Annotated in this window: 43 protein-coding genes, 3 tRNA genes and 1 pseudogene (1 of these 47 running past the window's edge); 19 read left to right on the plus strand and 28 right to left on the minus strand. The window is 44.3% G+C overall.

From position 1 onward, the window contains the following. Window positions 1-624 precede the first annotated feature (624 nt). The 13 genes from H5073_RS09265 to prmB form a co-directional block, all read right to left on the minus strand. Window positions 625-710, minus strand: a tRNA-Leu gene (locus tag H5073_RS09265). 47 nt (window positions 711-757) lie between these two features. After that, window positions 758-831: transfer RNA gene (locus H5073_RS09270), tRNA-Cys, on the minus strand. An 18-nt stretch (window positions 832-849) separates the two neighbouring features. Beyond that, window positions 850-925: transfer RNA gene (locus tag H5073_RS09275), tRNA-Gly, on the minus strand. A 343-nt stretch (window positions 926-1,268) separates the two neighbouring features. Next, entirely contained in the window at window positions 1,269-1,817 is a 549-nt protein-coding gene (gene pgsA / locus H5073_RS09280; protein WP_182679157.1) for a CDP-diacylglycerol--glycerol-3-phosphate 3-phosphatidyltransferase, read from the minus strand. Between the two features lie 45 nt (window positions 1,818-1,862). Further along, on the minus strand, window positions 1,863-3,692 hold the full coding sequence (gene uvrC, locus H5073_RS09285) for an excinuclease ABC subunit UvrC (protein WP_182679159.1): 1,830 nt from the start codon (window positions 3,690-3,692) through the stop codon (window positions 1,863-1,865). A 39-nt stretch (window positions 3,693-3,731) separates the two neighbouring features. After that, a complete protein-coding gene (gene uvrY, locus H5073_RS09290) occupies window positions 3,732-4,376 on the minus strand; it encodes a UvrY/SirA/GacA family response regulator transcription factor (protein WP_182679161.1) in 645 nt (214 codons plus the stop codon). A 620-nt stretch (window positions 4,377-4,996) separates the two neighbouring features. Continuing rightward, on the minus strand, window positions 4,997-5,461 hold the full coding sequence (locus H5073_RS09295; RefSeq protein ID WP_182679163.1) for a hypothetical protein: 465 nt from the start codon (window positions 5,459-5,461) through the stop codon (window positions 4,997-4,999). Window positions 5,462-5,527: 66 nt separating this feature from the next. Further along, entirely contained in the window at window positions 5,528-6,082 is a 555-nt protein-coding gene (locus H5073_RS09300; protein ID WP_404948387.1) for an RNA methyltransferase, read from the minus strand. Beyond that, window positions 6,082-6,360, minus strand: coding sequence for a YfcL family protein (locus tag H5073_RS09305; RefSeq protein WP_182679167.1), 279 nt, complete (start codon window positions 6,358-6,360; stop codon window positions 6,082-6,084). Before H5073_RS09305 ends, H5073_RS09300 begins: the two co-directional genes overlap by 1 nt. Before the next feature lie 3 nt (window positions 6,361-6,363). Beyond that, window positions 6,364-7,542 (minus strand): ATP-NAD kinase family protein, encoded by a 1,179-nt coding sequence (locus H5073_RS09310; protein ID WP_182679169.1) that lies wholly within the window; start codon window positions 7,540-7,542, stop codon window positions 6,364-6,366. Window positions 7,543-7,605: 63 nt separating this feature from the next. After that, entirely contained in the window at window positions 7,606-8,769 is a 1,164-nt protein-coding gene (locus H5073_RS09315) for an MFS transporter (protein ID WP_182679268.1), read from the minus strand. 167 nt (window positions 8,770-8,936) lie between these two features. Then, window positions 8,937-10,031 carry a chorismate synthase gene (gene aroC / locus H5073_RS09320; protein WP_182679171.1) on the minus strand — a complete coding sequence of 365 codons (1,095 nt, stop codon included), beginning with the start codon at window positions 10,029-10,031 and terminating at the stop codon, window positions 8,937-8,939. 128 nt (window positions 10,032-10,159) lie between these two features. Next, a complete protein-coding gene (prmB, locus tag H5073_RS09325) occupies window positions 10,160-11,104 on the minus strand; it encodes a 50S ribosomal protein L3 N(5)-glutamine methyltransferase (RefSeq protein ID WP_182679173.1) in 945 nt (314 codons plus the stop codon). A 79-nt stretch (window positions 11,105-11,183) separates the two neighbouring features. Here prmB and smrB point away from each other — a divergent pair, with 79 nt between their 5' ends. After that, on the plus strand, window positions 11,184-11,711 hold the full coding sequence (gene smrB / locus H5073_RS09330; RefSeq protein ID WP_182679270.1) for an endonuclease SmrB: 528 nt from the start codon (window positions 11,184-11,186) through the stop codon (window positions 11,709-11,711). Between the two features lie 32 nt (window positions 11,712-11,743). Here the strand turns inward: smrB and sixA are convergent, their stop codons facing one another. After that, entirely contained in the window at window positions 11,744-12,214 is a 471-nt protein-coding gene (gene sixA / locus H5073_RS09335) for a phosphohistidine phosphatase SixA (protein ID WP_182679175.1), read from the minus strand. A 301-nt stretch (window positions 12,215-12,515) separates the two neighbouring features. Here sixA and H5073_RS09340 point away from each other — a divergent pair, with 301 nt between their 5' ends. After that, window positions 12,516-15,305: an insulinase family protein gene (locus tag H5073_RS09340; RefSeq protein WP_182679177.1), complete on the plus strand. Its 2,790-nt coding sequence runs from the start codon at window positions 12,516-12,518 to the stop codon at window positions 15,303-15,305. A 170-nt stretch (window positions 15,306-15,475) separates the two neighbouring features. Next, window positions 15,476-19,831: an EAL domain-containing protein gene (locus H5073_RS09345; RefSeq protein ID WP_182679179.1), complete on the plus strand. Its 4,356-nt coding sequence runs from the start codon at window positions 15,476-15,478 to the stop codon at window positions 19,829-19,831. 1,172 nt (window positions 19,832-21,003) lie between these two features. Here H5073_RS09345 and fadJ read toward each other — a convergent pair. Both fadJ and fadI read right to left on the minus strand, forming a co-directional pair. Continuing rightward, window positions 21,004-23,130: a fatty acid oxidation complex subunit alpha FadJ gene (gene fadJ, locus H5073_RS09350; protein ID WP_182679181.1), complete on the minus strand. Its 2,127-nt coding sequence runs from the start codon at window positions 23,128-23,130 to the stop codon at window positions 21,004-21,006. Between the two features lie 5 nt (window positions 23,131-23,135). Further along, the gene (gene fadI, locus H5073_RS09355) at window positions 23,136-24,446 is read right to left on the minus strand and encodes an acetyl-CoA C-acyltransferase FadI (protein WP_182679183.1); all 1,311 of its coding nucleotides are present in this window, start codon (window positions 24,444-24,446) and stop codon (window positions 23,136-23,138) included. Between the two features lie 245 nt (window positions 24,447-24,691). Between fadI and H5073_RS09360 the strand changes: the two genes are divergently transcribed. The 10 genes from H5073_RS09360 to nhaA all read left to right on the plus strand — a co-directional run bounded on the left by H5073_RS09360 (window position 24,692) and on the right by nhaA (window position 36,674). After that, on the plus strand, window positions 24,692-25,648 hold the full coding sequence (locus tag H5073_RS09360; RefSeq protein WP_182679185.1) for a MoxR family ATPase: 957 nt from the start codon (window positions 24,692-24,694) through the stop codon (window positions 25,646-25,648). 22 nt (window positions 25,649-25,670) lie between these two features. After that, window positions 25,671-26,606 (plus strand): DUF58 domain-containing protein, encoded by a 936-nt coding sequence (locus tag H5073_RS09365; protein WP_182679187.1) that lies wholly within the window; start codon window positions 25,671-25,673, stop codon window positions 26,604-26,606. Further along, the gene (locus H5073_RS09370; RefSeq protein ID WP_182679189.1) at window positions 26,607-27,134 is read left to right on the plus strand and encodes a DUF4381 domain-containing protein; all 528 of its coding nucleotides are present in this window, start codon (window positions 26,607-26,609) and stop codon (window positions 27,132-27,134) included. It abuts the gene before it with no gap. A gap of 3 nt (window positions 27,135-27,137) precedes the next feature. Then, window positions 27,138-28,130, plus strand: coding sequence for a VWA domain-containing protein (locus tag H5073_RS09375; protein WP_182679191.1), 993 nt, complete (start codon window positions 27,138-27,140; stop codon window positions 28,128-28,130). After that, complete coding sequence (locus tag H5073_RS09380; RefSeq protein WP_182679193.1) at window positions 28,130-30,193, plus strand: VWA domain-containing protein; 2,064 nt, start codon at window positions 28,130-28,132, stop codon at window positions 30,191-30,193. The genes H5073_RS09375 and H5073_RS09380 overlap by 1 nt, the downstream gene beginning before the upstream one ends. Before the next feature lie 5 nt (window positions 30,194-30,198). Continuing rightward, on the plus strand, window positions 30,199-31,938 hold the full coding sequence (locus tag H5073_RS09385; RefSeq protein WP_220488024.1) for a BatD family protein: 1,740 nt from the start codon (window positions 30,199-30,201) through the stop codon (window positions 31,936-31,938). Between the two features lie 97 nt (window positions 31,939-32,035). Beyond that, window positions 32,036-32,599 carry a sigma-70 family RNA polymerase sigma factor gene (locus H5073_RS09390; RefSeq protein ID WP_182679197.1) on the plus strand — a complete coding sequence of 188 codons (564 nt, stop codon included), beginning with the start codon at window positions 32,036-32,038 and terminating at the stop codon, window positions 32,597-32,599. Further along, complete coding sequence (locus H5073_RS09395; RefSeq protein WP_182679199.1) at window positions 32,592-33,296, plus strand: DUF3379 domain-containing protein; 705 nt, start codon at window positions 32,592-32,594, stop codon at window positions 33,294-33,296. Before H5073_RS09390 ends, H5073_RS09395 begins: the two co-directional genes overlap by 8 nt. Window positions 33,297-33,559: 263 nt before the next feature. Continuing rightward, on the plus strand, window positions 33,560-35,011 hold the full coding sequence (gene putP / locus H5073_RS09400) for a sodium/proline symporter PutP (RefSeq protein ID WP_182679201.1): 1,452 nt from the start codon (window positions 33,560-33,562) through the stop codon (window positions 35,009-35,011). 313 nt (window positions 35,012-35,324) lie between these two features. After that, entirely contained in the window at window positions 35,325-36,674 is a 1,350-nt protein-coding gene (gene nhaA / locus H5073_RS09405; RefSeq protein WP_182679203.1) for a Na+/H+ antiporter NhaA, read from the plus strand. 247 nt (window positions 36,675-36,921) lie between these two features. On the opposite strand, the pseudogene H5073_RS09410 reads toward nhaA, so the two are convergent. Both H5073_RS09410 and H5073_RS09415 read right to left on the minus strand, forming a co-directional pair. Beyond that, window positions 36,922-37,278 (minus strand): annotated as a pseudogene (locus H5073_RS09410) (flavodoxin family protein); the annotation flags it as partial. Window positions 37,279-37,533: 255 nt separating this feature from the next. Then, a complete protein-coding gene (locus H5073_RS09415; RefSeq protein WP_182679205.1) occupies window positions 37,534-38,325 on the minus strand; it encodes an ABC transporter substrate-binding protein in 792 nt (263 codons plus the stop codon). A gap of 601 nt (window positions 38,326-38,926) precedes the next feature. Between H5073_RS09415 and H5073_RS09420 the strand changes: the two genes are divergently transcribed. The 6 genes from H5073_RS09420 (at window position 38,927) to H5073_RS09445 (ending at window position 49,116) form a co-directional block, all read left to right on the plus strand. After that, on the plus strand, window positions 38,927-40,195 hold the full coding sequence (locus tag H5073_RS09420) for an OmpP1/FadL family transporter (RefSeq protein ID WP_182679207.1): 1,269 nt from the start codon (window positions 38,927-38,929) through the stop codon (window positions 40,193-40,195). Between the two features lie 322 nt (window positions 40,196-40,517). Beyond that, entirely contained in the window at window positions 40,518-41,660 is a 1,143-nt protein-coding gene (locus H5073_RS09425) for an efflux RND transporter periplasmic adaptor subunit (protein ID WP_182679209.1), read from the plus strand. Further along, on the plus strand, window positions 41,660-44,959 hold the full coding sequence (locus H5073_RS09430; RefSeq protein ID WP_182679211.1) for an efflux RND transporter permease subunit: 3,300 nt from the start codon (window positions 41,660-41,662) through the stop codon (window positions 44,957-44,959). The genes H5073_RS09425 and H5073_RS09430 overlap by 1 nt, the downstream gene beginning before the upstream one ends. Before the next feature lie 75 nt (window positions 44,960-45,034). Then, entirely contained in the window at window positions 45,035-45,271 is a 237-nt protein-coding gene (locus H5073_RS09435; protein WP_182679272.1) for a DUF2892 domain-containing protein, read from the plus strand. Window positions 45,272-45,337: 66 nt separating this feature from the next. Continuing rightward, window positions 45,338-45,748, plus strand: coding sequence for a rhodanese-like domain-containing protein (locus tag H5073_RS09440; protein WP_310734240.1), 411 nt, complete (start codon window positions 45,338-45,340; stop codon window positions 45,746-45,748). Window positions 45,749-46,689: 941 nt separating this feature from the next. Continuing rightward, a complete protein-coding gene (locus tag H5073_RS09445; protein ID WP_182679213.1) occupies window positions 46,690-49,116 on the plus strand; it encodes a S8 family serine peptidase in 2,427 nt (808 codons plus the stop codon). 70 nt (window positions 49,117-49,186) lie between these two features. On the opposite strand, the gene H5073_RS09450 is transcribed toward H5073_RS09445, so the two are convergent. From H5073_RS09450 to queA, 10 genes are all read right to left on the minus strand, one after another. Beyond that, window positions 49,187-49,777, minus strand: a complete 591-nt coding sequence (locus tag H5073_RS09450; RefSeq protein ID WP_182679215.1) for a CBS domain-containing protein — start codon at window positions 49,775-49,777, stop codon at window positions 49,187-49,189. Window positions 49,778-49,978: 201 nt separating this feature from the next. Beyond that, on the minus strand, window positions 49,979-50,518 hold the full coding sequence (locus H5073_RS09455; RefSeq protein ID WP_182679217.1) for a YaeQ family protein: 540 nt from the start codon (window positions 50,516-50,518) through the stop codon (window positions 49,979-49,981). 337 nt (window positions 50,519-50,855) lie between these two features. Next, complete coding sequence (locus tag H5073_RS09460) at window positions 50,856-51,779, minus strand: bifunctional precorrin-2 dehydrogenase/sirohydrochlorin ferrochelatase (protein WP_182679219.1); 924 nt, start codon at window positions 51,777-51,779, stop codon at window positions 50,856-50,858. A 96-nt stretch (window positions 51,780-51,875) separates the two neighbouring features. Continuing rightward, window positions 51,876-52,235: a rhodanese-like domain-containing protein gene (locus H5073_RS09465; protein WP_182679221.1), complete on the minus strand. Its 360-nt coding sequence runs from the start codon at window positions 52,233-52,235 to the stop codon at window positions 51,876-51,878. A 36-nt stretch (window positions 52,236-52,271) separates the two neighbouring features. Beyond that, entirely contained in the window at window positions 52,272-52,589 is a 318-nt protein-coding gene (locus H5073_RS09470) for a DUF2007 domain-containing protein (protein WP_182679223.1), read from the minus strand. 176 nt (window positions 52,590-52,765) lie between these two features. Continuing rightward, complete coding sequence (gene secF, locus H5073_RS09475; protein WP_182679225.1) at window positions 52,766-53,713, minus strand: protein translocase subunit SecF; 948 nt, start codon at window positions 53,711-53,713, stop codon at window positions 52,766-52,768. A 12-nt stretch (window positions 53,714-53,725) separates the two neighbouring features. Then, on the minus strand, window positions 53,726-55,576 hold the full coding sequence (secD, locus tag H5073_RS09480; RefSeq protein WP_182679227.1) for a protein translocase subunit SecD: 1,851 nt from the start codon (window positions 55,574-55,576) through the stop codon (window positions 53,726-53,728). A gap of 17 nt (window positions 55,577-55,593) precedes the next feature. Further along, window positions 55,594-55,926, minus strand: coding sequence for a preprotein translocase subunit YajC (gene yajC, locus H5073_RS09485; protein WP_182679229.1), 333 nt, complete (start codon window positions 55,924-55,926; stop codon window positions 55,594-55,596). A gap of 19 nt (window positions 55,927-55,945) precedes the next feature. After that, window positions 55,946-57,079, minus strand: coding sequence for a tRNA guanosine(34) transglycosylase Tgt (gene tgt / locus H5073_RS09490; RefSeq protein WP_182679231.1), 1,134 nt, complete (start codon window positions 57,077-57,079; stop codon window positions 55,946-55,948). Window positions 57,080-57,231: 152 nt separating this feature from the next. Next, window positions 57,232-57,671: the 3' end of a tRNA preQ1(34) S-adenosylmethionine ribosyltransferase-isomerase QueA gene (gene queA / locus H5073_RS09495; RefSeq protein WP_182679233.1), read on the minus strand. The gene runs 601 nt beyond the window's last position; the window shows 440 of its 1,041 coding nt (coding positions 602-1,041); the start codon falls outside the window, past its right edge; the stop codon is at window positions 57,232-57,234.

The following is a 57,671-nucleotide window of genomic DNA, read 5'->3' on the forward strand; positions in this document are numbered from 1 at the left end:
AACAGATACACAACTGCTTAAAAGGTGAACCATGAGTGTTTGCGAGACGACCGTCCATCCCATGGACGGGATGTTCGAGCATCCAAGGATGGACTTGCTGCGTGTCGTAGCGCGAATGCCATGGCGAGCCTGTATGCAGGAATATCAACGACTGGGCTTTTGAGGCACTTTCAGTGTGAGTTTTTTAGCTCATTTTTATCCAATAACGAATTTGAGCTGATTATTGAAGATATGGTCTGGTTGCAAAGATAGCTTTGTAATCTTTTAAAGGCTTATAGATACAAAAAAGCCCTAACTTTCGTTGAGGCTTAAATATACCAACATCATACTAGATGAATGATGGTACCCGAGGCCAGACTTGCACTTGTGCGCCTTACTTTCAACAAAGAGCGCGAGGGATTTTTGCTTTTCCGCTGAGTTTAGATACAAAAAAGCCCCGATATAATCGAGGCTTTTTTGTCCATCACTCCGAAGAGCTTAATAATGGTACCCGAGGCCAGACTTGCACTAGCACGCCTTACTTTCAACAAAGAGCGCGAGGGATTTTTGCTTTTATCGTACAGATACAAAAAAGCCCCAACTTTCGTTGAGGCTTAAATGCACCATACTTACGTATGTAAATGATGGTACCCGAGGCCAGACTTGAACTGGCACGCTTATTCAGCGAGGGATTTTAAATCCCTTGTGTCTACCGATTCCACCACTCGGGCATAAGTGTCGTTAATTAGTTAATACATCTAACAAATCAACAAATTTGTGGAGGCGCGACCCGGAGTCGAACCGAGATCGACGGATTTGCAATCCGCAGCATAGCCATTCTGCCATCGCGCCATTGTGTAAACGGCGATTTGGAGCGACATATCGGGTTCGAACCGATGACCTATACCTTGGCAAGGTATCGCTCTACCAACTGAGCTAATGTCGCACATATCTTATTTCATTAAGCCAATTACAAGGTATCAACTTTCGACCTATAACAACTGAGCTAATGTCGCCTATCTTTTGCTTCATTTAATCAATTGCAAGATATCGTTTTTCAACCTATTGCAACTGAACTAATGCAGCTAAATCATTCGATGTTTTGCTAACTAATTAATGTTTACATTAAACATGCTAACCAAGTTATTGTGCGCTGCATCTCGTGTCTACGGGGGTGCATTCTACCGATTTACGCCTTAGTGTCAATTACTGTTTTCAGTAAATATGACTGTTTGGACACTAAATAAACTTATTGCGCTTTTCTTGGGCGCCAGTGTGCAAGTATTGGCCTATTCTGCGACCAAATCTTTCCAAGCTGCTGATATGTAACTTATCATCGACCAGAACGTCAGTATAGCGGCAACGTAAAAACACACATAGGCTAAGTCTGTCAGCATGGGGGTGGGTTTCCAAATTAGGCCTACGATTGCCACCATTTGAGCTGCAGTCTTGTATTTACCTATCCAAGATACGGCTACCACGCCACGCTTGCCAATTTCTGCCATCCACTCTCTAAGGGCTGAAATCACAATTTCACGGCCAATCATAAATAAGGCGGCTAAGGTGAGGTAAACGTTATCGTTTTGCTGTACCAGAAGCACTAAAGCTGTGGTTACCATCACTTTGTCGGCAACCGGATCTAAAAATGCGCCAAAGCGAGTCGACTGTTTTAATTTACGGGCCGCGTAACCATCCAGTGCGTCAGTAACGGCGGCGAGCCAAAATACAAATGCTGAGGCAAAAGGTGCCCAAGAATACGGTAGGTAAAACAAGAAAATGAACACTGGCAGTAAGGCGATACGAAATAATGTCAGTGCTATGGGTATATTAAACGGCATGAATGAAACCAAATAGTCAGAAGCAGCGCCAATCTTGCCTTAAATTTATCCGCCTCGCAATGCGTCATGTATTGTTTGTGCCATTTCTAGGCTAATTCCCGGTACTTTTGTTAATTCGGCGACGCTGGCGCCTTTAACTTCCTGTATACCGCCTAAATGCTGCAATAAGGCTTTACGTCTTTTGGGGCCAACGCCGGCAATTGATTCAAGGCTTGATGTGTTACGGGTCTTTTGCCTTTTATTGCGGTGACCTGTAATGGCAAAACGATGTGACTCATCACGAATGTGCAAAATAAGGTGGAATGCCCCGCTGTCACTTGGCAAATTAAACTGCTGCTCAGAGCCGCCAAAAACAAAGGTCTCTAAGCCGGCTTTTCGGCCCTCCCCTTTGGTCACCCCAATAAGCAGCGGCGGCCTGTCTAAGTGGGCGCATTTTTCATCCACTATGCCTTGGGCGATGCGCAGTTGACCTAGGCCACCATCAATAAACACTATGTCCGGCACCTTACCGTTATTATCTATTTTATCGAAACGGCGACTTATTGCCTGTTCCATGGCGGCATAATCATCCCCGCCGGTAATGCCAGAGATGTTATAACGCCGATAATCTGCTTTATGGGGGCCTTCTCGATTAAATACCACGCAAGAGGCAACCGTGCTCTCCCCCATGGTATGACTGATATCAAAGCACTCCATTCGCCCAATACTGTGACCAAGCTCTAACGCTTCTTCAAGGAGGTTAAAGCGCTGCTCTTGGGTATTTTTATCAGCAAGGCGAGTCATCACTGCGTTGGTGGCATTAGTCAGGGCTAAACGCAAAAAGCTTGCCCTGTCGCCGCGCACTTGAGTCTTGATAATAAATTTTTTCTCTAGTGCCTGCGCAATAGCGCTTTGGAGCTCGGCTTTATCACTAAAAGACTGACTTAAGATGACTTCACTTGGCAAGGTGCGCTGCACATCGGCATTAAGATAAAACTGGCTTATAAAGGCACTGAGCACTTCATCTATGTCAGTCTGCGCTGGCACACTAGGGTAATAGCTGCGGCTACCAAAAATTTTTCCCGCGCGAATAAACAACATATGAAAACAAGCGATGCCTTTTTCATAGTGCACCCCGATAACGTCCATATCCCCTTTATCCACTGAGACTTCTTGCTGCTCGGCAACTTTACGTAAGGCGGTAATTTGATCCCGATACAAAGCCGCTTGCTCGTACATAAACGCCTCGGCGGCCTGCTCCATCTTAGCCACTAAATTGGTGACCACTTGCTGATCTTTACCTTGTAAAAATAAACTCGCCAGCTGAACTTGCTCAGCATAATCCTCATCGGTGACTTTATTCACGCACGGAGCGCTGCAGCGGCCAAGTTGAAATTGCAAACAAGGTCGAGTGCGAGACTTGTAGTACAGATCGTCACACTGGCGTATGGGGAATAACTTTTGTAATAGATTTAAGCTTTCACGCACCGCGCCGCCATTGGGGTAAGGTCCAAAATAGCGGCCTTTTTCCCGTTGCGGCCCTCTATGATAGGCAAGCCTAGGATGTTTGTGACCACTTAAAAATAAATAGGGGTAAGATTTGTCATCACGGAGCAACACATTGTATTTAGGCATGTATTGCTTGATGTAATCATTTTCAAGCAGCAGGGCATCGGTTTCGCTGTGGGTTAAGGTCACATCAATATTAGCGATATGAGACACCAAAGCCTGAGTTTTGATATTGCCAAGGTTAACGCGAAAATATGAGGATAAGCGCTTTTTTAGATCTTTTGCCTTACCCACATAAATCACCTCCCCTTTGGCGTCATACATACGATAGACGCCAGCAGAGGAGGACACAGTTTTTAGGAATTCAGTGGCGTTAAAGCGGGGCATACACGTCTCTTGCAAGGAAATACTGAGGCTTCAAAGCGCTTAAAAAGTGCCAGTGTCTAGCATCTTATATCGGATAGCTAAACGAGTGAGTTCAACATCACCGCCAATGCCCAATTTGGCAAATAGACGATAGCGATAGCTGTTGACGGTTTTAGGACTGAGATTGAGTTTCTCTGAAATATCGTTAACTTTCTCACCGCTGGTGATCATCATCATGATCTGTAATTCACGCTCAGACAGATTAACAAAAGGGTTGTCATCTGTGTGGCTGAATTGGCTCAGAGCCATTTGTTGAGCGATTTCAGGAGATAAATAGCGCTGACCCCGTGCGACCTGTTGAATAGCGCGTAGTACTTCTGGAGAGGTCGAGCCTTTAGTTAAATACCCTGATGCGCCAGCTTGCATCACTTTGGTTGGGAAAGGGTCTTCAGTTTGTACCGTAAGCACAATGATTTTTGCATCAGGTTGATAACGAAGAATTTTTCTTGTAGCCTCTAAGCCGCCCATGCCCGGCATATTCATGTCCATCAAGATAACATCGGCTTCATTTTGACGTGACCATTGCACCGCAGTTTCACCATCGGGGGCTTCACCCACCACTTTAATGCCGCGCTCATCTTCTAAGATGCGTCTAATGCCCGTTCTAACCAATTCGTGGTCGTCGACTAAATATACAGAAATCAAGGGCTACCTACCTCTTTGTGCTCGTGCCGTTTTCACAGGCTATCTTGAGTACTAATTTAGCCCAAAAACCGTCAATATAACAGCACAATATTTCACGCAGGTCGCTAAAGGGTTAGGATTAACCCAATAAAAACAAACAATAAATGAGATATAAAAATCAATCTCTACCATCAAAAGCTTAAAATATGGCACTTGGTTGAATTACCCTCGCCCAAGTAATCTAAAATCCCAATTTTCAACGAGTCCAGTCGCCAACCGTTACTCCACTTTACCCATCCAAGTTCGCGATAAGCTTAACGGCTGACTCACTTCAATTACCGCCTCGCCCCACGGGTACCATCGCTGTGAGTGCCAAGCATTGTCGCTACGCCACCACATAAGCTTTCAGTTAACGCACCTGACTGTATTGAGAACAAGGCTTAGACATCCCCTTTGAAGCATCTCATCAATGTGATTGATAAAGCTATAACACAGAGCCTAATCCCTTGAAGTAAAAAGCTTATTTTAGCACCCCGACAAGTTACCCTGCTTATCATTCCAGCTTTTTTTGACTGAAAAATCAAAAAGCTGCTAGAAAGCAGCTTTTTGGTATAAGAGGAAATTGGCAACCCGCGATAGCATTAATCTTGCTTTGCAAGGCTCACGATTAACTCCACAGCGGTTTTTAGCTCTTGCAACACAGCGCCTGCTGGCATGGCTTTTTTTGCACACTCGTCGATTGCGATAGCGTAATCACTCAATAGTTTATTTTTTTGGTATTTTTGTTTTAGGCTTTCGCTGACATGAGTTTTATAGGCATCAATTTGCAGTTGGGTTTCTTTGGCTTTTTGCGCATCATTACCGGTGAACTCCAATAACCCAGGGGTGATGATAGTGCGCTGAATATGCTGGTTATACTTGCTAAGGCCGCGGCGAATAGAGCTAATATCATCAATGGAGTAGACATCTTTTAAATCAGTGAGTTTATTAGCTACAAAATCTAGGTAGGCTTGGCAGCCCTGCATATCATTAATCGAGGGTGCAGCAAACGCCGCACCTGAGCTTAAGGTCATTATCCACAGGGATAAGATGAATGGTTTTAACACGGCGAAGTCCTTTTATCTGAGAATGAATGTCCGTCTCAAATAATAGACCGCCTACAAAAAGTTAGCTTAGCTATTACGCCAATGTTTAACTTTAGTACGGTTGTTATTGTCGCGGCTCTGCTTAATAAGCTCATCCCCTGCAAGCATTTGCGCCGACTTTGCCAATCTGTCGTACAGCAGTACATTCACTGATGCAGCTAAATTCATGCAGCCCACAGTTGGCACGTACACCACGTCATCTGCTGCATCAATAAGCGCTTGGGGTATGGTGCCATCTTCGGGACCGAAGATGTAAAAAGCCTGTTCAGGATGCACAAAATGCGGCAGTGGTGTTGCACCAACCACAAGGTCGACACAGATAATTTTAGCTCCTGTGGGCACTTGAGCTAACAGTGACTCGACCCCAATCAACGGAATGCGCTTAGCCGCATCTTTAGTATCAACATCATATTGCGCATCACCGGATTTTGCCGCTAACTCGTAACGCCTGCCGGTATAGCACACGCTATCAACGCGATAACAACCTGCTGCACGCATAATGCCGCCAACATTCACTGGGGTTTTAGGGTTTACTAAGCCTATGCTAGCAGAGCCGACGTGACTCATATTATCTGGCTCCATTACCCCTGGATTGCCTGAATACGTTGACGCAATTGCTGCCACGCATTGGCCACTAAAGTGTAATCATCATCACTAAGCTCACTATTGGCCAGTGCTAGGCAATCAAACATCTTACTGTCTAGCGCGGATAAGTCTTGCTCGGGCTCAACTTCAAGTTGTGCTAACACGACAGCCACATGGCCTTGTAGGTAGCCACTGGCAAATAAGGCGTCGTCATCACCGTTTACGACTGTCTCTTCTATCCAAGACTCTAAGGCTGCATCGTACTTGTCTAACATGGATTACTCTCCGCTTAAATCTGGGTTGGCCACTTGATACATAACGTAATCATGGTAGCCCGTGACTATTTTGTAATAGCCCGTCAGTGCTATGTCTAATTCAGGGTCGCCACTATCCACAATTAATGGTCTGCCTTCAAGTGCTTTTAACTTTGTTTTTGTCGCTAAGATCAAAATATTGTCTTTTCCAATCTGGCGAATAAGGGCTGGAGATAACTGCTGATTGCCCCGCCCTAGTACATGACCTTGGCCACCAATTAAGGTGATGACCAATTTTGTGGGTTTATTTTGAGTGAAAGCGAGTAATTCTTTTGCAGTTAAATCTTTTGCAACGAGCTGTTTATGCTGAATTAAATCAACGCCAAGCAAGGTATTATCTATGCCTAACTCCTCCATCACAAAGGCCACTGTACTGCCAGAGCCCATGATATACAGGGTATCCTCTTGCCCTTGTTCCATGGTTTCTATGACATCTGCGGCAATGTCTGCCAGCACTAACTCATCGACCTCAACGCCGCCCATTTTTACCGCTTGTATGTATCTGGGCTCTGCGGGTACTTGCATTTCACCAAAGTATTTAGCGCGCACTTTGCCTTCACGAAAAGCCGCTTCATCTATGTCCATCACATCGGCTTGCATCAGACTGACAAGCTCACCATCTAGCAGCATTTTTACCACAAGGCCCGCGGCATGCGGAGTAATGCCATACACACCTGAATGAATTTTAACTCCAGCAGGTACCCCTAATACCGGCAATAATACCGGCGAGCATACTGGCAAAAGTGCGGTTGATTTATCATCCAAAGCGCTGTACACATCCCTTGCAGTGCCATCGCCACCAGCAAACAGCAGCAAATCTAACGAAAGCTGCGTTAACGCACTCACCGCGGCTTTGGTATCGCAGGCTTGAGTAATTTTGTGTTGTGGCTGATACACAAGTTCAACCTTAAAGCCCATTTCTGTGGCTAAGTGCTCACCCATCTCCCCGGCTGCCGTGTAAATAACCAAGCGCTCAGCATAAGGCTTAATGACATTCAGTGCTTGCTGCATGCGCAGTATCGCTTTAGGCTCAGCCCCTAACGCTAATGCCTTTTCCACAACATCATCTGAGCCTTTAAGGGCGACACTGCCGCCAAGGCCCGCTAGTGGGTTGATAACAAGCCCTAAACGAAATACTGACACAGCCTCTCCTTCATATTTAATCAATCCGACGCTTTATCGCACACGTTATATATCTTTTGCCAATCAGCTCTTTACACTCGCCTGTTTATTAACTTGGGTCGGAATAGCGAGTACCGCCAACATGGCCAGTAACGCGCAACTTGCGGCAAACACCCAAGTCATCACAGAGCCACTGCCATCGCCCCAGATAATCCCGCTAAGCCAAGTACCCAGCGCGCCGCCGACACCAAAGCTGAGGCTGGCGTATAACGCCTGACCTTTACTTCTGTGACTGGGCGGAAATTGCCGGTGAATAAACTGAATTGATGCCGCGTGAGTCAAGCCAAAAGTAAAGGCATGCAGCAATTGACTCAGGCCCAGCAGTGCCAAACTGTCGGCACCAAACGCCACCAGCAACCAACGCAGCGCCGTCATTAACATGCACACCACCAGTAAAAACTTGATGCCATAACGCCCTAATAATCTAGGGGCAAACATAAACATGATGATTTCGGCTATCACTCCAAGAGCAACAAATAATCCCCCTGCAGTTTCTGAGTAACCCACTTGTTTAAGGTACAAAATAAAGAAGCCGTAAAAAGGCCCGGCGCTCATTTGAAGTAACATGGCTGACACTAAAAACCACACTGTGGCCGCTTCAAGTTTGAGCTTAGTCACCGGAATCGTTTTATCTATGATGACTCGATTGGCGGGTAGCGGCAGCGCACAGGCAAGTAAGCCAATAAACAGACTCATGCCTATTATAGGCAGTACTTCTGTGCCCCAGGTATCGATAGCAATACCCGCCCCGACGACCAAAACAATGTAACCTATACTGCCAAAACTGCGGATTTTACCGTACTGATTGGCCTTATCACCTAACGTTTCTAAGGTGATAACTTCAAGCTGAGCAAGAATGGCATTCCAAAAGAAAGTGTAAACCGCAAGGCTTATGGCTAAATAAAGCACCCCACCTTTAAAGAAGAAGCTCACAAAAGTGATGGCCGCTGCCGCTGCACCAAATTTAATTAATTCAGAGCGCATGCCGGTTTTATCAGCAACCATGGCCCACAGATTGGGCGCTATGATGCGAGTCCCCATGAGGATGGCAAGTAACAAACCTATCTCTTGAGCATCGAAACCACGGTTATCGAAAAACACCCCAAGGTAGGGCACCATGACGCCCAAAATAGAAAAGAAGAAAAAGTAACAAGCACTGATCCAGCGCAGTTGCCGCTCAGTACTCATGGGAATGGCTTTATTTGGTTTGCCCTGATTTGACTGAACTTGGTCTGACTTGCTCTGGTGTGTCATGATTTTATCCCTACCTCATGATCTTACTGCTGTTATTCAACTAAACGTCGCGGCGATTTGGCATCTGCTGAATGGCCACATCGCCCCGAAATCAATTCAACTTAGCGCATACCAATTTTAGGGGTATCACTCACCACCGCATGGTTTTGTGCCCTGTGCCTTAACAGGTGATCCATCAGCACTATGGCAAGCATGGCTTCGGCAATAGGTACAGCGCGAATGCCAACACAGGGATCGTGTCGTCCTTTGGTGATCATCTCAACCGTGTCACCCTGCACTGTCATGCTTTGGCCCGGCACACTAATGCTCGATGTCGGTTTTAACGCCATATGAGCAATAATCGGCTGACCCGATGAAATTCCGCCCAGTACGCCACCAGCATGATTTGATTCAAAACCCTTTGGTGACATTAAATCTCGCCCTTGGGAGCCCTTTTGGTTCACCACAGCAAATCCGTCACCAATCTCAACGCCTTTAACTGCGTTAATGCCCATTAATGCATGGGCAATGTCAGCATCTAAACGATCAAAAACTGGCTCCCCAAGCCCAACAGGCACGCCTGTAGCTATCACTGAGACTTTGGCGCCAATGGAGTCGCCGGATTTTCTAAGCTCACGCATGTACTCATCTAAGGCGTCTAATTTACTGGCATCAGGGAAGAAAAAGGCATTTTTCTCGACTTGAGTTAAGTCAATAGTCTCAGCGCTTATGGGGCCAAGTTGCGATAGGTAACCTGTGACCTCAATGCCGTGGACTTGCTTTAAATACTTTTTAGCCACAGCGCCCGCAGCAACCCGCATGGCGGTTTCTCGCGCCGATGACCGGCCGCCACCACGGTAGTCACGCATGCCATACTTTTGCTGATAGGTGTAATCGGCATGGCCTGGGCGAAAGGTGTCTTTGATGTTGGAGTAATCTTGGCTGCGCTGATCGGTATTTTCTATCATCAAGCCAATGGAAGTGCCCGTGGTCTTGCCTTCGAATACCCCAGATAGGATTTTGACTTCATCGGCTTCACGGCGCGCAGTAGTATAACGAGACGTGCCAGGGCGGCGGCGGTCAAGGTCGTGTTGCATATCCTCAACGCTAAGTTCAAGTCCTGGCGGGCAACCATCAATAATGCATCCCAGTGCAACACCATGACTCTCACCAAAGGTGGTCACTACAAAATTCTGACCTATGCTATTTCCTGACATGCCTTGTGTTTACCTCTTAAAAATTCTCGCTGTATCGCTGTAATCTTTAGCGTCTTTGAACCGAACCTATCTGCTGCCAGTGAGAACTAGGGCCACAAATATACTGTGGCCTTTACGGCAGCTGGTGCTTATTCGGCGTCTTTATAAACAGAAAACACTGACTCGTGTTCCACAAGTTGATCCCGCGTTAATACAAACACCCCGTCACCACCTTGTTCAAACTCAACCCAAGTAAATGGCACTTGCGGGAACTGCTCCATTAAATGCACCATAGAATTACCCACTTCAACCACTAACACACCATCTTGAGTCAAATAATCAGCGGCATTGGCTAAAATGCGTTTGGTTAAATCTAAGCCATCGCGGCCTGATGCTAAACCAATCGCTGGCTCGTGATGATATTCATCAGGCATGTCGCCGATGTCTTGGGCATCCACATAAGGCGGATTAGAGACGATTAAATCGTATTGTGGCCCTTTAGGGATGGATGAGAATACATCAGACTGAATCGGGAATACTCGCTCCATAACCCCAAGAGATTCGATGTTAATCTGCGCGACCTCAAGGGCATCTTCACTGATATCTAATGCATCAACCTCGGCATCTTCAAACAAGTAAGCACAAGCGATAGCAATACAGCCACTGCCAGTACACAGGTCCATCACCCGATTAACTTGTTTGTTATAAAGCCAAGGGCTAAAGCCATTGTTGATCATTTCAGCAATAGGCGAGCGCGGCACTAACACACGCTCATCAACGTAAAACTCAAGACCCGCAAAATTGGCTTTATTGGTTAAATAAGGCACGGGCAGGCGTTCACGCACACGGCGAATGATAAGCTCAACGATTTTATGCTTTTCACTGCTGGTTAAATTGCTTAAAATTACCTGTTGGCCGATTTCTTCCGGCAAGTGTAATGCATGGAATACCAATGCGATGGCTTCATCCCAAGCGTTGTCTGTGCCGTGGCCATAGTAAATATTTGCATCATTAAAACGGCTAACTGACCAACGCAACATATCACCTATGGTGCGTAACTCGGTGACGGCTTCATCTACAAAGATCTTATCCAAAACATTCTCCTACTTAATTGTTCTGGGTCATTGTAACTGAAGTCTATTAAGATGACATAGAATTCAATACAATATGACCATGAATAAAGATAATCCCCCTGACTCTCAGTGCTTTTTTGAACTCCTTGATGACGTTAAGCCTATCAAGCAGAACACCCATCATTTTCGCCAAGCAGCTAAACCGAAACAAGAGTTCGAGTTTAAGGAGCAACAGCTCCATGCCGACAGCTATTTCTCTGATAGCTATCAGCCGCTATTACCCCATGATGGGCCTATGCGTTGGATTGATGAAACCGCGGATAAGCTAGAGCTGAAACGTTTGCGCCGAGGTGACTATCAGCCAGATTTATTGCTGGATTTGCATGGTTTACGTCAATCTGAGGCCAAACTTGAGCTAGCTGCGCTTATTCAAGCCTGTATTAAGCAAAGTATTCAATGCTGCAGTGTGATGCACGGTTATGGCGCGGGAATATTAAAACAACAAATTCCCATTTGGCTGGTGCAACACCCTAAAGTAAAAGCGTTTCACCAAGCGCCCAAAGAATGGGGCGGCGATGCAGCATTACTGGTGCTTATTGATTTAGGGGATCAGCCTCACCGCCGCTAAGCCCCTGCCCTAGAAAAGCAACACTATCAACGTTACGCCAATTGCTTGGGGTTATGCATTACCACTAGATGTGCTTGCTCTGCGTGTTTATCAATGTGGGCTATGCCTGAGGTGGCAAATAATGGCGGCTCTATGCCGTAGACAAATTCGCTGACCATGTAACCTAAAATTGGCATATGGGCGATAACAAGCACTGTGTCGGCCTTGTATTGCTCGGCGTAAGCTAATATCGCATCGACGGCAAATTTAGGGTCTGCATTGGGCCTAATATCATCTAAGGTGAATAGGTTTCTCGGCTCACCTATGTGCTTGCTCACTTCTTTCCAAGTTTGTTGTGCACGCAGATAGGGGCTTACAATCACTAAATCTACTTGTGCGGTCATTTTTGCTAGCCATTTAGCCGTTAGACGGCTGGAATAACGGCCAGTATCAGTGAGCTCACGCTCTTTATCACAGGGGGCATCGAAACTCGCTTCACCGTGTCTCATCAAAAAAAGTTGCATAGGGCTCTCAGCAGGCATTATTGTTATCATTATTATTTAATTGTAACTCAAAAAATGATTCAACAAACCTTGTTTTTGGGTCGCCTTAGTCATCTTTGGTCTATAACTTATCAGCGTAATGTTATTCACTGCTAAGCTAATGTGAGCTAGGTTGTCGAGTTAAATATATTCTTTCCACAAAATAATTAACTTTAGCTTCTGAAATCTATTACCAAGCAGAGTAAGATAAGCAGATTGATGTTTAAGCTGATAATTTTATTCAGCCTGATGGTTTATCCACTGCGTTACTGGGAGCACAGATTTGTCTTTAACGCCTACTATCCATAAAAGTCCAAATGATCATCGCCAATACAAATACCTGTTGCTTGAAAACCAGCTCAAGGTGCTATTGGTAGAAGATATGCAGTCGGCTCAGGCCGCATCCTCTATGGCTGTCGGTGTGGGGCATTTTGACGACCCAGCAACCAGACCTGGCATGGCACACTTTTTAGAGCACATGTTGTTTTTAGGCACAGAAAAGTACCCCGACGCTGGTGAGTACCATGCTTTTATTAACCAACATGGTGGCAGTAATAATGCCTGGACAGGCGCAGAGCAAACCAACTTTTTCTACAGTATAGATGCAGACGCCTTTGAGCCGTCACTGGATAGATTTAGCCAGTTTTTTATTTCGCCAAAATTTGATTTAGCCTTAGTCGACAGAGAACGCCATGCTATCGAGTCTGAATTTAGCTTAAAGCTTAAAGATGATATTCGCCGCGTCTATCAAGTTCAAAAAGAGTCCGTAAATCCAGCGCATCCTTTTGCTAAATTTTCCGTGGGTAATCTTGAGACCTTAGCTGGAGATGAAGCCACGCTTCAACAAGAGCTGTTGGCATTTTATCGCGAACGCTACAGCGCTAATGTGATGACGCTTTGCTTAGTGGCACCGCTGTCTTTAGATGAACTCGAAGGGCTAGCAAGACGCTATTTTGGCAGCATAATCAATACTCAGCGTCAAAGACAGTACCCACAAGAGCCGTTTCTTACCGACACACAGCGCCTCAAGCAAATCAGCATAGTGCCCTTAAAAGATCAAAAACGAGTCAATTTAAGCTTCGCACTGCCAGGAATTGATCAATTTTACCGCCGTAAGCCGCTCACTTTTATTAGCCATCTTCTAGGTAATGAAAGCCCAGGCAGTTTATTGTCTTATTTGAAGGGTCAAGGGCTTGCCAATAATTTGTCCGCTGGTGGCGGCATGAATGGCTATAACTTCAAAGAGTACAATATTTCAGTTCAGTTAACCGACAAAGGCTTGCAAGAGCTGGATGAAGTCGTCGCCTGTGCCTTTGAATACATTAACCTTATCAGCACTCAAGGACTTGAGGCCTGGCGTTATCAAGAGCGGGCCAATTTGCTAGAAACCGCATTCCGCTATCAAGAACAAATAAAAGCCTTAGATCTTGCCAGCCATTTAAGCATTAACATGCATCACTATCGCCCTGAAGATTTGGTCTATGGTGACTATCGAATGGATGGTTTCGATAACGATGAAACCACTATGTTGTTATCCTTGTTAAGGCCTGACAACATGCGCTTGCAAGTGGTCGCAAAAGAGCTCACCACAGACAGGCAAGCCGCTTGGTACCATACTCCCTATGCAGTTGCTGACATAGCTCCCGAGCGTTTGCGCAAGTGGAAGGTTAATAGCATTAGAGAAGGATTAGCGCTGCCTGAAAAAAATCCCTTTATTGTTGCAAATCCACAAGCGCGGGCTGAAAAAAGTAGCTGCATTCATCCAAGGCTGGTGGCAGAAGGTCCGGCTTATCGCCTATGGCACAAAAAAGATGATGAATTTAATGTGCCAAAAGGTCACATGTACCTGTCACTTGATTCTGACCAGGCCAGCAAAAGCCCGTTACATGCTGCGCTCACCCGGCTGTATGTCGAGATGCTGCTGGACTATTTGACAGAAGCCACCTATCAGGCCGAAGTCGCTGGGCTCAATTACAACATTTATCCCCATCAAGGCGGGATAACCCTGCATTTGACTGGGTTTACCGGCAACCAAGAGACCTTGTTGTCCTTAGTCATTCACAAAGCCCGCGAGCGAAACTTTACTCAAGAACGCTTCGATACTATAAAAAATCAATTACTTCGCAGTTGGCGTAACGCCAGTCAAGCAAAGCCGATTTCTCAGCTGTTTACGGGTTTAACCGTGACATTACAGCAGCGCAGCTATGAGCCAAGTCAAATGGCCATAGCCCTTGAACATGTGGAACTGGCCCAACTGCATGATCATGTTAGCGCTTTCTATGAAAAGATTTACCTTGAAGGCCTAGTCTATGGTGATTGGTTAGAAAGCGAGGCTAAGCAGCTCAGTAAGCGCTTGCAAAACTTGTTGTCGTTAGTCTCAAAACCCAGCAAAGAAGCAGCCAGAGAACTGGTTAATATGGCCCACAAAGGCACAGTGATGCGTGAACTTTCTATTCATCATCAAGACAGTGCAATTATTTTATATTATCAAGCAGTGTCATCGACACCTGAAAATATGGCCACTTTCACCCTGCTTAATCACACCATGTCATCGACTTTTTTCCATGAACTTAGAACAGAGAAGCAATTAGGTTATATGGTTGGCACGGGTTACTTACCGCTTAATCGCCACCCTGGAATGATTTTTTATATTCAATCCCCTACCGCTGGGCCAAAGCAACTACTGGAAGCCATAGATGAATTTATTGCCGACTTTAACTATGCCGTAATGCAAATCACTAATGAGCAATGGGAAAGCACCAAACTTGGCTTAATTAATCAAATAATGGAGCATGATGCTAACCTTAAAACCCGCAGCCAGCGCTATTGGGTGAGTTTAGGCAACAGAGACTATTCGTTTGATCAGCGTGAAATGGTGGTTGCACAAATTAAGCGACTCACTCGAGCTGACTTAATTAAATTTATGATGCAACAGATGCGCAGTAAACATTGCAATCGCTTAGTATTATTTAATCAGGGGGTACAGCATCAACAGCATGAACCTTTACGTTCAGCTGAGATGATTACCGATTTAAACCACTTTAAAAAGTATTCTGATAAGTTTGATTTTTAATTCACAAAACCAACTGACACTTAAATCCAGTTGGTTTTAATCTTAACTCTGCATAGTTAAGCGGCAATAACATTGCTATTGAGAAATAATTGCAACAAGGTTTTGACAATTGTCATCATTTCTGAAAAAGTGGGAGGTTAATCGGCATCGACCAAAATAAGAATAATATTATGCCCATCTCACGTTTTCTTGCTATTTTTACAGTTTTTTTCTGTAGCTACATGGTTATTTATCCAAGCTCAGTTTTAGCCTTTGGGGCTCAAACAGCATCTACCAACCTGTCAGATATCAATTCCAGAGTAGAACCACCTACCAAAAAACAATTGGTAAATAAAGACAATAGATTCAAAATAAAGTTAAATTACGATAGTTATAATATTGCAGAAGGAGTGTCTCAAAGTCGAGTTAATAGCATGGTCGAAGATAGGTTTGGTTACATCTGGATAGGGACTCTCAATGGATTAAATCGTTTCGATGGCACTAATTTTGAACATTTTTTTGCAGATGACTCCAACGGTTTGCCCAGCTCATTCATAAGAAGTCTATTGATCGATGGTGAAGGTAATTTACTCGTTGGAACAGATGCAGGCTTAGTCGTTTACAACAATGATACTGAAAAATTCTATCCTTTCTATGTTAACAATGAGAAATTAACTTCACCTATTTGGTCTCTATCCTTATCAAAAGATAAAGTCTTTATTGGGATGAATAATAAAATCCTTATCCAACCTGGAGGTGAAATAAAAAACGAACAATTAAAAGAAGTAAAAAAAGTTATATCTATAGCGGAAACCATTTACATAAGAAATTATGACGGAGAAATATTTAGCTATAAAAATAATATCTTAAAGTTATTTGAAAAAAACAGTCTTGACATGGTCGATACTGAAAAAAAACTAATTATTGCACTGAACAATGGTCTATACGAATCATCTTTAAATAGTAAAAAACATTTGTCAAATAATGTTTATTATAATTTTTCAAAAAGAACAAGCGACAACGAATTAATATCCATACATAATGGTGAAATTATCACCCCTGAGAGTGAAGAATCACAAGGAGTATTGAGTGATAACCCAAAGGAGTTTGGAGGTTCGTTAATCAAAGAGGTTTCAGAATCTACTCTTATTACAAAAACAAATGAAGGTTTTTTACAAATTAAAAAAAACAGTAACTTAGTAAGAAAGATACATGGTATAGATGAAAATATTTGGTCCATGGCAAAATCTAGTGATGGTGATTCAATTTTCATAGCCGATGATAATGAAAAAATTAAAATTTTTAATAGAAACATGCAGCTAAAAGGAGAAGTTGATGTCGGTGCATCATTTGGTCCTAAGTTAGTCATCACTTTCAAAGGCGCCCTTTACACGGCATCATCCAATGGGCTGTATATTACGAACTTAGTAACCTATGAAAATAAAAAAATATCGAGCCTCCATGTCACAGCACTTACTCTAAGTGATAATGAGGATTTAATAATTGCTGGAACAATTGATGGTGAGATACTAAAAATATTAAACCAAGAAGTAATTCAAACATTAAGCAGTAAAGATGACAGCCCAATTTACGATATACTCTATGACAATGGAAACATGTGGATCGCATCACAAAGCGGATTAATGAAGATATCAAAAGCAAGCAGGAAAAAAATATTCAGCTCCGATTTGGTAACAAGTATAAAAAAATATAAAAACAAACTGTATGTAGGAACAAGAACAGCATTATTGTCAATTGACGAAATAAGCAATGAGACTAAAGAGATTCACGCGGGAAACAAAGCCATTTACGCAATTCATATCAAAGACGATCACCTTTCAGCATCATCAAACAGCGAGATCATCATCTTAAATATAGAAACACAAAAAAAGCATATATTACAAGTTAACAATGGCGCTCAAACAGACTACAACATTCAATCCATGTTGGATATAAATGAAAATATTATTTTTGGTGGTGTCGATGGATTAAGCATATTAAATACCCACGAAATTATGAAGCATTTAAATCAAGAGAAAGCACCATCGGTATTACTATCAAGCTTTTCATTATTTAACATTGTTAAAAAAGGTTCCAGCCCTCAATTAAAAACATCAATTAGCTCTTCAAAGCAAGTTAATTTAAAATTTTCTGACTACCCATTCTCCTTCAAATTTATCGTCCCAGGAAAGACATTTGATGAAGTCGAATTTTATTATCAAATGCAAGGGTTATCTAATAATTGGCTTCCTGCTAAAGAAGTAAATTCAGCCACCTATACTAATCTGTCCCACGGCGAATACCTTTTTAATGTCTATGCCGTTGATAAACTCACAGGAAAACAAGGGCCAACAAAATCAATTAAAGTCATCATCACCCCTCCATGGTGGTTATCTTTAGAAGCAAAATTTGTTTATGCGCTACTCACCTTTCTATTCGTCAGCGCATTGCTTAAAACTATGGTGCGGCGCAGAGAAGTACAAAAACAGATAGCCTTAAGTGAAGAGCGACTTAAATTATCGCTTTGGGGTAGCGGCGATGAAATGTGGGATTGGGACATAGAATCAGGCAAAATTTATCGTTCTAACATCTGGGGCACCTTGGAGTTCCCCCAGGATGGCCAACGCTCAGGTCAAGTCGATGGTGAAAGTAATATACACCCGCAAGATCAAGAACGAGTAAAATTCGCATTAAATCAGCACTTTAATGGCATGGCTGAACATTTTGAAGTCACTTACCGCGTCAGAAATCGAAGCAATGAATGGCTGTGGATTTTAGATAGGGCAAAAATTGTTGAACGTGACAATAATGAGCGGCCATTGCGAATGACAGGAACCATTAAAGATATTAATAATATCAAACAAACTGAAGAACAGCTGCGGCTATTTGCCAGAGCGATTGAAAACATTTCTGAAGGTATGTTTATTCTCGATGCTAATCACCAATTTGTTGAAGTTAACGCAGCTTGTTGCGAGCTATTACAAAGAACAAAACTTTCATTTCATGGTGAGCGTTTGTCTTTTACTCTTTATCCTGAGTCTTTTTCCATTCAAATTCGCAGTCTTATTGCTCAACAAGGCTATTGGAGCGGCGAAATCGAAGCATTAAAAGCAGATGAAACCACATTTTTAATGTCCCTGACTATCGATGCCATCAAGGATGAATTAGGGCAATTTAGTCACTATGTGGGCATTTTTTCTGATATCACCCGCCGCAAGCTACAAGAAGAAGAGCTTAGAAAACTCACCAACAATGACATATTAACCGGCCTTGCTAACCGCTCCAGCTTGCAAGTCACCTTAAGTAATCTCGTCAAAAAAGACATACATCACACCTTGATGGTATTAGATCTTGATAACTTCAAGCGCATCAATGATTCATTAGGTCATCAAATCGGAGATAGCCTAATTATTAAGGTTGCTGAGCGCATTCAGACGACGATTCCTTCTCATGCTAGTTTATATCGCCTCGGTGGTGATGAATTTGCCATATTACTGGATAAAAACCCTGATATTGCATCTAGCGCTGCGATTGCGGGAAGTATCATAGAGAGCCTTAAGTCCCCATTCACAATTGAGTCTGAGCAACTCGTTGTGGGCTTAAGCATAGGCATAGTCTTATATCCTGAAGATGAGCAGAATGAACAGGCGCTACTCAGAAAAGCCGATATCGCCATGTATCATGCTAAATCTGGCGGCGGTAATCGATACCAATTCTATGCTGAATCACTCAATCAAAACGTGTTAAGGCAACTTGAAGTCGAAAACCTTATTCGCCAAGGGTTAAAAGATGATTTATTCGAAGTGTACTATCAGGCAAAAGTGGACCTGAAGCAAAACAGAATCACCGGCATGGAAGCATTAGTGAGGCTTAACCATCCAGAATTGGGGATCATTGCCCCAAATGAGTTTATTCCCCTAGCTGAGGAAAGTGGTCTCATCATAGAGATAGGCGATATTGTCCTTAGAAAAGCCTGCACGGCAGCTCAAAAATGGCGCCAACAAGGCATATTCAACGGCCGTATCGCCGTCAATTTATCGTCAAAACAATTTGCTCTACCAAATCTTGTACAAGGTATCGAGTCAATATTACGTCAAACCCAGTTGCCTGCAGCAAACCTAGAGCTAGAAATAACCGAAGGCACTGTCATTAAAAATCCAGAAAGCGCCATAAAAGTTATGCAGCAACTTGCAAAAATGGGCATCTGCCTAGCACTGGATGATTTCGGTACTGGTTACTCATCACTGTCTTACTTAAAGCGTTTTCCTATTCATAGGCTTAAAGTTGATAAAAGCTTTGTTGATGATATCGACAAGTCAGACATGGATTTAAAAATGGTCGACTCTATTATCACTATCGCCCATAACATGGGGCTAACAGTGGTAGGTGAAGGAGTTGAACAAGCCGCTCAGCTTTCTATTTTAAAAGCATTAAATTGTGAAGAGGTTCAAGGGTATATTTTTAGCAAGCCGGTGCCAGAAACCGATTTCACCCAATTGTTAGTCACTGACTCAAATAAAGATAAACAAGAAGATAATAACAAATAATTATATAAAACATACAAGTTGGCATAATATCTGCAAATCTCAATTCAGTAGTCAAAAAATAAATATAACCTGAACCCTGAGTAGAGAGATAAAGAAATGATCAAAGGACTAATTACACTTGCAATACTGGCCACAGTTTCAAATTCTGGTTTAAATATGGATATCCCCTCACAGATAACACAAGGTTTATCACCTCAAGTAACACTGAATACAGTAAAAGATATTACTGTTGCGGGAATACCATGGGTAAAATGTACAACCAACCAACTCACGGCTTAAGGGAGAACGGATATATGTTAAATTCCCTGCTTAAAACACTTGGTTTTTATAAGCCTGCTCGTAAAAAAGTTAAATTACCTCAGGGCTTAGAGCATTTAGAAGTGATCCAGGCTAAAGCTTGGTGGCACTAAATAAGTCACTTGTTAATAAAAAAGGAGCTTAAGCTCCTTTTTTATTGCGGGGGGTATTCAAACTAGCAAATAAACCTTCCCTTTGAGCCTAAACTTGCACGCTTTATCGCTAAGCGTTTGTGGGTCATAAACAGTGGGTAGATTGCCGGCCCTAGAAAGCAGCTAAACAGACTCCAGCGCTTAACACCTAGTCCGTGTTTAAAGGCACTTCGGCCGCAGAAAATGGCCGACACCAGCCAAAGGGGAATAATTAGAAATATCACTGTGACCTCATACTTCAGTAAACATCATTTCATTGTCATTTATTCTTCGCTTAACCTAAGTCAACCTCAACGTTTGATGACAAATAGTTATAAAACAGACACTTACACCGAAAGCTGCGTTATTCCTTTACACGAAAAGACTTGCAATAGGCTAGCTATTGACACGTAAATTCGCCTTATTTTCAGCGCAACGTTCAAGTTTGAATGTAAGATATTGAATTTTATGACAATTCACTACCGTTTATCCATCTCTTAACCCGACTGGAGGTTAAATAGCAGCGAAAGCTGTATTTTAGCGGCGTCACTATACCTAAAATAAGCTTAAAAATCGAGCGCTAACAGACTTTATAAAACGGCAACCATTTTCCTTAAGAATAAAAAAACGGCATATTAATGCCGTTTTTTTTAAGCTTATTTTCGACGTTTTCTTAACCGCCATTCAAGCTAAGCAATAACTTAGTTACTTACATTAGTTACTTACATTAGTTAATTACATTAGCTACTTAGTGTAAAAAGTCTCGCCGCTTTCTGCCATGGTTTTAAGTTTCTCGCTTGGGGCGAAACGCTCACCATGAAGCTTCTGATAATGCTCTAATCTTGCCACCATATGTGCAGCCCCAAGGCTGTCCATATAACGGAATGGGCCACCCAAGAAAGGCGGGAAGCCGATCCCGAAGATAGCGCCGATATCACCATCCCGTGGCGAAGCAATAATGCCTTCTTCTAAACAGCGCACCGCTTCATTGAGCATTTGAATGCTACAACGCTCGCTGATTTCTTTGCCGTCTTTATTAGATGCATTAATGATCCCAAGCACGCCGTAAATAGACTCATCAACCAATTTAGCTTTCTTGGCTTTAGGGCCGTATTGGTAGAAACCTTTGCCATTTTTGCGGCCTTTACGGTCATCATTTAATAGCTTGGCAAATGCACTCGGTGCTTGGAAACGCTCACCTAATTCTTTTTCTAGAATGGGGGATATTTTAGCGCCCACATCGATGCCCACTTCATCAAGCAAGGTCATAGGCCCAACTGGGAAGCCAAACTTAACCAATGACTTATCTAAGTGTTCGATTCGCTGACCTTCCAGTAACAGCTGCGCCGCTTCATTCATGTAAAGCGCTAAAATACGGTTCACATAAAAGCCTGCGCCATCTTTTACTACGATAGGCGTCTTGCCTTGCTTGCGGGCAAAAGCCACAGTGGTGGCGATAGTTTGCGCCGAGGTTTTCTCATGGGCAATCACTTCAACTAACGGCATTTTCTCAACCGGTGAGAAGTAATGCAGACCAATGACGTTTTCAGGACGCGCGGCGGCCGCAGCGATTTGACCAATAGGTAAAGACGAAGTGTTTGAAGCAAAAATGGTATGTTCACCACATTCACGCTCTACATCTTTAACCATCTGATGCTTAAGAGCTAAATCCTCAAATACTGCTTCAACCACGATATCGGCATCTTTAACGCCTTTATATTCAGTGGTTGTGGTCATCAAAGCCATTAAACCATCACGGGCAGATGGCGTCATATGACGGCGCTTAACGCCCTTATCCAATAATTTATAAGCATAAGCTAAGGCATTACTCAGGCCTTTATCATTGATGTCTTTAACGCGAGCTGGGATCTTGGCTTTAGTGGTAGTAACAGATGCGATACCGCCGCCCATCAAGCCGCCACCTAACACTACGGCTTTACGCACTTTACGTGGTTCGACGCCGTCGACTCCTGTCTCTTTTTTCATTTCAGTGGTGGCAAAAAACAAACTGCGCAGCGCCGCTGACTCTGATGACATCACTAAAGTTGAAAAATGCGTGGCCTCAACTTCAAGGCCTTTTACCATGCCTTTGTTTAATCCTTGACGCACGCAGTCAATAATTTTCCCAGGTGCTGGATAATTACCCTGAGTTTTCTTCTCAACTTGCTTGCGCGCCTGATCGAAAATAATATCGCGGCTAAAGCTGGTTGACTCTAACACTTTATTAATGAAGCTTTTCTTCACTGGCGCAGCCGTTTTTTTGCCTTTTTTAGCTAAATTAACCGCGGTTTCAAGCAAGATACTGTTTGGCACCACATCATTAACTAAACCCATTTTCAAAGCTTGCTTAGGGCGCACTTGTTTACCCGTTAGCATCAAATCAAGCGCTGTGGTTATGCCAACAAGGCGCGGTAGACGCTGAGTGCCGCCGCCCCCTGGCAGTAAGCCAAGTTGTACTTCTGGGACCCCAAGCATAGTTTTAGCATCATCACTACACACGCGTAAATGACACGCCAGCGCAAGCTCTAAACCGCCGCCAAGGCAAGCACCATTGATGGCTGCAACCACAGGGATGCTTAACCCTTCAAGCTCGGCAAACACTTGATGACCTTGCTGTGATAAGGCTTTGGCAGCATCGCTGCTGATGCAAGCATCCAACATGCTGATATCGGCGCCAGCAACAAATGAGTCTGCTTTACCCGAAATAACCACTAGGCCTTTAATGCTAGAGTCTGATTTTATCTCAGCTAATACTGTGCTTATCTCTGGGCCAAATTCGGCTTTGAGGGTGTTCATGGTTTCGCCTGGGACGTCCATGGTCAACACCGCGATGCCGTCATCGCGGCGGGCTAAATTAAATGTCTTTTCCATTAGGCTTACTCCACTTCAACTATCATTGCTGCGCCTAAACCACCAGCCGCACAGGCTGTGGCTAAACCAGTACCACCGCCGCGGCGTTTAAGTTCACGACACACTTGGGTGATAAGACGGGTACCGGTAGCTGCAAAGGGGTGACCGTAAGCGAGCGAGCCGCCTAGGACGTTAAATTTGCTCATGTCGATGTCACCAATGGCGCGATTACGGCCAAGTTTCTCTTCGGCAAACTTTTTCGAGCCAAACATTTGCATGTTAGCTAAGGTTTGCGCGGCAAACGCTTCGTGCATTTCAATCAGGGTTAAGTCTTCAAGCTCCATACCCGCACGCTTAAGCGCTAAAGGTGTGGCATAAGATGGGCCCATCAACATGTCTTGCCAAACGTCAATGGCAGTAAAGGCATAACTCTTGATATAGCCAATGGGCTGGTAACCTAGCGCTTTAGCACGACCTTCACTCATCAATATGATGGCTGATGCACCGTCGGTAAGCGGGGTACTGTTTGCCGCAGTCACGCTGCCGTGCTTGCGATCAAACGCTGGACGCAGCTTAGCGTAAGACTCAAGCACTGAGTTTTCACGAATGTTGTTATCGCGGTCAATAAACTGCTTATAAGGGGCAACGTGGGCCGTCATCACTTCATCACGAAGATGGCCAGAATTCCATGTTTCTGTGGCTAGCGTGTGCGAGCGATGCGCTAATGCATCTTGATCTGCGCGGCTAATGCCGTAAGTTTTAGCCATTTGCTCAGCGGTTTGCCCCATAGAAAGACCGGTTGAGTATTCGGCAACCGCTGGCGGTACTGGCATTAAATCTTTTAGGCCAAGGCGGCGCATAATGGCAAACTTTTGCCCCATGGTACGGGCTTTATTCAAATCCACCAAAGCGTGAGCTAATTTCTTAGACACAGTAATAGGCAATACAGATGAAGAATCCGCGCCACCAGCAATACCGATTTCCACGTTACCAGTCATAATAGATTCAGCCACGTTAACCGCTGACTGGAAGCTAGTCGCACAGGCGCGGGTGACACTGTAAGCATCCGTTGACACATTCATGCCAGTGCCAAGGACAATTTCGCGGGCAATGTTAGGCGCCGCAGGCATCAATACCACTTGGCCATAGACCAACTGCTCAATGAGTTTAGGGTCAAGTTCAGAGCGAGAAATCAGCTCATTAACCACCATTTTACCCATATCTAAGGCCGACACACCGTGAAAGGCTGTCGCTTGTTTAGCAAACGGCGTTCTAAGGCCGGCAACAATCGCGATCCGTTCGCCGCGAGCATTCTTTACCTGTTGTCTGTCACTCATTTGTCACCTTCTTTATTATTTTGAAAACCCCATATTGAGGCTTAAACTGACATATCCATTACAGCCAACCATTCTGGTCTGACCATACAAGTGTGATCTGATTCTAACTTTTAATTGACAAGTTTTAAACACCCGTTTATTTGATAAAAGTTAATTTGTGTTAATCCTACTAGCCAAAGTGCCATAAAATTCATTAACATGGGCCAAATAACCGTGAACAAACACTAAATAAACTGAGTATCATCATGCCTTTGAGTCGATTTCATTCATTAAGAGCCTATTTAGACAATGTTATTTTAGGACAAACCGTCCTAACGGAAAATTTACTTATCGCCTTAATTGCCGATGGTCATCTATTAGTAGAAGGGCCGCCAGGACTTGCTAAGACTCGTGCAGTTAAGGCCTTGTGTGATGGCGTAGAGGGGGATTTTCATCGCATCCAGTTCACCCCTGACTTACTGCCCGCTGATTTAACTGGCACAGATATCTATCGCGCCCAAACAGGCACCTTCGAATTTGAAGCCGGCCCCATCTTCCATAATCTGATTTTGGCTGATGAAATTAACCGTGCTCCAGCTAAAGTGCAGTCTGCATTATTAGAGGCCATGGCCGAAGGCCAAGTGACTGTGGGTAAAACCAGTTACCCTTTGCCTAAACTGTTTCTTGTGATGGCAACCCAAAACCCACTGGAAAACGAAGGCACTTATCCCCTGCCTGAAGCCCAGCTCGACCGCTTCTTAATGCACATTAATCTTGACTACCCAAGCGGTGAGACTGAAAAACAGATTTTGCGTCAATCACGTCAAGAAGCCATTACTCATACTTTGCCGACCACGGAACCTGTGGCACAGGCCGATGTGTTTGCCGCAAGGGATCAAGCTATGGGTCTTTATCTTGCTGAGCCGCTTGAGGATTACATTGTAGAAATTGTGATGGCGACCCGCGAGCCTGCGCGCTACAGCGCCGAATTAGCCAAATGGCTTGAATACGGCGTTAGCCCAAGGGCCACTATAGCGTTAGAGCGCTGCGCCCGCGCCCGTGCTTGGCTGCATAATCGTGACTTTGTCTCCCCAGAAGACATTCAAGCTGTGGCCCCAAATGTACTGCGCCATAGATTACTGCTCAGCTATCAAGCCCAAGCCGAAGGGGTGACTCCAGACAGGGTTATCAACCATATCCTAAGCCAAGTTGCCGTGCCTTAATCGGCTTGAGAACCAGTAAGACATGAGTTTATTGCCCCCACAATTACCTTTATTTAGCGATGGCGTGAATCTTTGCCAGCAAGAGTTACTTGCCTGTCAAAATATTGCCCGCGCTATTCCTGAACGCCATGCACGGGCCAGCGCTGCGCTTTCAGGCCACAGAAATAGCAGCATCAAAGGTCGCGGCATGGAATTTGCCGAAGTGCGTCAATATCAAAATAGCGATGATGTGCGTACCATAGATTGGCGGGTCACAGCCCGCACTGGGGTTGCACACACTAAACTCTTTATTGAAGAGCGTGAACGGCCCATTTTGCTACTGCTGGATTTAAGCCACAGCCTATATTTTGGCTCTAGCTTGTTACTTCAGTCAGTGCAAGCGGCGCACCTTGCAGCAACGCTGGGCTGGAGTGCTATCAATCATGGCGATAGGCTGGGCGCCTTGATTGCTAGCGAAACAGAGCATCTTGAACTTAAACCTCGAAGCCGCAGGCAAGGTATTTTACAGCTAACGTCAGCCTTGATGTCGCTGCATCAGAGGCAACTCACTCAAATTGACAACCTAGCCCAAGATCCACAACATATGCTCAGAGCCTGTCAGCGGCTGCAACGTATTGCAAAACCTGGCAGCTTAATTTGGATCATCACAGATGGTCAACATATGTCTGAAGACTGCCTTGGCCCTTTAAGTGAATTATCTCGCCACTGTGATATAGGTGCGTTTGTGATAACCGATCCCCTAAGGGAAGGAAAGCTTGCCCTGCCTAAACATTTCTCTTTGCCCGTCCGCGAGGGCAAGCAACAATTAGAGCTTAATCGACACAGCTATGAGATTTGGCTTAAGCAGCAGCAATCTCAGCAACAGGCTTTTAGCCAACTGATGAAAAAAATCAAAGTCGAGCCTAGATTTATCGACGCTAGTCAGCCCTTAAGTTCGCAATTGGATAAATTACGTTAGATGAAACCTCAAACTGCTACCGATCCGATTTTAGCTCAGCTTGATGACATCATTTTGCCACCAAGTATCAGCGACTTACCCTTAGCTCCGGGTTACTGGTTACTGGCATTTTTGCTGGTACTTGTTATCGGCATGATCGTGCGTAGATTCATGCTTAAACGGCGTTACCATGCCCCTCGTAAAGCCGCTATCGCGCTGTTAAACAGTTATGACATCACAAGTGATGAGTTTGCCGCACAGGTGAACACCTTACTCAAACGTACTGCCTTAAGTTACCTGCCCAGAGAACAACTCGCACGCCTCAATGGCAATGAATGGTTTGAATGGTTAGATAGTCGCATGCCAGCTCCCAATCAACATCAATTTGGGCCTTTATTAATCAAACGCCATCAAGCGCAAGGGCTGACACTCGAAGATAAACAAGCCCTGCAGCGACTGGCTAAAACTTGGTTAAGTCATACTAAACCCTTTGAACAAAACCAAATTGGCAACCCAAGCCATTTTAGCAGCAAAAAGCCTGGAGAATAGTCAATGTTAACCTTAAGCTGGCCTTGGTTATTGGCCTTATTGCCTCTGCCTTGGTTTATCAAAAAATTTCCGCTGTCTCAATCCCAAGGCGGTTACTTGCAATTACCTGGTGCACTCGCCTCCAGTAAACAGCAACAACACAGCCAGCAGCAATCAACACGTAAGCGCTATTGGTTAATGTGGTTATTTTTACTCCTTGCTGTCGCTCGGCCCCAATGGCTTGGTGATCCCATTGAATTACCATCAAAGGGGCGCGATCTCATGCTGGCGGTGGACTTATCTGGCAGCATGCAAATTGAAGATATGGTACTCAATGGTAAAACCGTCGATCGCTTTAGCTTAATACAAAACGTATTAGGAGAATTTATTGAACGCCGTAATGGTGACCGTTTAGGGTTAATTTTATTTGCAGATCATGCTTACTTACAGGCGCCCTTAACCCAAGATAGGCGCTCTATAGCGACTTTCTTAGCCGATGCACAAATTGGTTTAGTCGGCAAGCAAACCGCCATAGGTGAAGCCATTGCTTTAGCGGTTAAGCGCTTCGATCAAGTCAGTGAAAGTAACCGCGTGCTAGTGCTATTAACCGATGGCTCAAACAATGCGGGCAATATCGAACCCGATGTGGCCGCTGAAATTGCCGCCAAGCGCAATGTCACCATTTACACAGTCGGCGTAGGTGCAGAACTTATGGAGCGGCGTACTATTTTTGGTAAAGAGCGAGTTAATCCTTCGATGGATCTTGATGAAGCGCAACTGCAACGGCTCGCCGACATGACTAACGGCTTTTATTTCAGGGCTAAAAACAGTGAAGATTTGGCGCAAATTTACCAAAAAATTGATCAACTCGAACCCGTCAGTCGAGACAATTTAAGCTACCGTCCTAAAAGTGAATTATTTTTCTGGCCATTACTTGGAGCACTGTTTGTGAGCTTGTGGATAAGCTTATCTCAAGTGATAACCTTGCCCAATTGGCTAAAGAGAGGGGTTCAATAATGCCTGTGCATTTTATTCGCCCTGAGTGGCTATTATTGTTGCTGCCATTAGCCTTGTTAAGCTTGCTCACCTGGCGTAAAAAAAATCAGCAATCGGCGTGGCAGCATTATATCGCGCCGCATTTAACCGCAGCCTTAATCAGCCCCAGCATTCAAAGTAGCAAGCATCCCACTTGGGTGCTGGCTGGCGCTTGGTTTATTGCTGTTATCGCAGCAGCAGGCCCCGCCATTAACAAGCAGCAGTTACCCGTTTTTGCTACCGAGCAAGGACGAGTCTTGATCATGGATATGTCATTGTCCATGCTGGCGACCGACATGAGCCCTAACCGCTTATCTCAAGCTAAATTTCGAGCAAGCGATCTTATCAGTCAGCTTAAAGAAGGCGAGACAGGGCTTATTGCCTACGCCGGAGATGCTTTTACCATAAGCCCCTTAACCCGCGATAATGCCACCTTACTGAATTTATTACCGAGTTTGTCCCCTGATATCATGCCTGCTCGAGGCTCTGATCTGTCTAGCGCATTACGCCTAGCACAAAGCTTGCTAGCCCAAGGCGGGCATATTAATGGTGACATTATCGTGCTCACAGATGGTATTTCCAGTAAACAATTTGATAATGCTAAAGCAAGCCTTAAGAACAGCCGCTATCGCTTGTCGATTTTGGCCCTAGGCAGTGAGCAAGGCGCCCCAATTCGCTTAGCGGATGGTCAATTACTCAAAGACAATGTTGATGAGGTGATTATCGCCAAAACCAACTACGGTTTATTGCAAAAACTGGCTCGATATCAACAAGGGATTGTTGTTCCCGCCCAAGCTGATGGCAGCGATCTGAAGCAATTACAGGACTGGCTTGCCACCGATGGTGATGCCAGAGCCACTGAATTAGAAGGTGAAACTTGGCAAGACTTAGGTCCTTATTTGGCGTTACTACTGTTATTGCCTTGCTTGTTAAGCTTTCGCCGCGGATTGCTGCCTTTGATGGCCTTGTTTATGTTTTACCAACCTAGCACAGCACAGGCAAGCCTATGGGATGACCTCTGGAAAACCCGTGATCAACAAGCGATTCAGGCCTATCAAGGTGAAGATTACCAAGTCGCCAGTAGCAAATTTGAAGACCCTCAATGGCGGGCCAGCGCCCAGTACAAAGCCGGCGAGTATCAAGCAGCACTTGAAGGTTTTGAGCAAGATACAAGTGCCGAGGGTTTATTCAATCAAGGCAATGCATTAATGCAGCTAGGTAAGCTCAATAAAGCCATCAAGCGTTATCAAGAAGCCTTGACCCTTAATGCTGACTTCCCTGCCGCCCGCCGTAACTTAGCTATCGCACAGCAAGCTAAGCAGGACAAAACACAGCAAGGAGACAATCAATCCACTGAAGAGGATGGAGCTTCTGAAGACGGCGAACAAGAACAAGGCAGTGACGATAATAATGGCGCGAATACTGAAGACAATGGCGCTAACGACCAAGGCTCGGATTCAGAAAACTCTGATGGGGCAAAATCAGGCTCAAAAGAGAGTCAAGATGGCGACAGCGACTCACAAGACACAGCTCCCAAGCAAGACGACGCTCAACAAGACAGTGAGCAGCAAAGTCCTGAGCCACAAAAAAACCAGTCAGGTCAAGATGATGGCAATAATCCTGATGGTTTAGCTGATGAGCAACAGAGTAAAGACAATGACACTACAAAGCCTGAAAAATCACAAGGCCATAATGCAGATGATGACCAAGCCATCAATGAGTCACAAAACTCACAGTCAGGGCAAACTGAGCCACAAGAGAATGAAGCTAGCATGCAAGCTCAGGTAGATAAATCTGAAACCCCAGTCACGCCCAGCGCAGGACCTGGAGCTGAAGCTTCAGATCTTGAACCAAAAAAACCAGTACAATCTGGACAAATGTTAGCGCCCACTCAAGCGCAAACCGAGGCCTTACCCGCAGATATGGAACGGGCCCTTCGCGCTGTCAGTGAAGACCCTCAAGTATTACTGCGCAATAAAATGCAACTTGAATACCTTAAACGCCGTCAAGAGGCGCAAGCACCTAAGGATGATGAACAGTGGTAACTAAGATGAAGAGATTCTCTGTATTTGTAGGCTATATACTGGGCCTTTTTTTGGCAATACAAGCATCCCCTGCACTGGCATTAACTGAACTATTGGCAACCATAGACAGAAACCCAGTGATCAAGGGCGAGTACTTTGTGCTTAATGTCGTCGCTGATGATGACCTAAACGCCGCCGAGCTTGATACTTCAGGGCTACTCAAAGATTTTTTAGTGGGCCGCACCAGTGTTGGCCGCAGCACCCAAATCATTAACTTTGATACCCGCAGAGAGACTCGCTGGCAAATCTTACTTGCCGCGAAGAAAACCGGCGTTATCACCATTCCTGAATTTACTCTGCAAAATGTGCGCTCAGCACCTATTGTGCTAACCGTCGCCGCCCAGGGAAGTCAGAGTGATGAGTCAAAAAATATCTTCCTTGAAACTGAGGTTTCCACCAAGGAAGCCTATGTTGGTCAGTTAATAAGTTACAAGGTCAAACTCTATTTAGCCCTTGAGCTACAGCGGGGCGTACTCAGTGCCCCCACCCTTGATGGCGCGCAAATAAAACAATTGGGCGATGACAAAGACAGTAATGAAATCCTCAACGGCAAACGCTTTCGCGTTATAGAAAGAACCTACGCCATTATCGCTGATGCCCCCGGGGAGCTTATCATTAATGGCGCCAGCTTTTCAGGTGATGTACTGGTTGAATCCCAAGGCCGTTCGGGAATGTTTGGCTTCAATGAGAGTCGGCCAATGCAGGCATTAGCTGAGCGCCAAGTGATTGCTATTAATGCCATTCCCGCTAGCTTTCAAGGCAAATGGTTTGTCAGTGATTTAGCCTTACTCAAAGAAACCTGGCCCGATGAGCAAACTGAGTTTGAAGTGGGCACCCCCATCACACGTACGGTGACCTTAATTGCGTCTAATACCGATGAAACCAGCTTGCCAGAACTTGAGTTTACCGCGCCTGATGGGCTCAAAATCTATCCAGAAAAGCCTCAAAGGCAAACTTTTGTTCGCGATAATCAAATCGTGTCCCAGTACAGTATCACCATGGCGATTGTGCCCAGTAAAGCTGGTACATTCGAATTGCCAAGCATCAGTGTGCCTTGGTGGAATCCACATTTAAAACGTCAAGAAACCGCCACCTTAGCGGCAAAAGTGTTAACCATTGCTGAAAACCACAATCAGCCTAGCGTACCCAGTATGCAAGATTATGCTAAAGCTAGCTCAAGCAGTTTCCCATGGCACTGGCTGAGCGCCTCTTTAGCACTGCTGTTACTCACCGCATTAATATTATGGCGAAAAAGCCTTAATAATATTCAAAAATTACAGCAGCAACTCAACGCAGCTCAATTAGCCCGTGGCCAAGTTGTCGATAGTAATGCTAAGGTTAAAGCAGGCCAGCCCACAGCTAAGTCCGCGCCATCCAATGCCGCGTCTACAATACCATCAGCACAAGTTGCAGCCGATAAAATTAACCTTAATGCCATTGAGCAGTCACTAATAAACAATGAAATAAGCCAAGCATTAGGATTGATCCAAAGCTACGTGAGCCATATCATGGGGCAAGCGATGACCTTAGCGCAAATCAGTGCGCTGTCAGAACCATTAGGCCAAAGCCTTAGCGATCTGCAAGCGCAAAAATACGCCAAAAGCCATCAGCAACTTGATATCAAGAAACTCATCCAAGAACTGAAGCAACTTTCAGTGGTGAATAAAACCCCGAAAAAGTCGCTAATTTCTGAATTAAATCCTTAATATTTTATCCCAAGCAAGGGAAAAACCAATTTTCCCTTGCTATTCACCCCCATCCTTTTAAGCTGTCTGGCATGTATTATTAGAAAAAAATCATAATATGTTCGATAGCATTCGAAAGAAAAAGTCTGACCCCACGGTCATATCTGACATGCTAACTAAACAACGACGTTACGACAGCCTTGTCAGGGCACTTCATAGTGATTTATTTCGCTACGCCTATTGGCTGTGCGGCAATCGACACGTGGCTGAAGATATCACTCAAGAAACCTTCTTACGGGCATGGCGCTCGCTGGACTCCCTTAAGGATGATAAAGCCGCTAAAGCATGGCTTATCACCATTTTGCGACGGGAAAATGCGCGCCGTTTTGAACGTAAGCAGTTTGATTATTCAGATGTGGAGCAAGATACTCTTGAAGATCATTTGTCTTCAAGCACCGAAGATCAAACCGAGCAATATTGGCTACGACGTCAAATTGGCAAGCTTGAAATGGAATATCGAGAACCACTGCTGCTACAACTTATCGGTGGTTTTAGCGGTGATGAAATCGCTAACCTATTAGAGTTAAATAGAAATACTGTGATGACGCGGCTTTTCAGAGCCCGTAATCAATTAAAAGACGCATTAGAAGCACCAGATGTAAGAGGTCAATCAAATGGATGATCTAGAATTTCGTCGCCATGCCTATGGCGAGCCTAGCAGTCAAGATGAGGATTTTCTCCATCATCTCAGCCTTAATCCCAAGGATGCGGCGCTAGTCAGAGAATTAAACAGCTTAGATGCTAAATTATCTCAGGCACTCAAAATTGATGTTGCCGATGATTTTGCCGACAAAATCCTGTTGCGCCAACAGATATCTCAACATCAAACACAGCGCAAGACCACAGGTTATATGATGGCCATGGCCGCTTCAGTGGCCTTTGTGGTCGGGATAAGCTTTAGCTTATTAAAGCTAACACCGGTGAATTTATCCGACAATGCCCTCGCTCATATTTATCATGAGCCAAGGGCGCTGAGCATGGATCAAAACCTCGCCTTTGAGGACGTTAACTTTAAGCTTGCTGGACTCACAGGGATGCAAAATGCCAAGTTCGTTCAGCAGCCAGGGAAGATATTCTTCACCACTTATTGTGATTTCCAAGGAGTGCAAGGCTTGCACTTAGTGATGCAAGGCGCGCACGGCAAAGTGACAGTGTTTATCGTGCCGATTGAGAATCGCATGGTGATGGAAGAGCATTTTTCCGACACTAAATATCAAGGGCTTGGGTTTCAAACCGCCGGCAGTTACATGCTGCTTGTGGGCGAGCAAGCGCAAGATCTTAAGCAAGTTAAAACTGAAATAGAAAATACCTTTATTTAACTCGCCTGACTGACTTAGGCTTAAAAAGCAGGCAGCTCATATTGAGCAGCCTGCTTTTTTGTCGCACCCATTGATGATTTTAAACATCCCACATCACCAACCTCATCCCCATAGAACCAACAAATGCATAACCAAAACAAATCGATATAGATTATCTCAAACCTACATCAACAGGTCTGCTGACTGGGATTGCAACTCATTTACTTAATGCAATTGATATGACTTCTGTTAGCATATAAAAAAACCTATAAAACGGATCTTCTATGACGATTGAAATGCCTATTTTTATTACCTTTTTTGGCTACCTCGCCCTGATGATGGCCATTGGCTTCTGGGCCTATAAAAAAACTGATACTGTTGGTGATTATATTCTCGGTGGTCGCAAAATGGGCCCAGCGGTGACCGCACTGTCTGTCGGTGCATCTGACATGTCAGGTTGGCTTTTATTAGGCTTGCCTGGCGCAGTTTACCTAGGTGGGCTGGGCGAATCCTGGATTGGCTTTGGTCTTGTATTTGGTGCTTGGCTCAATTGGCTTTTTGTCGCAAAGCGTTTACGTATTTATACCGAGCTTGCTGATAATGCACTAACGTTGCCTGACTTTTTTGAAAAACGCTTTCACGATCCTAAAGGTATCATCAGGTTACTATCAGCCATTACTATTTTAATTTTCTTCACCTTTTATGCCTCATCAGGCATGGTGGGCGGCGCCATATTATTTGAAAAAGTGTTTGGACTCGATTACACCACAGCACTGCTTATTGGCTCATTCATCATAGTTTCCTACACCTTCGTAGGCGGTTTTTTTGCGGTCAGCTGGACCGACTTTTTCCAAGGTTGCCTAATGCTTATCGCCTTGGTATTCGTGCCTGTGGTGATTTTTAGCGAACCTCAAATCCAGCAAAACTTCAGCACTATTGATCCAGCCATGCTCAGCTTTTTCAACGCCGAAACCAGCCTAATTGGCTTGGCTTCATTACTGGCGTGGGGACTAGGTTATTTTGGCCAGCCGCATATATTATCGCGCTTTATGGCCATAGGTAAGGTATCTGACTTGCGTTTATCACGCCGCATTGCCATGGCGTGGATGGTGTTAGCCCTCATAGGCGCCCTTGCAACGGGTATCGCAGGCAGCTTGTATTTCGCTAATAATCCTATCGAAAATGCCGAAACTGTGTTTATTCAGTTAACTCATGCTGTGTTTAACCCATGGATAGGTGGACTACTTATCGCTGCGATTCTTTCTGCGATTATGAGTACTATTGACTCACAGCTGCTCGTTTGTTCTAGCGTTGTCACCGAAGATTTTTACTTAAAATGGTTGAGACCACAGGCAAGTGATAAAGAACTCATTCTAGTGGGTCGTTTTGGCGTGATAGCAATAGCCTTAGTTGCAGGCGCTGTAGCATTAGATCCACAAAGCAGCGTGCTAGGTTTAGTCAGCTATGCCTGGGCCGGATTTGGCGCCGCATTTGGACCCGTGGTGCTGTTATCCCTGTTTTGGCAAGGTTACAGCCGCAATGGCGCCATCGCGAGCATACTTGCCGGCGCCATAACCGTGGTGGTGTGGAAACAGCTTTCAGGTGGAATATTTGACCTCTATGAAATCTTACCCGGTTTTGCGCTGGCCTTAATTTGCGGCGTGGTATTCAGTAAAATATCGCCACCAGCGCCATCAACAACCGAAGGCTTTAAGGCATTTAAAGCCTCGCTATAAACTTAGCCTAGTGAATTAGTGGTAAGCTGGTAAATACAAACAGCCTCGATATATTAACTATAACGAGGCTGTTTTTTATCTTTACGCAAATAGTCATGCCACCAAGCTTATACTATATAGTTCTAACGATTAAGATGAGTAGGCTTTGAGCTCGCTTGTTTGGTCAAGCGACATTCTTGCCTTGTACTGGCGCTTAGTCACTAGTATTGGGTACTTGGCACCTGCTATGTAAAGTAAAACCCGTTTATTAAGGCGACATTATGAACAATTCATACTTTAACTTGTCAGATAACGGCTTCTTCAGCTCATTAAGATGACCAAGGAGACTAAAAATGTATTGCAGCGGGGACTGGAAAATATCCAGCATCCTGTTTCCAATTTCATTCGTGCCCAAACAACCTCAAGCCTGTTTCTGCTTGTGGCTACCCTCTTAGCTCTCTGGTGGGCCAACTCTGCTTATGCCGCCAGCTATCAGACGTTAATCCATACTCAGCTTGGATTCTTTGTCGGAGAATTTGAGTTAAAGGCCTCCCTAAAACACATCATCAATGATGGTTTAATGGTAATATTTTTCTTCTTGCTTGGGCTTGAAATTAAACGAGAAGTGATAGCCGGCGAGCTCGCTCAAGCGAAGAATCGGCGTATGCTGATTATTTGTGCGCTGGGTGGAATGGTATGTCCCGCGCTGATTTACTCTGGATTTAATTGGTCACTCGATTCGCAGATTGGTTGGGGCATTCCCATGGCCACAGACACAGCATTTGCATTGGGTGTGCTTACCCTAGTGAGAAAACACATACCCGCGAGCCTAGTGGCATTTATCGTCGGTCTAGCCATAGTTGACGATGTCGGTGCAATATTGGTTATCGCGATATTTTACACTCAAGAAATCTCTGTAATGCACCTGTTAAGTGCCTGTGCGCTGATTGGCTTTTTAGGCCTAGCCAATTATGCAGGCGTTCGCCAACCGCTATTCTATTTTATTATCGGCATAGCAGCATGGTGGGCCATGCTCAAATCTGGGGTACATCCCACAGTCGCTGGGGTCTTAATAGCCTTGACGATCCCCGCGCAACCTAAGCTGGCGTCCGGAGAATGGTTAGCAATAGCGAAATCAATCATAAGCGCAATTCAGAATAAATCGAAAAATATGGATGTGCTCGGCAACAAGGGACATCATGAACAAGTGCTGAAGGTACGCGATTTTGCAGAGCGAGCCAGCACTCCTCTGCGCCGTTGGGAGGATGCCCTGGACTTGCCTGTGGTACTGTTTATCTTACCTTTATTTGCCCTTGCCAATGCGGGGGTCGTCATCAGTTCAAGCTCATTTATCCAGAGCCTACAGCATCCTGTGGGCTTAGGGATAATTTCAGGGCTCATTGCAGGTAAAATTATTGGTATATCAGGCGCTTGCTGGCTTGCACTTAGATTTAATATTGGCTGTTTGCCCGATAAGGTTGATTTAAAGCATGTGATTGGTGCATCACTCATCGCGGGAATAGGTTTCACCATGTCGACCTTTATTGCCACCTTAGGGTTTGGCGATCAAGACACGGCATTACATATTGCTAAAACATCAATTTTACTCGCCTCAGTCTTAGCTGCCATTCTAGGCATTCTTTACCTTAGGTTTATTTCAACAAAAATCAGCCGAAGCGTCTGATGTAAAGGACTCATAAATGCCGCAATCAAAATAATCATGCCAGCCACTATAAAACTATCACATAATGTACTTCTGCTATTCGCTCATGCAAGATTTAACTGCTTTGCAGCAAGAAGGCCAATATAGGATAAATTTATGTCAGCTGATTGGTTAAATAAACCAATCAAAGCTGCTACGCATTGTTAATGCTTATCCTACCTAGAAGCGTAATTGGGCATTCTAGATGACTCACCAAATAATGATATTTTTATCCTGAAAATTTTTTAGCGACATGGGCCACACGTTGTCCTAAGTAATGTGCTGTCATCAAATCAGTGTCATTTAATACCCCATCCTTTGAATGGGCAATTAAACCCGATTGCGCCCCAAGCCTGTTGCGGTTCTGTGGATCGCAGTTGCCAGGAATGTCTAAACTTGCCCACAACATGCCATGCTGATTGGCAAAAACCTGTAGATATTGAATGGTATGCAGCTGATCCCCGCTCAAATTCGAGCCAATCGTAAAGCCAGCAGCGACTTTATCGGACCAAGCTTTTTCAGCCCATAACTCACCGGTTGCATCTGCAAACGCTTTAAATTGTGCTGACACACTGCCCATAAAAGTCGGTGAACCAAAGAATCACTAAACGAAGGCTATCAGAGGGCTATCTATTATAAAACAACAACATAATGCACTTTCTGTTTGTGTTCAAGAAGTCACTCGCTAAGCCCATGACTTTGATCCAAGCCAAGCTTGGACATCTTCAATGCAGGCTGAAAAAAACAACCCCATTAGTGAGGTAGATTCAAGTGTATAAGGGAATAAAAAAAGCGATGAGTTATTGTCATCGCTTCTTGTCTGTTCAAAGCAGATTAATCGTTAAAGATATTTATTCACAATATCTTGATAAGCTGTCGTGGGGGCTCCTGTATTAACACTGAGGCTATCGAGGCCTGACTGCAATGCGTTAATAGTGTCATCACTCACATCTTTGCTAAAAGCATAATAAAGTTCGGCTTCTTTAAGCACATGAACAACTTCATAGTCAGAATTATCTATCCCCTGACTTTTAATAAACCATCGAGCGACATTTTCTTCATAAGCCCAGAGCTGTACTCGATCGGCTTGTAACTTTTTAACGATTGCATTGGCATCAGTGCCAAGTTTAATTAACGATGCCGATATTCCTAACTCTTTTAGCAACTGTTCACCCACATCATCTCGAATAGCCCCTATGGTGTAGTTATTTAAATCAGCCGCCGAACCAATTTTTATGCCACGTGACTTTTTGGATAAAACAACAACCCTGGTCTTTGAAATTGGCCCGACCCATTTAAATTGATTTTCTCTTTCAGCTGTACGGGTCGTTGAAAACAAACACAAGTTAGGACCATCTAGCACGGCTCTATAGCCACGAGCCCAAGGTTGAATTTTAATATCACCCGCAGACATAGGAACACTTTGTTGTTTCATAGCCGCAATCAGTAGATCGATGGCAATGCCTTTATTCGCGCCCGCATCTTCGTAATTGTAGGGCGGATAGACTTCACTGATGAACTTAACTTTACTTAAATCGTTAGCAGATACTGGGTTTAACAAGAACAGTGAAATTAACAGTACACTGCTTAAAAATAATAGATCACCAATGATGAATTTTATTTTATTAGACATGAAATTAACTCCAACAGTTAGGCTTACTGACACAGTTTTTAAAGATTAGGATAGATTTATGATAGTGTCCACGCGGAGCGAAAAACTAACCTGACAAGCCTATTTTAATTTAAATAACCAGGATATTTATCCCAGCTCCAACGGGAATTGAGCAGAATCTAAAGCTGATGATCTTCCATGAATGGGCTAACGCGTAACCCCCTACAGGCAAAGTTCACATTGAGGCATAAACGCGCCAGAACTTACATTATGATGGCAACTGAATGTCCAGATTAGCGTTTAAGGGGAATTATTTTACGCACGCTTCCAAATTGAGCTTTCAATATCTGCTTTATTCTGCTGACTCATCATTCATTACTAACATAGTGATCTTTATCACCTTTTTAACTAACACCTGTAAGCTTAATTAAATTCAAGAACAAACAACATGATAAATTAACTTAATAATAACAAATAGATGCGACTGGTCGGAGTTGTTAGCCTGTTTACCCATCCTTAAGATGCCCTCGAACCAATAAGTGTTAGCGCTCTACGGTAATGCTGCCGATGCAGTATTTAACCAAAGAGGTAGTCACTCACACAATAGAGATAGACCATAATAATGAATAAATTTAACAAGACAATTCTCGCTACAGCCATCACCTTAGCCAGCACCCAAGCTATGGCTGCTGGCTTTCAATTAAACAGTCAATCAGCCACAGGGATTGGCCGTGCTATGGCCGGTGACGCTGTCATTGCTGACAACGCTTCTGTACTTTCACGTAATCCTGCTGCTATGGCTTTATTCGACAAAAAAGCCCTTTCTGCAGGATTAACTTTTGCCGATATCGACGTCAATATTGACGATGTGACTAAGACAGTCCCAGGCCTTGGCAAAGTCAATTTTGGTAATGTACACGGGGCTGCAGACAGTAAAATCATTCCAAACTTTTATTATATCAACCCAATTAATGACAAGTTTGCCATTGGTTTTGCAACATTTAGCAACTATGGTACCGGCACTGAGTTAACGCCTTTGGCAAACTCTGGCGTGGCCTTACCAACAGGTTACCTTCCGGCGCCTGTAGACTTATTGGGTAACACTGAAGTCGTTACCGTGAATTTCAATACCAGCATGAGCTACCGCGTCAATGACGAGTTCAGCTTTGGTTTAGGCATCGATGCTATTTACGCTAAAGGCACCTTGACCCGTAAAGGCAATGTCCCTGTCGCAAATGTTGGCGTAGTACCAGTTGCCTTGGTCGATGTTGATGCTGATGGTTGGGCTTTTGGCGCAATTCTAGGGGTGACTTATGAGATCAATGCGGATCACAGATTTGGCTTAAGCTACCGTTTTAGCCCAACATTGAGTGCTGAAGGTGATGTCAGCTTCAATCGTCAAGATTACGCTAAGATTGATATTCCTATGGCTGATATTGCTCAGTTCGCCGGTTTTCACCAGCTAACAGATACCTTTGCTGTGCACTACACTGCGCAGTGGACTAGTTGGAGCGATTTTGACCATATCACGGTCAAGAATGACCCAGTTCAAAAATATCTTAAAACTTATCACTGGCAGGATTCGTGGTTCCTAAGCTTAGGCGCCACTTATAACATCAGCCAAACATTAACGGCTCGCGTGGGCTTGGCAAGCGATCAAGGCGTTGTTGATCAATTGTCTTCATTGTCTATTCCTGATTCTGACCGCCATTGGTATACCACAGGCCTCAGCTATCAACTTGATGAACAATCTAGCATCGACTTAGGTGTCGCTTATGTTAAAGGCGAAAACGTGACCGTATATGAAAACAGTGCACTTTTAGGTGAAATTACCGCGCAAACACGCTCTAATGGCACCTATTACTCAGTACAATATAACTACAGTTTTTAATCTTCAGTTAGGTTAAGCAACCGTTCTTACTCGCTAAGCCTATGTGCCTGTAGGACAAAATGAGAATAACCGCAGCCTTCACAGGTTGCGGTTTTTTTATGTCAGCCCAGCCACCAGCAAACCACTGATTGTCTATATTTACGATTACCTTTGATGATGTACATCCCTATTCATGAATTTTTTCTAATATAATGATTGCAGTTAGCTCCCCCTTCTATTAGAATTTTCTCATGAACTTTTTACATGCTTGTCATTATCTTGCACAGCTTAAGATCAGCCTGTGCCCACGGCAAAGATGCACCTAACAAGAGAGCAGCTACTCATGGATACTCATTTACATTCAGCACCTCAGCTTAATCTAAATCATAAACCGTTAGCCAACGCCGCCTTGCTATCACTCATCGCCATACTCCTTATACCCTCTCCTCTTCAAGCACAGACTGCTGACATAGTAGCAACGCCACTTGAACGTTTCGAAGTTAAACCCAGTGCTTTAGTGCGTTATACTGAGCTCGATGCCAGTGTTGAGGCAAGCCAAGCGGCAACAGTGGCAGCTCAGACCTCGGGGCGTATTATCAGGCTGTATTACGATATTAACGATTTAGTTTCGCAAGGAGCACCGTTACTTGAAATTACCAGTCAAGCCCAAGGGGCTGAGCTTGCAGGGGCAGAAGCGGAACTGGCTAAAGCCATTGCCATTAATCAAGAAGCTCAAGCCCAATATCAAAGGGTAAGTACACTATTTCCCCAAGGGGCGATTTCTAAAGGCGCAATGGATGAAGCCCGCGTCAAAGCCAAAACCAGTGAACAAGCCATTAGCGCTGCTAAGGCTAACCTCATCAAAGCAAAACAAACATTAGATTACACCGTTGTCAGTGCACCTTTTAGCGGCCGCGTAAGTCAACGGCACGTACAGCAAGGTGAAACGGTATCCTTGGGCCAAGCATTATTTTCAGGCTACGACCCCCAATCGCTGCGCATAGTGTTCCACTTGCCGCAACGCTTGTATGCAAGTCTTGACCCCAATACCCAGGGACAATTTAGCACTTTTGTTAACCAAACCCAGTTTACCTTTGCACACGCCACTGTAATGGCTTTTGCCGATCCTGTAAGTCACAGCCATCAAGTAAGATTGAGCCTAACCCAGCATCCCGAATTAATGGCCACTCTCATCCCTGGGCAATGGCTTAAAGTCAGGGTTAATCAGCAGGCTACGACTGGATTATTGATCCCCAAAAGCGCCTTAATTTCCCAAGGTGAATTTACTGGCGTCTATCTGTTTAACGGCGCTACACTTCAATTAACTCAAGTTCGCGTCGGTAAAACCTATCATGGTCAATTGCAGGTGCTGTCAGGATTAATGTCAGGGGATAACATTGCCCTTGATGCCAGCCTAGCGCAGGCCTACGCCCGAGATAAAAACACCGCCGATAAGCGCTCGCCTCAGCCGATGGAGGCTAACTAATGCAGCCCAAGACTCAGCTGGGTTTATCAGGTCGATTAGCACGTGCATTCGAGCATAATGCCATTACGCCTTTATTGGCAGCCCTTGGTCTATTACTCGGCTTATTTGCCATTTTGGTGACCCCTAAAGAAGAAGAGCCACAAATTGATGTCACCTTTGCCGATGTGTTTATTCCCTACCCCGGCGCGACGCCGATGCAAGTTGAGCAACAAGTCACTCGTATCGCAGAGCAACTAGTTAGTGAAATCAAAGGTATTGATACGCTTTACTCTTTCTCTCAGCAAGATGGTGCACTTATCATCGCCATTTTTGAGGTAGGGATCCCTCGGGATAAAGCCATTATTAATCTCTACAACCAGTTTTATTCCAACAAGCACAGATTCAACAGTGCTGCTGGTATTGGCGAGCCGTTAATCAAGCCTAGGGGCATAGAAGATGTCCCAGTCATGAGCATCACCCTGTGGTCTGACAATGCTAATAACACAAAATCTGCTCCCAAAATGTCTGATAGCAAAAAGCCTGCTGTCACAGCAGCGGATCTCACCTTAATCGCCAGCCGACTAGAAACCGAATTACAACGCGTTACTGGTACCCGTGAAATTTATACCCAAGGCCGCCATGATGCTGTGCTTAATGTGCGCTTAGATCCAGTCAAAATGAATAGTTTCGGCATTATACTTGATGAATTGCTGACTCAGCTTGCCAGTAGCAATCAGCTGATAACTCCTGGAGATATGACTCAAGATAATCAGGTCATTAAAATTCAATCTAGTGATTTTATTCAAGGTGTTAGCGATCTAAAGCAGCTCATCATCAAGATGATACCAGCCAGTGATAAGCGCTCACCCCAAGCCATTTACCTGAGTGATATCGCCGACATCAGTCTTGGCACTGATAACCCTAAATCGACTGTGTGGCATCACACTAAACAAGGCAGCTTTCCTGCGGTCACCATAGCGATTGGCAAGCAAGTTGGGGAAAATGCGGTGGTGCTCACTGAGGCTATTAATCATCGCCTTCAGAGCCTTCGCAATCAGCTTATTCCCGATAATATTAATGTCACTGTGACCAGAGATTATGGAAAAACCGCCGGCGATAAAGCCGACACCCTGATTTTAAAGCTGGTATTTGCCACCGCAGCGGTCATTTTGTTGGTATTTCTGACCATGGGCATACGCGAAGCCTTAGTGGTGGGCATCGCCATTATTATCACCTTAGCAATAACCCTGTTCGCCTCTTGGGCATGGGGCTTTACCTTAAATCGTATTTCCTTGTTTGCACTGATATTTTCCATCGGTATTCTGGTAGATGATGCCATAGTCGTAGTGGAGAATATTCATCGCCACATGGCGCTAAGTGATGAACCACTAACCACACTTATCCCCAAAGCCGTGGACGAAGTCGGCGGTCCAACCATTCTAGCGACCTTCACCGTCATCGCAGCATTATTACCCATGGCCTTTGTCTCTGGCCTTATGGGCCCCTACATGAGCCCTATTCCCATCAATGCCAGCATGGGCATGTTAATTTCACTACTCGTGGCCTTTATGATAACCCCTTGGTTAAGCGCTAAATTTCTACTAAGAAATCATTCTAATACTGCGCTCTCTGGCAATCAGCATGGCTCCCCTTCTAATAAGAGACTGTTAAGATTATTCACCGCTTTAATGGGGCCTTTTATTATTGGCGACAAGGCCGCGCTTGCACGTAAGGGACTGGCCCTTGCTGTAGCGGGCTTAATTACTATTGCCCTCGCACTACCTATGATTCAGACCGTTGTCCTCAAAATGCTGCCCTTTGATAATAAATCTGAATTTCAAGTCATGGTGGATCTGCCAGAAGGCACCCCAGTTGCCATGACTCACAGGGTATTGGCTGAGTTAAGTCAGTACCTTGTCACCATAGATGAAGTGGTGGATGTACAGCGATACGCTGGCACCCATGGACCGATGAATTTTAATGGCTTAGTGAGGCATTATTATCTGCGAAACACCCAAGAGCTTGGGGATTTGCAAGTCAACTTACAAGATAAAGCCTTAAGAAACAGAAATAGCCATGACATAGCATTAGCAATACGCGCGCCATTGCAGCAAATTGCTGAAAAATATCAAGCTAATGTGAAAATTGTTGAAGTGCCTCCAGGGCCACCTGTCTGGTCACCATTGGTGGCTGAAGTGTATGGCCCCACCACAGCACAAAGAGAGCAAACGGCGCAGGCATTACTCGCTCGTTTTAAAAACACACCAGGGGTTGTAGATGCGGACATTTATATGCCAGCACTCCAGGCGCAATGGCAAATCGTCATTGATAAAAATAAAGCCCACCTGCTTGGGGTGCCTTACCAGAGCATACTCAATGCAATCAACACTGGCGTTAGCGGCACCGATATCGGCTATTTGCACCACACTGACGCTAAATTGATGCCAGCTATTCGGCTGCAATTTAATGACATCAGTAAACAGGATTTACAACAGCTTCTGGCATTAACACTAACCAGTAATATCATTGTCGATGGTAAAACCCCATCTACAGTGCCTTTATCTGAGCTTATCAGCATAGAAAAAGGCACCATTCACAAGGATATAGTCCGTAAAAATATGCAGCCGATGATCATGGTAACTGCAGATATGGCAGGGGAAACTGGCAGCCCACTTTATGGGATGTTCGATATGGTGTCGCAGATAAATCAGCAACAAAACATACATCCTCAGCCAGCCGTGAAGCAGCATTTTATCACGGAACCCGACGGCCTATTGCACAACAGTATTTTATGGGATGGTGAGTGGAAAATCACCTACGAGACGTTTCGAGATATGGGCCTTGCCTATGCCATCGGCATGATTGCCATCTATTTACTGGTAGTCGCCCATGTTAAATCTTACCGCGTGCCGCTTATCATCATGGCGCCCATTCCCCTGACCATCATAGGTGTGATGCCAGGACATGCGCTATTAAGTGCGCAATTTAGCGCACCGTCCATGATAGGTATGATAGCCCTGGCAGGAATTATTGTCCGTAACTCAATCTTACTCGTAGACTTTATTCAGCAGCAGGTACAGCAAGGTGAGAGCTTAGGCAACGCAGTTATTCATGCCAGCGCCGTACGCGCTAAGCCGATACTGTTAACCGCGGCGGCTGCAATGATGGGCGCATTATTTATCATAGATGACCCCATTTTCAATGGCTTAGCCATTAGCTTAATTTTTGGGATCTTCATATCAAGCTTACTGACCTTAGTCCTTATTCCCGTGATGTATTTTGCTTTTATGAATAATCCAAGCAAATCGCTGAACGACTAAATCCATTTAATACCACAACCCTATGGAGTTTCTATGCCTTCAACAAGTTCAAATTCAACATCCCAAAACCGTAAACTGTCCTTAGAGCGTGCAGTAATGGCATTTGCAGGTTTTATGATGTTGGTGTCATTAGGATTAACTGTGTGGCTTAGCCCGCATTTTATCTGGCTAAGCGTCTTTGTAGGCGCTAATCTATTCCAAAGTGCATTCAGCGGCTTTTGCCCCGCGGCCATCTTGATGGCAAAGCTTGGTATAAAAACCCAAGCCCAGCTCACTCATGAAGAGTTGACTCATAAAGCGCTAAGCCAATAAAAGTGGACTAAATAAAAGTCTGCGGTTAAATCCCAATCATATAACACCACACAATAAGGATATCCTGTGAAATTTTATACCCAGATGTCAGCCCATTTAGTCCAAGTGATAACAATCACAGTGGCCGCGCTATTGTTATTAACAAGCTTGCTTAGCCTAGCCCATGAAAAATCAGCGGATGTTAACGCAGTAACGGCCTGGGAGTACATAGAACAAGGTGCAACGATCATAGATGTTCGCAGCGCCGAAGAATTTGCTTCAGGTCATTTAGAAGGCGCAAAAAACATCCCATTTGATAATATTGTTAGCGGTGTCAGCAAACTTGAATTAGCTAAAGACAGTAAAATTTTGCTTTATTGCCGTAGCGGCCGCAGAAGTGCTATTGCGCAAGCAAGCCTAATTGAAGCCGGCTATAGCGCGACATTAAATGGGGGCGGCTATGATTCATTAACGGTAAAACCTGAGGCCGCTCACTAATTTGAGACGGTAAATCATTTACCCATGATGCCTCACTGTAAACCTTGGCCTTAATGTTACCAGTCGCTGAATTAAGCTTGTTATACCTTAAATTCGCGGCGTTATTGATGCTATGGTTTTCCCCTACTTTGAATGTTGTTGCTATTTGTTGAGTGATAGTACTTATTACCGCTTCATGCTTAGCCTTTGCATCGACAGCTTAGCCATCTTTTAAACCTCATTAAGCGCATGCTTTCTTGATTTCCCCCTCGCTTTGAACAGCTGTATTCCCCTAGTTTCCCTTGGCTTAGTTTAATACCAAACACATTAATAATGTGATCTATCAGGGCAGCTCAAGCTTTTCAATTCAGCTTTTCAATTCAAGGCGCATTAATGCAGTAAGGGTTATTCCCTTTGAAACCCGCTGAATGACCAGATAATTAATACGATTGGTATAAGACTTAGTTCAGCTTAAATTGCTGTTGAGGGATTAAACCTGAAAAATAACCAACCATATTTAATCGCAGGATTCAAGACCACGAGTATATATTTGACATTGCTATTACAGATCAACCTAAAGACTTAATAATTGATCAAAAACACAACAAATGTGACAAAAAAATAAAATATAATGAATTTTTTAAAAATCTTTTATTCATCATAAAAATTCAAAATCAGGAGTTAAAAATATAATTCTGCGCATTATCACACAACAACAAAAACAATTAAACAATTGAAATAAAAGAAAATAAACAAAACAACCGATATCAACCACCTTAGTGGCATAAAGAAGAACCGCATTTAATTTCAGATGAAAACAACGGATTTATGACGGTCGCCAATTAACAAGCTGTTTACATCGTGTATATGAATGGTTACATTCCACAACGCATAAAATGCAATCTGGCTTAGTTCCCCAGATATAAGAATATTAATCTGTAGTTAACAACACGGAAGACAAAATGAAGACAACACATTTCCCTAAAATTGCACTGAGCTTATCAAGCTTAGCATTGGCGATTTCTGCCAGCGTCAACGCGGCACCAGCACCGCTGAATATCAGTGCTGCAAACATGAATGCAGCCCAAGAAGCACCGCTACCAAAGCGCTATATTGTTAAATTTAAAAATCAAAATGCAGCTCAAAGCTTCTCAAGTGCTGCGGCTATCAGCATAGCAAACGATGACATGAGCTATCAGCCACGCACCAATGAAGTTTTCTCGCAGCTACGAGCATTAAACAGCACTAAAGCGAAAGAAATGAAGCGTATCGGGCGCAGTAATAGCTATACAGCAAAGCTTGATAGTCAAGCGATCAAATCACTAAGGTTGCGCGCTGACGTTGATTATGTTGAAGAAGACGTACCGCGCCAATTACTGGCAGAAACAACTCCTTGGGGCCAAACCTTCGTTGGTGCTACTAGCCTAAGCGACAGCCAAACTGGCAATCGTACTATTTGTATCATCGACTCAGGCTATGATCGTAGCCACAATGATTTAAGTGGCAACAATGTCACAGGTAGCAACAACTCAGGTACCGGCAACTGGTATCAGCCAGGCGCCAATAATGCCCATGGTACTCACGTAGCAGGGACTATTGCAGCAATCGCTAACAACGAAGGTGTTGTAGGCGTTATGCCAAATCAAAATGCTAACATTCATGTGATTAAGGTCTTCAACGAAGCAGGATGGGGATATTCATCATCACTGGTTGCTGCCATTGATACTTGTGTCAGTAAAGGCTCCAACGTCGTCACCATGAGCCTTGGTGGTGCGCAGTCAAGCACCACTGAACGTAATGCCATGACAACCCACCTTAACAATGGGGTGCTATTAATTGCCGCTGCGGGTAATGCTGGTAACAATACTCATAGCTACCCAGCATCTTACGATAGCGTTATGTCAGTTGCGGCTGTAGATAACAATAGAGATCATGCAGCCTTTTCACAGTACACCAACCAAGTAGAAATCTCAGGTCCAGGTGAAGCCATTTTATCAACCGTGACTGTGGGTGAAGGTCGCCTTGCAGATATCACTATTGGTAGCACCTCATACTTTAATAGTGGCGTAGTACCTCATAACCGTTTAATACCGCAAGGTACTAGCTACGGTCCATCACCTGTCAATGCCAGTGCAACTGCGGTATTGGCTGAATGTACTGTCAATGGAACTAGCTTTAACTGTGGCAATATGAGTAATAAAATCTGTTTAGTTGAACGTGTGGGTAACCAAGGCTCAAGCTATCCAGAAATTAATGCGGTTAAAGCCTGTAAAACAGCCGGCGCAAGTGGCGTGATTGTGTACTCCAACACTACACTTCCAGGACTTCAAAACCCGTTTTTAGTCGATGCTAACAGTGAAATCAGCATTCCAACTATGTCTGTGTCACGTGCTACTGGTCTCGCATTAAAAGCACAACTGGGCGCTACGACGACTATCGCTAACCAAGGTAATAAAGATTACGAATATTACAATGGTACCTCGATGGCAACCCCTCATGTGTCTGGTGTTGCTACCTTGGTGTGGAGCTACCACCCACAATGTACCGCTAAGCAAGTGCGCGCGGCATTGAATGCCACGGCTGATGACTTAGGTACTGCAGGTCGTGATGATAAAACAGGTTACGGTATGGTAAATGCTGTTGCAGCTAAAGCTTACCTTGATGCTTCATGCACTGGCCCTACTGATCCGGGTCCAGGCCCTATTGATGCGGTTCTTAAAAATGGTGTCGCTAAAACTAACCTAGGCGGCGCGAAAAATGATGAATTACATTTTTCATTGGCTGTTCCAGCAGGTGCTAAGAACTTAAGTTTTGCACTAAGTGGCGGTACAGGTGATGCTGATCTTTACGTTCAGTATGGCGCCGCCCCAGGTACAGCTGCAGGCACTTATGATTGCCGCTCATGGAACAGTGGAAACGGTGAATCTTGCCCAATAGCAACTGCGCAAAGCGGCACTTATTACGTCATGGTTAAAGCTTATGCGGCATTTAATGGTGCAAGCTTAGTCGCTAACTACACGGCATCAACACCAAGCACTGGTGGTCCAGCGACTTATACCAATGGTACTGACTATGCGATCCCCGATAACAACACAACGGGTGTTGTAAGCCCAATTACCGCAACCCGTACTGGTGATTCAGGCGCTGTCACTGTCGATGTTAATGTGGTACACACTTATTCAGGTGACTTAACACTCAGCTTAATAAGCCCTACAGGTCAAACTGTTGTGCTACAAAGTAAAGTCGGTGGCAGTGCTGCTAACATAGTCAAAAGCTTTACTGCCAACATGACTGGTGTTGAGTCGAGCGGCGTTTGGAAGCTCAAAGCCGTTGATAGCGCCAGCCAAGACACAGGCTACATCAACGCTTGGACACTGACGTTTAAATAACCTTAAACAGCCAGAAATCAAAAGGAGCCTATTGGCTCCTTTTTTACATCTGACAACTCATCATTTAATGTCAGGCTGACAAAGGTATAACACTTTGCTTAGGTTGGTAAATAGCCTTAAAAATAACTGAAAAGCTTGTCGAAGTACTTACATCGACAGCAAGTTTAAGCCTTTTAGCGATATCATTCGCCGATAACACTCCACGGATGCTGTGGTTCTCATGATCAACAACTAAGCAATGTTGCTCACCGGCGTCATGGAGTGTATCAACCACATCACCAATTCGTGCATGGCAAAGATCGCCATAATCTATGGCTTTAAGGGCTGATTTCTCGACCATAAAGTCGATAACACTGAGTTGTTCTCTAACAAATCCTTGAGAAACTTTTTTCATAATTTCTTGATGATTCAGTAAATCAGACGTCACTAAACCAATAAACTGTTCAGCCTCGTCAATCACTAACTTCAATCGAACGTGGGCCTTTTTCATTAAGTATTCAACATCAACAGCCGACGTGCTCTGCTCGATAACCACAGGTTCAACTTGGGTAAAATCGGTAAAAATGGTTAATGCTGGCGATTTGATACTAAAATCCGAATAGTTTTCAGGCCAAGCTAGCTGATCTATTTTTTCCACGGCATACAAAGCAAGTTTCTTCATAACCAACTCCAAAACAGCGAAGCAATTAACGAATAACACAATTAAAATCAGACACCTAACTGATTTTAATTGGTTATCAACATTAAGGATTATCTGCCTCAGCATGTGCTTAAACAATGGTTGTGAAAATTAAATTTACTTAATCTAAATTAGCTATCAAGCACATAGCTTGATCTTTTAAACAAATGCCTATCGTATGAATTACGCTTTAAGTACTTCAGGTTCAATCAGTAAGCTGTGCTCATTATTAGATAGCCACACTTGCCCCTCACTAATGCTCACTTGCAAATTCATGTTGCGATCCACAAACACTTCCATTCCCTTGACTGACTCTTCAGCAATGTTAATCACAGACAAGTTTTTGTAACGCTCAAGTGCTGCGCTATTTTGCTGCCACCAAATAGGCACGCTGCGGCCACCATAAGTATAAAGCTGCACTTTTTTAGCACGGCCGCAGGCCTTTCTCAGCCATTTTTCATCTGCTTGGCCAAACTCTACCCACAGTAATATTTCATCACTTAAGCTCTTATCCCAAAGCTCGGGTTCATCATCGACGCACAGGCCTTTGCTAAAACTTAAACTTTCCGATGCATTTAAGACAAATGCCAATAAACGTACCATCATGCGGCTGTCAGTTTCTGATGGATGCTGAGCCAAGGTTAATTGATGATCGGCATAATAATGCCTATCCATATCAGCAACTTGTATGGCTGCTTTAAATACTGTGGCCTTTGGCGCCATGTTCACACTCCAAAATCGATAAAAATAAAAACCGAGGCTTAAGCCTCGGTTATATACCCAAGCTACTTCAAGATACGAGTTTCAGAGCGCCTAGGGTGCTTTAATTCAAGGCGCATCAATGACTGAATGTCGGCCACCTTTTGAATTGATGCAACACGGTAGTGGAGTGCCCTAGGCACTCCGTCCCGGCGGGTTTTAACGCTGAATCCTGCATCTTGAGGTTGTTTGGGTATAACATGTCTTTAAGCGCACATTGTAAACGCTAAAGTTAAAACGCTATATAAAAACTGTCATGGTACTGCTTTAACTGAACCCACTTAACCCTTGCTGTGAAGAGCTACAAGGAACCGGCCTTAATACACTGAGCTTGCGGAAATTCAGCATTTAAGACGGCAAGTTCAGCCTTGCCTGCAACAATAAGCATGCGCTCGCCCTTTGCTAAATTCAGGCGTATTTGTTCAAAAGAGGGAATGGCTTTGCGCTCAGCATCTCGCCTAAGTAATTCGTTGAGTTCAAAGGCTATGGTTATGTCGCTATAAATACAATCAAGTTGAGAAAACAGTGGCATCACGCCTAAGGGTAACCATTGCGCTGCAATGTGATTATCCAATAGTAATAGCATCCCTTGGCACTGGGTTTTAGTTTGAGAAACTGCCATTGCTTGCTGAAAATGCGCTTGGGTGTTTTTATCCCATCGGTCGCCATTTAATTCAAAAAATTGCTCCCACAACACTCGCCTATCCTTAGCATCAACCACGTTTTGCTGTACTTTATCCCGATTCTGAGCCACAAAATCAAATAAAGGTGCAAGGGATTGAGGCAACCAAGATTCAAGCCGTGCTCGCAAGCTTCTGGCAAATACGGGCGCGGCGCCAGCGGTACTAATAGCAACGACTAAGCGTCCTCTGTCTATGATGGAAGGGGTAATAAAGCGGCAGTATTTTGGGTTATCCACCACATTGCACCAAATTCCGGCTTGTGTTGCCGCGCCGGCAAGGTCGATATTTAACTGTTCATCAGCAGTGGCAAGGTAGATAAGGTCAAATCCTTGCATGTCTTCAAGACTTGCACCACGGCGCATAACGTTAATCCGTCCTTTAGCTTCAAACCCATCAACTTCTGCCGTTGTTACAGGCGCGATAATGCTAATGATAGCCTCAGTCCTGGCAAGTAGCGCAAGCTTGCGGCTTGCCACTTCTCCCGCTCCAACAATCAGCACTGACAATGCCTTGGTATCGACAAATAACGGGAAATACTGCATTAATTTTATAGCCTTTAAATAATGTGAAGCTAGGTTTAAATTTGAAGGTTATTCAGTTTCAAGGTGATTAAGTCTCAACATAATCCAGCTTCAAGATTAGTCTTGCACTACGGGCAACTGATGTTGAACCCAACCACCATAACCACCAGTTAGTGATGCTACATTAGTGTATCCCATTAGCTGCAAATTATAAGCCGCTAATGATGAGCGATAGCCGCCACCACAATAGAGTAATATGGGCTGTTGCTTATCAGGAAAGCGTTTTTCAATATCACGCTCAATAATGCCACGACCTAAATGCTTTGCCAGTGGTAAATGTCCTTGCAGCCACTCATGATCTTCACGTACATCAATAAGCTGCCAACTATCATCTCCTTGGTATTCAGCAATACTCACATGAGTGACTCTATCTAACACGGTTTCGACTATAGCCAAAAAACCAGGACTGTGCTGCATGGTTAACTCCTTGTAAATAAGATGAAAATACTGTAATTAGTTGCGGGTTTCACTTTTTTCAGCACTGCAGTGCCAGCATAATTCAAAGTTGGCCTCATTCATTTCATGGCATTGCACGCATTGCCACTGAGGGCCATCAACATCTAACGATTCAAGCACAGCTTGTGCCTGAGCAAGTTCAGGTTCTGCAACCCAAAGCTCTACATTTTGCACATCAACAGGTAGTTCACCAACACCGCCAAGCAGCATCTCTCCTTTAAGCTCAACACAGATACCACAAGTCTCTAATAAGCCCTTCCATGTATGGGCTTGGAGTAGATTGCCTTCGGTAAGTAATGTTTTTCTTTCATCCATTTTGTCGTCCTACTGCATTGCTCTTGTGGCAAATTTAGCCATTATCCTACTTTGAACCAACCAAGCTGTCGATAGAGGATTATTCAAAACAGAGGATTTACTTAAGCTTTTTAACTATTTATTTCAATAAAAAACCACCCGAAGGTGGTTTTAATCATTATCTAAGGATAAACCTATTACGGCATCATAGAAGGTTGATCGGCACCTTCTTTTTCAATTTCCACAGGTAACATGTGCTCACGGCAAATCCCCAGTTTAATAGCAAGGTAACTCGCCACATAAATCGATGAGTAAGTACCCACAAAAATCCCCAGTAACAAGGCTGTAGCAAAGCCGTGGATCATGCTGCCACCTTGAATAAACAAGGCGATAACCACCACTAAGGTCGTACCTGTGGTAATAACAGTACGGCTCATGGTTTGAGTAATTGAAGTGTTAACCACTTCTTCAGGATCGCCTTTGCGCATCTTAAGAAAGTTTTCACGAATACGGTCATACACTACGATAGTATCGTTAAGTGAGTAACCTACGACCGTGAGCAATCCCGCCAGTACAGTTAAATCAAATTCAAGCTGTAATACAGAAAAAACTCCCAAGGTCACAATAACATCGTGGCCCAATGCGGCAACAGAGCCCATCGCTAAACGCCATTCAAAACGAAATGACACATAAATCAAAATACAAATAAGCGCCACAATCACGGCTAAGCCGCCTTGCTCTGCTAATTGCTTACCCACTTGTGGGCCAACAAACTCTACGCGTTTTTGCACTACTGCTGTGTCGATGCTTAGAGCGCCATCCATAATGGCTTTAACCTGTAAGTCACTTTTAATATCAAGTTTTACCGGTAAGCGCACTAATACGTCATGGCTTGAACCAAAGTTTTGCACCACAGCGCCTTGAGCCTCAACAGAGGTTAAAGTAGCACGCAGCTCAGGCAAGTTGGCAGGCTGTGAAAACTCAAGCTCCACTACAGTGCCGCCTGTGAAATCTAAGCCCCAATTGATCCCTTGAGTGCCTAATGACACAAAAGAGGCAATGACTAATATCATCGACATTATGCTAATAGGTTTAGCATGACGCAGGAAGTCGACCGTATCCTTTACTGCAAATATCTGAAACATAATCAACTTCTCCTAGATAGATAGCTTTTTAACACGTTTTCCGCCCCAAACAGCATTCACGATTGAACGTGTGCCAACGATAGCGGTAAACATTGAGGTAGCAATACCTATCATCAGGGTAACGGCGAAACCTTTTACGGCGCCAGTGCCCACTGCAAACATGATGAGTGCGGTCATAAATGTGGTGATATTCGCATCGGCAATGGTAGATAGCGCATTACCATAACCTTCGTGAATGGCTTGCTGCACACTGCGACCTGCCAATAATTCTTCACGAATACGTTCATAAATCAGTACGTTACCATCGACAGCCATACCAACGGTCAATACCATACCGGCAATCCCTGGCAAGGTTAATACCGCACCTGGGATCATAGACATTACGCCTACAACCATGATGATATTGGCTAGCAAGGCAATATTGGCAATGATGCCGAATGCGCGGTAGTAAATCATCATAAATATCAGAACAATCGCTAGCCCCCAAATCATAGCTTGCATACCGTTTTCGATATTCTCAGCGCCAAGACTTGGACCTATAGTGCGTTCTTCCACAATAGTCACAGGCGCAATCAAGGCACCAGCACGTAATAACAAGGCTAAGTTTTGTGATTCTGCATGTTCAAGGCCGTTAATGACAAAATTGCGACCAAGACGTGCCTGAATGGTTGCCACAGAAATAACCTCTTCAATCTTGGTCATTTTGACTGTGCCATTAGGATTTCGTAGGCCGCTGTCCTTGTATTCAATGAACAAGGTTGCCATTGGCTTGCCGATATTGTCCTTAGTCACATTAGAGAAAATATTTCCTCCCTGCGCATCTAAGTTAATCGACACTTGTGGGCGGCTGTATTCATCAAAAGAAGGTTGAGCTCCGGTAATATGATTACCTGTGAGCATGATTTCTTTCTTAAGCACAGCAATACCGCCTTCGCGGCGTGGGTAAACTTGAGAACCCGCTGGTACCCGGCCACTGGCTGCGGCACTTGGGTCGGCTTTATCATCAAGCATATGGAATTCAATCGATGCGGTTGCACCTAAGATTTCCTTCGCGCGAGCTGTGTCTTGTACGCCTGGCAATTCAACGATAATCCGCTCTGCGCCTTGGCGTTGTACCACAGGCTCTGCAACACCCAGCTCGTTTACACGATTACGGATAGTGGTGATATTCTGTTGCAGCGCTTCTTCTTTAACTTGCTTGATATAGGTTTCGCTCATGGTGGCGCGCAGCACAAAGCTGTCACCCTCACTGGCATCAACAAACGTCATGTCATTGCCGCGAGTCTTCAAATAAGCTTCGGCTTTTGACACTGTGTCAGCATCACGGAATTTAATCTCTATACCTTTAGGTGTTTTACGCACCCCAGCATAGCGAATTTTTTCTTCACGTAATTGACTACGGAAATCGGCAATTTTTGCTTCTTCCATTTTGCGAATCGCTTCGCTCATGTCCACTTCCATTAAGAAGTGAACCCCGCCACGTAAATCAAGCCCTAGCTTCATTGGGCTACCGCCAACGGCTTCAAGCCATTCAGGGGTTGCTGGAGCTAAGTTTAATGCTACCGTGAATTTGTTTCCTAAGCTGTCAGCAATGGCTTCTTTGGCTAATAACTGTTGTTCTGCGTTTTGCACACGAACCAACAGTTGACCATTATTGAGCTCAGCGCGCTTTACCGCAATGCCTTTGCTCTGAAGTACTTCTATGACACTCGCTTGGGTCGAAGCGGTAACTTCTGCGCCGCGAGTGGCAACAACTTGAACTGCATGATCCTCACCGAATAGGTTTGGGATCGCATAAAAAGCACCAACAGCGATGACAAGCATCACCATGATGTTCTTCCACATTGGGTATTTATTCAACACAACTGAGCCCTCTTGGCTTACAACGACTGAATAGAGCCTTTAGGCAATACGGCAGTGATATAATCCTTTTTAATGGTGATTTGCGCGGTTTCATTAATGTTCAGCAACACGTAATCACTGTCATCGTTGATCTTAGCAATCTTGCCCAAAATGCCGCCGCTTGTTAGCACTTCATCGCCCTTGCCTAATGAAGACATTAGATTCTTGTGCTCTTTTACGCGCTTAGACTGAGGACGGAAAATCATGAAATAGAAAATCAAACCGAAAATAGCCAGCATGAAAATCATTTCCATGGTGCCGCCACCTGTTGGTAGGCCAGCATCGTTTGCGTATGCATTTGATATAAACATAGTTCTCTCTTCTTATTAATTAACCAACTAACTCTGGTACTTCAGGCACTTCGCGCCCTAAACCGGTATAGAAGTCCTTTACAAAGGCGTCTAATGTACCCGTCTGGATAGCGCCGCGCAAACCTTCCATCAACATTTGGTAATAACGTAGATTGTGAATGGTGTTTAAACGCGCACCTAAAATTTCATTACAACGATCTAAGTGATACAAGTACGCCCGTGAATAGTTCTTACAGGTGTAACAATCACACTTCTCATCCAATGGCGCCGTATCATCCCTATGGCGAGCATTACGGATTTTAATCACGCCTTCAGTGGTAAATAAATGACCATTGCGGGCGTTACGAGTTGGCATGACGCAGTCGAACATATCGACGCCGCGGCGCACTCCTTCAACTAAATCCTCAGGTTTACCCACGCCCATTAAGTAACGTGGCTTATCCGCAGGAATTTGTGGACAGACGTGTTCAAGAATACGGTGCATATCGGGCTTAGGCTCGCCTACTGCTAAACCACCGATGGCATAACCGTCAAAGCCGATGTTAACTAAACCATTCAAACTTTCGTCACGTAAGTCTTCATAAACGCCGCCTTGGATAATGCCAAATAATGAATTTGGGTTTTCTAAACGGTCAAATTCATCACGTGAGCGCTGCGCCCAACGCAGTGACATCTGCATAGACTTACGGGCTTCATCTTCTGTGGCTGGATAGGGAGTGCATTCATCAAAAATCATCACCACATCACTGCCCAAAGAGTTCTGAATTTGCATCGACTTTTCAGGGTCTAAGAAAATCTTTTCACCATTGATAGGTGAGCGAAAGTGCACCCCTTCTTCGGTAATCTTACGTATGTCCCCTAGGCTGAATACTTGGAAACCGCCAGAATCGGTCAAAATAGGACGCTGCCAATTCATAAAGTCATGCAAGTCACCGTGCTTACGCATGATTTCTTCACCTGGGCGTAGCCATAAGTGAAACGTGTTTCCCAATAAAATGTCTGCACCTGTGGCGCGTACTTCCTCTGGGGTCATGCCTTTCACTGTGCCGTATGTACCCACAGGCATAAATGCTGGAGTTTCCACTGTGCCACGGTCAAAAATCAAGCGACCACGACGAGCGCGGCCATCGGTTGTATCTAATTCAAATTTCATAAATCACCTTGTCAGATAAACAGTCTGACACTTCAATGTTCAATAGACATGAGGGCAAAAATTCACGCTTCAAGGACTTAAGATAAATAAAGCCAAATAATGCAAAAAAATGCCCACTTAATGTGGGCGCTATTTTAAAGCAAATTGGTGGCTTACGGGGCTTTTTTCGTCAAAAACATCGCATCGCCATAGCTAAAAAAGCGGTATTTTTGAGCGATCGCGTGTTGATAGGCATTTCTGACTTCATCAACACCGGTAAATGCACTAATAAGCATGATAAGTGTCGACTCTGGCAAGTGGAAATTGGTGACCATAGCATCGACGACTTTGAATTGGTAACCGGGGTAGATAAAAATATCGGTATCGCCGCTAAAGGTGGTTAATGGCTTATCGCCACTTGCCTTAGCCGCGCTTTCAAGGGAGCGCACTGAAGTCGTACCTACAGCAATGACTCGGTTACCAGCAGCTTTAGTTTGCGCAATCAAGTCAACCACATCTTGGGAAACATCAGCCCATTCTGAGTGCATCTTGTGCTCAAGCACATTATCTACTCGTACTGGCTGAAAGGTACCCGCGCCAACATGCAAGGTGA

The sequence above is a fragment of the Shewanella sp. SR44-3 genome, assembly GCF_014163735.1.
Lineage (GTDB): Bacteria > Pseudomonadota > Gammaproteobacteria > Enterobacterales > Shewanellaceae > Shewanella.

Bases quoted from the DNA above. Each gene is read 5' to 3' on its own strand.
- pgsA (WP_182679157.1), bottom strand. From the start codon at position 1,817: ATGCCGTTTAATATACCCATAGCACTGACATTATTTCGTATCGCCTTA.
- uvrC (WP_182679159.1), bottom strand. From the start codon at position 3,692: ATGCCCCGCTTTAACGCCACTGAATTCCTAAAAACTGTGTCCTCCTCT.
- H5073_RS09300 (WP_404948387.1), bottom strand. From the start codon at position 6,082: ATGGAGCCAGATAATATGAGTCACGTCGGCTCTGCTAGCATAGGCTTA.
- H5073_RS09305 (WP_182679167.1), bottom strand. From the start codon at position 6,360: ATGTTAGACAAGTACGATGCAGCCTTAGAGTCTTGGATAGAAGAGACA.
- H5073_RS09315 (WP_182679268.1), bottom strand. From the start codon at position 8,769: ATGAGTACTGAGCGGCAACTGCGCTGGATCAGTGCTTGTTACTTTTTC.
- aroC (WP_182679171.1), bottom strand. From the start codon at position 10,031: ATGTCAGGAAATAGCATAGGTCAGAATTTTGTAGTGACCACCTTTGGT.
- smrB (WP_182679270.1), top strand. From the start codon at position 11,184: ATGAATAAAGATAATCCCCCTGACTCTCAGTGCTTTTTTGAACTCCTT.
- sixA (WP_182679175.1), bottom strand. From the start codon at position 12,214: ATGCAACTTTTTTTGATGAGACACGGTGAAGCGAGTTTCGATGCCCCC.
- H5073_RS09345 (WP_182679179.1), top strand. From the start codon at position 15,476: ATGCCCATCTCACGTTTTCTTGCTATTTTTACAGTTTTTTTCTGTAGC.
- fadJ (WP_182679181.1), bottom strand. From the start codon at position 23,130: ATGGAAAAGACATTTAATTTAGCCCGCCGCGATGACGGCATCGCGGTG.
- fadI (WP_182679183.1), bottom strand. From the start codon at position 24,446: ATGAGTGACAGACAACAGGTAAAGAATGCTCGCGGCGAACGGATCGCG.
- H5073_RS09360 (WP_182679185.1), top strand. From the start codon at position 24,692: ATGCCTTTGAGTCGATTTCATTCATTAAGAGCCTATTTAGACAATGTT.
- H5073_RS09365 (WP_182679187.1), top strand. From the start codon at position 25,671: ATGAGTTTATTGCCCCCACAATTACCTTTATTTAGCGATGGCGTGAAT.
- H5073_RS09370 (WP_182679189.1), top strand. From the start codon at position 26,607: ATGAAACCTCAAACTGCTACCGATCCGATTTTAGCTCAGCTTGATGAC.
- H5073_RS09375 (WP_182679191.1), top strand. From the start codon at position 27,138: ATGTTAACCTTAAGCTGGCCTTGGTTATTGGCCTTATTGCCTCTGCCT.
- H5073_RS09380 (WP_182679193.1), top strand. From the start codon at position 28,130: ATGCCTGTGCATTTTATTCGCCCTGAGTGGCTATTATTGTTGCTGCCA.
- H5073_RS09385 (WP_220488024.1), top strand. From the start codon at position 30,199: ATGAAGAGATTCTCTGTATTTGTAGGCTATATACTGGGCCTTTTTTTG.
- H5073_RS09390 (WP_182679197.1), top strand. From the start codon at position 32,036: ATGTTCGATAGCATTCGAAAGAAAAAGTCTGACCCCACGGTCATATCT.
- H5073_RS09395 (WP_182679199.1), top strand. From the start codon at position 32,592: ATGGATGATCTAGAATTTCGTCGCCATGCCTATGGCGAGCCTAGCAGT.
- putP (WP_182679201.1), top strand. From the start codon at position 33,560: ATGACGATTGAAATGCCTATTTTTATTACCTTTTTTGGCTACCTCGCC.
- nhaA (WP_182679203.1), top strand. From the start codon at position 35,325: ATGACCAAGGAGACTAAAAATGTATTGCAGCGGGGACTGGAAAATATC.
- H5073_RS09415 (WP_182679205.1), bottom strand. From the start codon at position 38,325: ATGTCTAATAAAATAAAATTCATCATTGGTGATCTATTATTTTTAAGC.
- H5073_RS09420 (WP_182679207.1), top strand. From the start codon at position 38,927: ATGAATAAATTTAACAAGACAATTCTCGCTACAGCCATCACCTTAGCC.
- H5073_RS09425 (WP_182679209.1), top strand. From the start codon at position 40,518: ATGGATACTCATTTACATTCAGCACCTCAGCTTAATCTAAATCATAAA.
- H5073_RS09430 (WP_182679211.1), top strand. From the start codon at position 41,660: ATGCAGCCCAAGACTCAGCTGGGTTTATCAGGTCGATTAGCACGTGCA.
- H5073_RS09445 (WP_182679213.1), top strand. From the start codon at position 46,690: ATGAAGACAACACATTTCCCTAAAATTGCACTGAGCTTATCAAGCTTA.
- H5073_RS09450 (WP_182679215.1), bottom strand. From the start codon at position 49,777: ATGAAGAAACTTGCTTTGTATGCCGTGGAAAAAATAGATCAGCTAGCT.
- H5073_RS09455 (WP_182679217.1), bottom strand. From the start codon at position 50,518: ATGGCGCCAAAGGCCACAGTATTTAAAGCAGCCATACAAGTTGCTGAT.
- H5073_RS09460 (WP_182679219.1), bottom strand. From the start codon at position 51,779: ATGCAGTATTTCCCGTTATTTGTCGATACCAAGGCATTGTCAGTGCTG.
- H5073_RS09465 (WP_182679221.1), bottom strand. From the start codon at position 52,235: ATGCAGCACAGTCCTGGTTTTTTGGCTATAGTCGAAACCGTGTTAGAT.
- H5073_RS09470 (WP_182679223.1), bottom strand. From the start codon at position 52,589: ATGGATGAAAGAAAAACATTACTTACCGAAGGCAATCTACTCCAAGCC.
- secF (WP_182679225.1), bottom strand. From the start codon at position 53,713: ATGTTTCAGATATTTGCAGTAAAGGATACGGTCGACTTCCTGCGTCAT.
- yajC (WP_182679229.1), bottom strand. From the start codon at position 55,926: ATGTTTATATCAAATGCATACGCAAACGATGCTGGCCTACCAACAGGT.
- tgt (WP_182679231.1), bottom strand. From the start codon at position 57,079: ATGAAATTTGAATTAGATACAACCGATGGCCGCGCTCGTCGTGGTCGC.